At 71.2% G+C, this 57,671-nt stretch carries 41 protein-coding genes (1 of these 41 cut by a window edge); 20 read left to right on the top strand and 21 right to left on the bottom strand.

Annotated elements, in window-relative coordinates; all coding sequences use genetic code 11:
- Positions 1-155: 155 nt before the first annotated feature.
- The 12 genes from AB0I83_RS17875 to AB0I83_RS17820 all read right to left on the bottom strand — a co-directional run bounded on the left by AB0I83_RS17875 (position 156) and on the right by AB0I83_RS17820 (position 16,224).
- Positions 156-812: an HAD family hydrolase gene (locus AB0I83_RS17875; RefSeq protein WP_363305212.1), complete on the bottom strand. Its 657-nt coding sequence runs from the start codon at positions 810-812 to the stop codon at positions 156-158.
- A gap of 142 nt (positions 813-954) precedes the next feature.
- Positions 955-1,476, bottom strand: a complete 522-nt coding sequence (gene cpt / locus AB0I83_RS17870) for a chloramphenicol phosphotransferase CPT (protein ID WP_356535618.1) — start codon at positions 1,474-1,476, stop codon at positions 955-957.
- Positions 1,477-1,481: 5 nt separating this feature from the next.
- Complete coding sequence (locus AB0I83_RS17865; RefSeq protein ID WP_363305210.1) at positions 1,482-2,339, bottom strand: TauD/TfdA family dioxygenase; 858 nt, start codon at positions 2,337-2,339, stop codon at positions 1,482-1,484.
- The gene (locus AB0I83_RS17860) at positions 2,336-3,619 is read right to left on the bottom strand and encodes a hypothetical protein (RefSeq protein ID WP_363305209.1); all 1,284 of its coding nucleotides are present in this window, start codon (positions 3,617-3,619) and stop codon (positions 2,336-2,338) included. The genes AB0I83_RS17865 and AB0I83_RS17860 overlap by 4 nt, the downstream gene beginning before the upstream one ends.
- The gene (locus tag AB0I83_RS17855; RefSeq protein WP_356535592.1) at positions 3,616-5,211 is read right to left on the bottom strand and encodes an MBL fold metallo-hydrolase; all 1,596 of its coding nucleotides are present in this window, start codon (positions 5,209-5,211) and stop codon (positions 3,616-3,618) included. Before AB0I83_RS17855 ends, AB0I83_RS17860 begins: the two co-directional genes overlap by 4 nt.
- A gap of 1 nt (position 5,212) precedes the next feature.
- Positions 5,213-6,199, bottom strand: a complete 987-nt coding sequence (locus AB0I83_RS17850; RefSeq protein ID WP_363305208.1) for a class I SAM-dependent methyltransferase — start codon at positions 6,197-6,199, stop codon at positions 5,213-5,215.
- 4 nt (positions 6,200-6,203) lie between these two features.
- The gene (locus tag AB0I83_RS17845) at positions 6,204-9,020 is read right to left on the bottom strand and encodes an AMP-binding protein (RefSeq protein WP_363305207.1); all 2,817 of its coding nucleotides are present in this window, start codon (positions 9,018-9,020) and stop codon (positions 6,204-6,206) included.
- 94 nt (positions 9,021-9,114) lie between these two features.
- Positions 9,115-10,278: a hypothetical protein gene (locus AB0I83_RS17840; RefSeq protein ID WP_363305206.1), complete on the bottom strand. Its 1,164-nt coding sequence runs from the start codon at positions 10,276-10,278 to the stop codon at positions 9,115-9,117.
- Positions 10,279-10,446: 168 nt separating this feature from the next.
- Positions 10,447-11,790 carry a cation:proton antiporter gene (locus AB0I83_RS17835; RefSeq protein ID WP_363305205.1) on the bottom strand — a complete coding sequence of 448 codons (1,344 nt, stop codon included), beginning with the start codon at positions 11,788-11,790 and terminating at the stop codon, positions 10,447-10,449.
- Positions 11,791-11,825: 35 nt separating this feature from the next.
- Complete coding sequence (locus AB0I83_RS17830; protein ID WP_356535587.1) at positions 11,826-13,400, bottom strand: APC family permease; 1,575 nt, start codon at positions 13,398-13,400, stop codon at positions 11,826-11,828.
- Positions 13,401-13,565: 165 nt separating this feature from the next.
- On the bottom strand, positions 13,566-14,915 hold the full coding sequence (locus tag AB0I83_RS17825) for a PLP-dependent aminotransferase family protein (RefSeq protein ID WP_363305204.1): 1,350 nt from the start codon (positions 14,913-14,915) through the stop codon (positions 13,566-13,568).
- A 40-nt stretch (positions 14,916-14,955) separates the two neighbouring features.
- The gene (locus AB0I83_RS17820) at positions 14,956-16,224 is read right to left on the bottom strand and encodes an ATP-grasp domain-containing protein (RefSeq protein ID WP_363305203.1); all 1,269 of its coding nucleotides are present in this window, start codon (positions 16,222-16,224) and stop codon (positions 14,956-14,958) included.
- A 446-nt stretch (positions 16,225-16,670) separates the two neighbouring features.
- Here AB0I83_RS17820 and AB0I83_RS17815 point away from each other — a divergent pair, with 446 nt between their 5' ends.
- The 6 genes from AB0I83_RS17815 (at position 16,671) to AB0I83_RS17790 (ending at position 24,236) form a co-directional block, all read left to right on the top strand.
- Positions 16,671-16,979 (top strand): hypothetical protein, encoded by a 309-nt coding sequence (locus tag AB0I83_RS17815; protein WP_363305202.1) that lies wholly within the window; start codon positions 16,671-16,673, stop codon positions 16,977-16,979.
- A gap of 13 nt (positions 16,980-16,992) precedes the next feature.
- Positions 16,993-17,682, top strand: coding sequence for an SDR family oxidoreductase (locus AB0I83_RS17810; RefSeq protein WP_356535583.1), 690 nt, complete (start codon positions 16,993-16,995; stop codon positions 17,680-17,682).
- A complete protein-coding gene (locus AB0I83_RS17805; RefSeq protein WP_363305201.1) occupies positions 17,683-19,089 on the top strand; it encodes an AMP-binding protein in 1,407 nt (468 codons plus the stop codon).
- An 82-nt stretch (positions 19,090-19,171) separates the two neighbouring features.
- Entirely contained in the window at positions 19,172-20,890 is a 1,719-nt protein-coding gene (cmlS, locus tag AB0I83_RS17800; protein ID WP_363305200.1) for a chloramphenicol-biosynthetic FADH2-dependent halogenase CmlS, read from the top strand.
- A 163-nt stretch (positions 20,891-21,053) separates the two neighbouring features.
- A complete protein-coding gene (locus tag AB0I83_RS17795) occupies positions 21,054-22,031 on the top strand; it encodes an aldo/keto reductase (RefSeq protein ID WP_363305199.1) in 978 nt (325 codons plus the stop codon).
- Between the two features lie 195 nt (positions 22,032-22,226).
- Positions 22,227-24,236, top strand: a complete 2,010-nt coding sequence (locus tag AB0I83_RS17790) for a beta-N-acetylglucosaminidase domain-containing protein (RefSeq protein WP_363305198.1) — start codon at positions 22,227-22,229, stop codon at positions 24,234-24,236.
- 207 nt (positions 24,237-24,443) lie between these two features.
- Here AB0I83_RS17790 and AB0I83_RS17785 read toward each other — a convergent pair whose 3' ends face one another.
- Positions 24,444-25,289 carry an arginase family protein gene (locus AB0I83_RS17785; RefSeq protein WP_363305233.1) on the bottom strand — a complete coding sequence of 282 codons (846 nt, stop codon included), beginning with the start codon at positions 25,287-25,289 and terminating at the stop codon, positions 24,444-24,446.
- 259 nt (positions 25,290-25,548) lie between these two features.
- A complete protein-coding gene (locus AB0I83_RS17780; RefSeq protein ID WP_363305197.1) occupies positions 25,549-26,712 on the bottom strand; it encodes a P1 family peptidase in 1,164 nt (387 codons plus the stop codon).
- A gap of 159 nt (positions 26,713-26,871) precedes the next feature.
- Between AB0I83_RS17780 and AB0I83_RS17775 the strand changes: the two genes are divergently transcribed.
- On the top strand, positions 26,872-27,558 hold the full coding sequence (locus AB0I83_RS17775; protein ID WP_363305196.1) for a CoA pyrophosphatase: 687 nt from the start codon (positions 26,872-26,874) through the stop codon (positions 27,556-27,558).
- On the opposite strand, the gene AB0I83_RS17770 is transcribed toward AB0I83_RS17775, so the two are convergent.
- Entirely contained in the window at positions 27,534-28,406 is an 873-nt protein-coding gene (locus AB0I83_RS17770) for an enoyl-CoA hydratase/isomerase family protein (RefSeq protein WP_363305195.1), read from the bottom strand. The genes AB0I83_RS17775 and AB0I83_RS17770 overlap by 25 nt on opposite strands.
- 8 nt (positions 28,407-28,414) lie before the next feature.
- Positions 28,415-29,194, bottom strand: coding sequence for a phytanoyl-CoA dioxygenase family protein (locus AB0I83_RS17765; RefSeq protein ID WP_356535575.1), 780 nt, complete (start codon positions 29,192-29,194; stop codon positions 28,415-28,417).
- Positions 29,195-29,621: 427 nt separating this feature from the next.
- On the opposite strand from AB0I83_RS17765, the gene AB0I83_RS17760 reads away from it, so the two are divergent.
- From AB0I83_RS17760 to AB0I83_RS17725, 8 genes are all read left to right on the top strand, one after another.
- Positions 29,622-31,070 (top strand): radical SAM protein, encoded by a 1,449-nt coding sequence (locus tag AB0I83_RS17760; RefSeq protein WP_356535574.1) that lies wholly within the window; start codon positions 29,622-29,624, stop codon positions 31,068-31,070.
- Positions 31,067-32,470, top strand: coding sequence for an oxidoreductase (locus AB0I83_RS17755; RefSeq protein WP_356535573.1), 1,404 nt, complete (start codon positions 31,067-31,069; stop codon positions 32,468-32,470). Before AB0I83_RS17760 ends, AB0I83_RS17755 begins: the two co-directional genes overlap by 4 nt.
- 35 nt (positions 32,471-32,505) lie before the next feature.
- Positions 32,506-33,615, top strand: a complete 1,110-nt coding sequence (locus AB0I83_RS17750) for an AMP-binding protein (RefSeq protein ID WP_363305194.1) — start codon at positions 32,506-32,508, stop codon at positions 33,613-33,615.
- 1 nt (position 33,616) lies between these two features.
- Entirely contained in the window at positions 33,617-34,993 is a 1,377-nt protein-coding gene (locus AB0I83_RS17745) for an asparagine synthase C-terminal domain-containing protein (protein WP_363305193.1), read from the top strand.
- Complete coding sequence (locus AB0I83_RS17740; RefSeq protein WP_356535570.1) at positions 34,990-36,393, top strand: radical SAM protein; 1,404 nt, start codon at positions 34,990-34,992, stop codon at positions 36,391-36,393. The genes AB0I83_RS17745 and AB0I83_RS17740 overlap by 4 nt, the downstream gene beginning before the upstream one ends.
- 85 nt (positions 36,394-36,478) lie before the next feature.
- On the top strand, positions 36,479-38,521 hold the full coding sequence (locus AB0I83_RS17735; protein WP_363305192.1) for a cobalamin-dependent protein: 2,043 nt from the start codon (positions 36,479-36,481) through the stop codon (positions 38,519-38,521).
- On the top strand, positions 38,518-39,981 hold the full coding sequence (locus tag AB0I83_RS17730) for an MFS transporter (RefSeq protein WP_363305191.1): 1,464 nt from the start codon (positions 38,518-38,520) through the stop codon (positions 39,979-39,981). The genes AB0I83_RS17735 and AB0I83_RS17730 overlap by 4 nt, the downstream gene beginning before the upstream one ends.
- Positions 39,982-40,094: 113 nt before the next feature.
- Entirely contained in the window at positions 40,095-41,492 is a 1,398-nt protein-coding gene (locus AB0I83_RS17725; protein ID WP_363305190.1) for a LysR family transcriptional regulator, read from the top strand.
- On the opposite strand, the gene AB0I83_RS17720 is transcribed toward AB0I83_RS17725, so the two are convergent.
- Complete coding sequence (locus AB0I83_RS17720; protein ID WP_363305189.1) at positions 41,467-42,153, bottom strand: HAD family phosphatase; 687 nt, start codon at positions 42,151-42,153, stop codon at positions 41,467-41,469. The two genes, AB0I83_RS17725 and AB0I83_RS17720, sit on opposite strands and share 26 nt — an antisense overlap.
- Before the next feature lie 234 nt (positions 42,154-42,387).
- On the opposite strand from AB0I83_RS17720, the gene AB0I83_RS17715 reads away from it, so the two are divergent.
- Together AB0I83_RS17715 and AB0I83_RS17710 are read left to right on the top strand one after the other, a co-directional pair.
- Positions 42,388-43,179, top strand: a complete 792-nt coding sequence (locus tag AB0I83_RS17715) for a phytanoyl-CoA dioxygenase family protein (protein WP_356535565.1) — start codon at positions 42,388-42,390, stop codon at positions 43,177-43,179.
- Complete coding sequence (locus tag AB0I83_RS17710) at positions 43,176-44,180, top strand: GNAT family N-acetyltransferase (protein ID WP_363305188.1); 1,005 nt, start codon at positions 43,176-43,178, stop codon at positions 44,178-44,180. The genes AB0I83_RS17715 and AB0I83_RS17710 overlap by 4 nt, the downstream gene beginning before the upstream one ends.
- A gap of 28 nt (positions 44,181-44,208) precedes the next feature.
- Here the strand turns inward: AB0I83_RS17710 and AB0I83_RS17705 are convergent, their stop codons facing one another.
- Complete coding sequence (locus AB0I83_RS17705) at positions 44,209-44,922, bottom strand: enoyl-CoA hydratase/isomerase family protein (RefSeq protein ID WP_363305187.1); 714 nt, start codon at positions 44,920-44,922, stop codon at positions 44,209-44,211.
- A gap of 280 nt (positions 44,923-45,202) precedes the next feature.
- Between AB0I83_RS17705 and AB0I83_RS17700 the strand changes: the two genes are divergently transcribed.
- Complete coding sequence (locus tag AB0I83_RS17700; protein ID WP_363305186.1) at positions 45,203-46,273, top strand: hypothetical protein; 1,071 nt, start codon at positions 45,203-45,205, stop codon at positions 46,271-46,273.
- A 49-nt stretch (positions 46,274-46,322) separates the two neighbouring features.
- On the opposite strand, the gene AB0I83_RS17695 is transcribed toward AB0I83_RS17700, so the two are convergent.
- From AB0I83_RS17695 to AB0I83_RS17685, 3 genes are all read right to left on the bottom strand, one after another.
- The gene (locus tag AB0I83_RS17695) at positions 46,323-48,572 is read right to left on the bottom strand and encodes a serine/threonine-protein kinase (protein WP_363305185.1); all 2,250 of its coding nucleotides are present in this window, start codon (positions 48,570-48,572) and stop codon (positions 46,323-46,325) included.
- Positions 48,573-48,916: 344 nt separating this feature from the next.
- Positions 48,917-50,698: a ThuA domain-containing protein gene (locus AB0I83_RS17690; RefSeq protein ID WP_363305184.1), complete on the bottom strand. Its 1,782-nt coding sequence runs from the start codon at positions 50,696-50,698 to the stop codon at positions 48,917-48,919.
- On the bottom strand, positions 50,695-53,517 hold the full coding sequence (locus AB0I83_RS17685; RefSeq protein WP_363305183.1) for a PQQ-dependent sugar dehydrogenase: 2,823 nt from the start codon (positions 53,515-53,517) through the stop codon (positions 50,695-50,697). Before AB0I83_RS17685 ends, AB0I83_RS17690 begins: the two co-directional genes overlap by 4 nt.
- 452 nt (positions 53,518-53,969) lie before the next feature.
- On the opposite strand from AB0I83_RS17685, the gene AB0I83_RS17680 reads away from it, so the two are divergent.
- Both AB0I83_RS17680 and AB0I83_RS17675 read left to right on the top strand, forming a co-directional pair.
- On the top strand, positions 53,970-56,798 hold the full coding sequence (locus tag AB0I83_RS17680) for a glycosyl hydrolase (protein ID WP_363305182.1): 2,829 nt from the start codon (positions 53,970-53,972) through the stop codon (positions 56,796-56,798).
- A gap of 238 nt (positions 56,799-57,036) precedes the next feature.
- Positions 57,037-57,671, top strand: the 5' end (the start) of a protein-coding gene (locus tag AB0I83_RS17675) for a glycoside hydrolase family 9 protein (protein ID WP_363305232.1). The gene runs 1,957 nt beyond the window's last position; the window shows 635 of its 2,592 coding nt (coding positions 1-635); the start codon lies at positions 57,037-57,039; its stop codon lies off the right edge, out of view.

Below are 57,671 nucleotides of genomic sequence, written 5' to 3'. Positions count from 1 at the left end.
CATTTTGGACCCTCGCGGGGGATGAGGCCCTGGGCCGGCTAATACATTCGCACCGTACGCGGCTCTACGTGGCGGCCAAGAATAGACATTCTTTCAGTAAAAGACGTCCGCGCGTTTTCCGTGAGCCGGCGACCGCTTCCACGTGGCGATCCCCGTCAGGAGGTGTGCGCGCCCCGTGCCAACAGGATCGGGAAGGCCTCGTCGACCGTCTTGACGACCTCGTCAGGAAGGACTCCTCCGGTCGGGAGGTCCCTCCCGCCGGAAACCCAGATCGTCGACATGCCCAGAGCAGCGGCCCCCTCGATGTCGTCCTCCAGGGAGTCGCCCACCATCCACCCGCCCCTCAGCGCCGTGCCGGCCCGGCGCTCGACGATCCGGAAGGCCTCCGGATGGGGCTTGCTCGCCACCTCGTCATGGGTGAAGCACAGCACGTCGAAGTAGTCACCCAGTCCGTCGCGCATCTTGGGCCGCTGCTGGTCCTCCCGGCCGTTGGTCAACAGCGCCGTCCGCCAGCCGTGTTCGCGCAGCCTGCCCAGGTTCTCCGGCACGCCGTCGACCGTCTGGACTAGGTGCGGCCACCGATGCCAGAAGAGCCTCCGGAGTTCGGAGGGCGACTCGGAGAACCCGAACCGGTCGACGATGGCGCGGAACGTCTCCTCGGGAGACACCGGCCGCTGCTGCTCCGCTCGCAGGAAGGACAGCCCCTCCGCCCCCAGGGCCCGCTGCTCGCTCAGTTCGACGAACCAGCGGTCGATCCCGCCGACGCTGTCCACCAGCGTGTCGTCCAGATCGAATACGACGAACTTCTTCACGCGTGACCTCTCAGTCCTCGGGGCGGGCACAGCGACACGGAACGGCCGACCGACCAGGGGCGGACGGTCGGCCGTGCCGGCGAAGCGGAGCCGGGGTGAGCCGGGCCCGGTCGGGCCGGCCGGGTCCGGTCCAGCGGTCAGGTCAGACCACGTGCTTCGCGATGGCTTCGGCACACTTCACGGACTCGGTCCGGCCGGTGTCCACCTCGACGTCGTAGACGACGCCCTTGTGCACCATCTCGGCCTGCGTGGCCGCCATACCGGGCACCCGGTCACCGCGGGCGATCTCCCGGCCGGTGGCGATCTCCGGGTCGCACCGCACACCGACCCAGAGCACGTCGAGCCCTTCGAGGCCCGCGCGCAGGCGGTCCTGCGAGTCCCTGCCGCCCAGGAAGACGTCGTCGATGATGATCCTTCCCCCGGCCCGCGCCATGGCCGCGATGCCGGCCGTCCAGGCGGCCTCGGCCTCGCGGAAGTCGGCGCCGACCTCGACCTCCCCGTCCTCGCCGAGCTCGACGCCCGCGTCCGACTGCATCAGCTTCGCCGGCAGGGCCTTGATGAGGTCGTCCACTCCGAGGCTGATCCACGGGCGGGGGAGAACGGCCTGCAGGCAGCGGGTGATCCCGGTCTTGCCGGAGCTGGACCCGCCGTTGACAACGATGATCTGAGTCACTTGATCGGCACACCTTCCAGGGTGATTCGTTCCATCTTGCGGACGTGCGGTGCGTAGTCGGAGACCGCGTAGTGCTGGGTGGCGAGATTGTCCCAGATCGCGACGTCGCCCTCCTCCCAGCGGAACCGGCACTGGAACTCCGGTCGCCAGGCCAGGCGGTGGACCATGTCGAGGATGCGGCGGCTCTCCTCGTCGCCCACGCCCTCGATGCGGACGCCGGAGACCTTGTTGGAGAACAGCAGCTTCTCCCCCGTCATCGGGTGGACGAGCACCAGGGGATGCGACTGCGCGGGGAACTTCTCCCGCATCGTGTGGAGGGCGTCCTCGTTGTCCTTGAACGCGGCGCGGTAGATCTGCACCCAGTCGTGGACGATCCGCAGCTCGTCGAGCTCCGACTTGAGCGAGTCGCTCAGCGAGTCGTAGGCCTTGCCCATGTTCGCCCAGCACGTGTCGCCGCCCCTGGGCGGTATCTGCACCGCCCGCAGGACCGACGCGAAGGGCGGGACCTCACGCCAGTTGAGGTCGCTGTGCCAGGCGTTGAGGTTCCCGGTGTGCTTCTCGTCGTGGTGGATGCCGGTGATCTCCGGGTACTCGTCGTACGGCTGGAACGGTGAGATCCCGGTGATCACCGTCTCGTCCTCTCCCTGCGTACGGAAGGGGTGCACCTCCATCCTGCCGAGCTGCTCCACAGCCTGTCGGAAGGTCCCCGGGCTGAAGTGCTGGCTCTTGAAGAACACCACCTTGTGCTGCAGCAGCAGCTCCATCACGAAGTCGCGGAATCCGGGACTGGCCGGATCCATCCGGTAGTCGTCGACGACCACCCCGATGTGTGTGCCGAGCCTGGTGCGTGTCATCGCTGGTCTGCCGCCTTCGTTGTGAGTGTGTAGGTGTCGACGATCCGGCCCATGCTGTGCTCCACCGAGGCCGAGGAGTCCCCGCTGACCAGGAACCTGCCGGCGGTGCGCCAGACGTCGCCCTTCCCGTTCAGTACCGCGCCGGTCTCGGGAATGCCCGCGCCCACGACCGAGTCGGGCAGTTCGTCGAGCCCGGTGACGTCGAGGACCTGCCGGGGGCCCTGCTCGGCCAGCGGCATGTAGAGCCATCCGGAGGCACCGGGGGCCCGCTGGTCCAGCATGGTCCTGGGTGACGAGAGTTCCGACGGTCGGCCGGTGCAGGCCAGTACCGCCTCCTTGACAAGGTCGACGCCCAGGACCGTGCGCTGGTGCCACGAGATGCCGGCGCCGCCGAAACGGTTGCCGATCTCCAGGAAGACCAGCCGGTCGTCGGGCGTGTGGAACAGCTCCAGGTGGAAGGTGCTGTCCGTCAGTCCCAGGGCGCCCAGGACGGTCGCGGTGAACTCACGCATCCGCGCCACCAGGGCCGGATCGTCCGAGGTCACGGCTGCGAGTGGCTGGTTGCCGTGCTGGAAGTTGAAGCAGGTGTCCAGATAGCGGGAGGCGCAGAACCAGAGCATCTCGAAGTCGCGTACGACGCCGTCGATGTGGTAGATCGAGCCCTCCACGAACTCCTCGGCCTCGTACCCCGCCTCGATGCCGCCCTCCGCGGCGACGGCGAGCAGCTCTTCGGCGCCGTCGAGGATGCGCACCCCGATGCTGGCCCCCTGGCTGCGCGGCTTGAGCACGATCGGCCCGGGCGGCAACAGGTCTGCGAACGAAGCCAGTTCGTCGATCCCGGTCTCCGGTCCGACCGCGAGGTAGCGGGGTACGGGAACCCCCGCCGCCGCGACCGCCTCCTTCATCGGCACCTTGTCCCGGCACAGCAGCGCGGTCCGTACGCCCGTGCCGGGCACGCCGAAGTGCTCGCGCAGCCGTGCGGCGGGCAGCGTCGTGTGCTCGTACAGCGCCACGATCGCGTCCGGGGGCCCGAACTCGGCGGCGAGCTCTGCGACGAGCTCGCGCATCCGGTCGAAGGCGCGGTCGTAGGTGTCCAGGTCCGTCGAGTCCGGCAGGTCGAGCAGGGCGATCCGGGCGAACCGCGACGCCGTCGCGTCGGGCAGCCGCGCCCTGCTCCCGCGTGCCATCACGGCCGTCACGTGGTCGGCCTCGAAGTCGACCGCGGAGGCCTCCGAGGCGTGGAACCCGATGTGGACGACGTGCCGCTTCCCGGCCTTCACCGGCGTACCTCGATCCTCTCGTGCAGGAACAGGCGCTTGGACGTGCCGCCGCGCTCCTCGACGTACGCGACGAGCTTGTCGCTGTCGACCATCGCCGGGTGCTTCTCGTCGTACTCGACGCACATCACCGCGCCGAGCCAGGGCTCCTGTCCCATGGCGTACACGTAGACCGAGTCGGCCTCCAGCGTGTCGACGATGGCCGCGGCCTGCTCGAAGTTGCTGCCCTTGAGGCGGCGCCCCGCGTCGGTCGCGCGCTCCAGCTTCTCGGGGAACAGCGGCCCGTACAGCCAGCTGACCGGGGCCCCCACGCTCTCCATGCCGATGAACACCGTGTCCACCTGTCCCACACTCGCCGCGACCTGCGCGTACAACCGTGGTGAGATGTTGGTGGAGTCGGCGGCGAACAGCACCCGGGTGCCGTCCAGGTCCAGCAGCCAGCCGCACTTGGTGCGGATCCGGATGTCGCCGTGCTCTCCGAGGAACGGAAGCGCGGTGATGCTGCCGCCGGGGGTGTCGATCGAGTCGAGGTCGTCGAGCTCCACCACGTCGTGGAAGCCGAGACTGCCCAGGATCCGCTTCAGATCCGGGTCCACGAGGCTGGAGTTGGCGGACTTCGCGATCACGACCCGCCCCACCCGGTGGCGGATCTTCAGCAGGGTCTCCAGGAGCATGTGGTCCTGGTGGTTGTGGGTGATCATCACGTAGTCGATGCGCTCGGGCAGGTCGTCGAAGGTGAACCTGCCGTCGCTCCCGTGCGGGTAGCCGCTGTAGCTGATCACCGGATCGACCAGGAACGTCGTGCCCCGGTGCCGCACGAACACGCAGGCGTGGCCGACGTACTCGATGACGTCCTCGCCGTCCCCTTCCGTCGCGGGCGCCCCGCCGGCCTCCTCGAAGAGGTCCTTGAAGGTCTGGGCGCGCTCGCCCTCCAGGCCGAGTTCCGCGGTGACCCGGTCGAGCTCCCGCGGGTCGAGTCCGCCCCGGAAGACCGTGTCGAGCAGCCCCGAGTCCAGGGGGACGGTGACCAGCACCTGGTCGGAGGTGTACTCCAGGACCGGTGTGGTCAGGGCGAACCTCCGCGCGTCGGCGGTGATCCGCGAGAACCTGACCTGCTGGAGTCCCGGATCGAAGTACGGGGACGAGTAGAGCAGCGGCTCGATGAACCGGTAGTCGGGTGTCCGGTTGTCCCGGCCGTAGAACAGCTCGATCCGCCCCGCCAGCGGCTCGGGCAGCCTGCGGTAGACCGGCTCCATGGACGCGCCGGTCAGTTCGGGCAGGATCTTCTGCTCCAGCTCGTCGATGGCGTCGGCGAGTTCGACGAGCGGTGCGAGGCGCTCGCGGGAGGACTCGTACCAGCTCCTGATCCTGTCGTACGAGCCCTCCTGCTCGTACACGAAGGGTCCGCCCTGGAAGCGGGCCTGCTTCAGCGCCGTGCGGTGCGTCCCGGGCTTGTCGAGGTAGGACTCGACGATGTTGCGGTAGTGGTTCCTCAGGTACTTCGCCAGCGTGTGCGGAGGCAGCAGGTACGACCAGGCGTACCACCCGGCGACGGCCGGCTCCGCGATGACGTTCTTCCTCAGCGACAGGGCCACATCAACCTCCGAGTTCGCAGACGTAGTACTGGAATACGTGGTCGTCACGCCGCGCGGTGGTCCGCAGCACCCGCAGCCCGGCTCCCGCGAGGTCGACGGCGTCGAGCAGGACGGGGCTGTGGCCGAGCAGCACCATCGTGCCGCCGGGACGCAGGGTGGCGACGAGGCCCGGGAGGATCTCCCGCGCCTGCGACGTCGAGACCACCTCGGAGTTGAGGAACCGGCTGAAGACGATCCCGGCGCTGCCCGGCTCGGGCTGGGGGTGCATGGCGTCCCCGTGGTGCACCTGCTCCAGGCGCCCCCTCGCGTACTCGGTCATCGCCAGGCTCAGGTCCTGGCCGACCGTCCTGATCCTCGCCGGGTTCAGCGTCGCGAAGTCGGAGAGGAACCGGCCGGTCGAGCAGGCCGGGTCGTAGGCGACGACGTCCTCGGTGAGTGCGCCGAACCGCGGCCCGAACAGGTCCTTGGTGTACTCGCGCACGTGCTCCTCCCCCATGCTCAGGAAGGCGTCGCGTTCGTCGCTGACCAGCCACCCGTCGGGCGGGCTCGTCTTCTCCCTGCCCGGCTCCCGCAGCTTGGTGAAGGGGTGGACGATCTCGGTGAGGGGGGTGATCGCGTCGAACACGGCGCGCCGCGCCACCTCGTCCAGGGGACGGAAGGTGACGCGCGCGTCGGCCGTCGAGGTGCGGAAGGACTCCAGCCGGCCGACGATGTTGTGCCAGTACACCCGGCTGCAGAAGATGCCTGGCATGTCCCGGTCCAGGACGTACTCGGAGATCGTCTTGTACCCGGCGTACCAGTGCTCGCCGAGCCGGAACACGAAGAGCCGCTCCGGCCTGCCGGTCAGCTCCTCCCGCAGGCAGTGGCCGCCCGGCTGCTCCCACCGTGAGAAGTCCCCCGCCCGGAGCTCCGTACCGGCCTTGATCTCGTCCTCGAGGACCGCCGGGTCGAGGGGCTGCCCCCGGTTCCAACCCTTCTCGGTTTCCATGTCGCTACGCTCCCAGGTAGGTCTGGCGGAGTTCCCGCATGATCTGCCGGTCCGTGCCGCGGGCCGGTTCGGTCCAGCCCGCCGCCGCGCCCAGCTGCCGTCGCAGCGCCGCCAGGATGCGGACGTCGGCGGTGTCGGCCTCCGTCACCGTGCTGAGCCACTCCTGCGGGCTCAGCAGCGGGGCCGAGCCGAGACCGAATTCGTCCAGCAGGTCGTCCCGGTCGTAGGTGCGGTGTACGAGCACGGTCCGGGCGCCCGGACCGTCCGAGTCGGCCGCGGCGAGCAGGGCGTCCACCACGTCGGAGACGTGGCAGACCGGGACGAGGCCTTCGAGCCGGGGGGCCACACCGTGCCGCAGCGAGAGCCGTAGCAGCTGGGCGAACACGTCCCGGTCCAGGAAGTCGCTCTCGCGTCCGGTGTGTCCGTACACGAGCCCGGCGCGCAGCAGGTCGGCACCGCGGTGTCCGCTCTCCAGCGCGCCGACGTACCCCTCGGCGACGAACTTCGACTGCGAGTACGGGTCGGTGACGGCCGCCAGCGCGTCCTCGGTCAGCGGCACGAAGTGCGGGCCGACCGAGGCGGCGGACAGGAACACGAAGCGCGGCGCGTCGAGCGCGGCCGCCGCGCGCACCAACGTGCCGGTGGTGGCCACGCTGCCGCTGAGCTGGCGGTCCAGCGGCAGCAGATGGTTGACCTGGTAGCCGCAGTGGACGACGGCGCCCCAGGGGGCGGTCCCACCGGGCGCCGTGCCCTTGGCGATGCTCTCGATGTCGTCGTAGCCGACGAACTCCACCTCGGCGAGTTCCGCCGGGTCCCGCTCGAAGCGTGCGCGGTGCCGCTCCACGAGCCGCTGCGGATCGCTCGTGGTGACGACGGTGATACGCCGGCCGCCGCCGAGCAGCCGGTCGAGGACGTGGCCGCCGATGAAGCCGCCGGCTCCGGTGACGGTGATCGCGTCGGGGCGGCGCACCGCGCCCGCGCCCGCCGGTCGCAGTGCGGCGAGCTCGGCCGGCAGCGCGGCGAGATCCGCGGTGACGGCGCCGAGCACCTGCTGCTCGGGGGTGGCGCGCGCCCCTGGCAGGCCTCGCAGGCCGGCCACGAAGCCGTCGACGGTGAAGTCGTAGTTGAGCAGGTCGAAGACGGACTGGACCGGGTCCTCGCCGTAGATCTCGCTCAGCTCCACCTGGATCCGCACCAGCGCGAGCGAGTCCCCGCCCGCGTCGAAGATGGAGAGGGCCGGTTCGATCCCGGTGCCGAGGATCCGTTCCACGACGGTGCGGACGGTCTCCGCGTCGTCGCCGCGCGGCTCGTGGGTGCCCGCCGGGCCGTCGGCCGCCTGCTCCTGGGCACGTGCGGCAAGGGCCCGCAGAGCGGCCTTGTCCGTCTTTCCGCTGTCGGTGACCGGGAGTTCGGGCAGTGCGAGCAGGACGTCCGGCATCTCCCACGGTGGCAGCAGTTCACGCAGCCACGACCTGATGTCTCCCTCCGGCCGGTCCACCGCTCCGTGCGCCATGATCAGTGAGGTGCCTTCGGCCACCAGGACGACCGAGGTGTCCATCAGCTGGGTCAGCCAGCCGGAGAGTTCGGTCAGTCCGATCCGGTGCCCGAGCCGTTTGATCTGCTCGTCCATCCGGCCCAGGTAGTACAACTCGCCTTCCCGGAGATCGACTTCGTCTCCCGTGTGGTAGGCGGGGGTGCCGTCGACCGTCGTGAACGGCCCGGCCGCGTCCGCGGGGCCCGCCTCGTAGCCGAGCGCGACCCCGGCGCCGACCAGGACGAGCTCGCCGCGGCCGGACTCGGCGTAGGCGTTCCGCGCCGGATCGTGGATCCGGGCCGTGTAGCCGTCGATGGGCCGGCCGATCGAGACCGTGAAGCGGGACGGCTCGGCGACGCTGAAGCAGACGGTTCCCTCGGTGGGGCCGTAGGCGTTCAGCACCCGGCTGTGACGCGCGGCGGCACGGAACTCGACCTCGGACAGGGCCTCGCCGGCGAAGACGACGGTGCCGATGGCCTTGCGCGCCCCGTCGTCGAAGCGCGCGTACACCGAGGGGGGCACCGTGATGATGTCGCAGCCGTTGTCCCTCAGGTGCCTGCCGACCGAGCTGAGCCACGAGCCGCCGCGCCAGGCCGGCACCACCAGCTGGGCGCCCGCGTACACCGCGACCATGATCTCGGCGAACGAGGCGTCGAACGACAGGGAGGAGAACTGCAGCATCCGGTGTCCGGGCTTCACGCCGAACAGGCGGGTCTGGGCGCGGCAGAGGTTCTCGATCCCGGCGTGGCCGACGTTCACCAGCTTGGGCCGCCCGGTCGAGCCGGACGTGAAGATGGAGTAGGCCGTCTCCTGGGCGGGCCACACCGCGGGGGCACCGTCCGGCCGCGCCGCCTCGCTCCGTACGGGCTCGTCCGCCGCGGCCCGGGCGATGTCGTCGGCGCCGAGCACGCGGCCGGTCGCGCCCTCCCCACCTGCCGCGGCATCCTCGCGCAGGGCCGCGAGCGAGGACGGCGTGCAGCAGACGACGAGTCCGGGAGCGGCCACCCGTACCGCCTCCCGCATGCGCTCCGCGGGCAGTGCAGGGTTGAGCGGGGTGTAGACGAGCCCCGATCGCATCACGGCGAGCGCCCAGATCAGCGCGTCGGCGGTGTGTTCGCCCACCACGACGACCCGCCCGCCGTCCGGACAGAGTCCGCGCAGCTGGGCCGCGCGGTCCCGCGTGACCTCGTCGAGGTCGGCGTACGACCAGGTCCGCGCGCCGGAGTCCAGGGCCGTCAGGACGCCGTGCCGCCCGAGGTGGAAGGCGACGAGCGCAGGCAGGTTCACGAAGAACACCCTCTTTCGACTTGCTGAACCGGTTGAACCAGCCGCAGGACAACGACAGATGACACGGGCGCGGGAGCGGACGAGGTACGAGCGGTCATCGCGAGGACCCGGCCGGCTCGCCACCGGCCCCGATCCGTTCCTCCAGTTCACCCAGGATGTCCTCGACGACATCGGGCGGCAGGAACCTGGTCTTGTACTGGAGCCGCAGCAGCGGAGGGCCGGGCATGGACCGGTCGGCAAGGAACTTCAGGTCCTCGAAGATCCGGTGGCTGCGCACCGGGATCCAGCGCCAGAGCCCCGGTTCGGGGCGCATGAGCGTCGTGTCGGACACCACGATGCGCGGCATCCGGGCGCGGGCGAGCCCGGCACAGAAGGACGTGAGGTCGGAGAGGCCGTAACGGCCGAGCGAGTCGTAGTGGCTCCGGGTGCGCCCGAAGTACTCCGGTGTGTAGTCCGCCGCCGATTCGCCGTGCACCACCGTGGGTTTGATCTCGACGAAGTAGCCGCCCTTGCGCGCGAACTCCCAGCGGGAGACCGGGTACTGAAGCACCAGGCCACCGCCGATGGTCCTGAGCACGGTGGCGGTGACGGCACTGAGGAGGTCGTCGAAGGAGATGCCTCCGCGGAGCGGGAGCCACCGCTCGCTCGATTCGGAGATCACCGGGATTCCCTTGCGCCCCGGTTCCGGGATCGTGCCGAGCGCCTTCTCCACCACTTCCGGATCCGCGGGCGGCATCGCCGCGTACCTGGCGACGAGCGCCGAGTGGTCGCGGTATCGGGCGCCGACGCGGCGGGGCGTCGTACCGCGCAGATGGGCCCGTAGCGCCGTCAGTACGGCAACCGCGTCGCCCAGGTCGACGACCAGGTGGTTCAGCTTGACGAAGACCACGTGCTCGCCGTCGGCGCGTGGCCAGCACGCGACGTGCACCGCCTCGTCGAGCCGCAGCGGACGGGTGTTGTGGTAGTCCGACATCGGACCCGCGAGCCGGTCGCTGTCGCCGTCCATGGGCGTCCGGTGCACGACACAGGTGGCCGTCACCTCGGCCTCGTCGACTCCGAGAAGGTTGGCGAGCGCCTGTGTGAGGCCGAACTCGCGGACGAACTCCACGACCCCGGATGGGTCTTCGGCCCTGACGGGGTCGAGCGCGCCGATCCACGCCGCGCAGGGGTTGATGTCGCAGTCCAGGTCCAGGTCGCGGAGGAAACTGAAGAGGCCTCGCACACCGAGTGCGTCGGGACGCAGGGAAAGTCCGGGCATCAGCGCTCAGTTCTCTCGAATGGGGTGCGTACGGAAGATCGCGGTGCACTCATGGAATCGGCCGCCGAACTGGAGTTTGTCTATCGGGGCCGTGTTTCTCAAGGGCGTACAAACGCAGGCGCGTGCAACTGCGGAACGCCGCACTTGCACGGGCGCACGGCTCGCCGCTCATGCCTCTGCCTGGTTTCCGGAGGCGTTCTCCCCGGGCAGGAACGAGCGCTCCCGCGAGCGCAGTTCCTCCTCCGCGGTGTGTTCGACGCGGCGCATCGCGAAGCGCAGGATCGGCGGCGCCATCAGGGACGTGGAGATGGCCACCAGCACGATCAGCGTGTACGTCGTGGTGGTGAGGACGCCGATGCGCAGGCCGACCGTGGCGATGACGAGCTGGATGACGCCGCGGGCGTTCAGGGCACCTCCGAGCGCGAGGGACTCCCAGGCCCCGATGCCGGCGACACGCGCACCGGCGTAGGCGCCCGCGACCTTGCCGGTGACGGCGATCAGCAGGAGCACGAAGGCTGCCAGGAGGACCTCGGGGTCGGCGAGCGCGCGCAGGTCGACCCGGAGCCCGGCGGTGGCGAAGAAGAGCGGGGCGAACACCGCGAGGACGACGGTCCGCAGAGGAGCCAGCCGGGTACGTACGGCCCGGGGCCCCGCCCCCAGGAGCATGCCCGCGAGGAAGGCCCCGAACATGGCCTCCAGACCGAGCGCGTGGGTCGCGGCCGCGGCGAGGAGGATGAACGCGGTGGCACCGGCCACGGTGGCGCGGCTGTCGTCGGAGCGTTCGGCCGCCCGCGTGGCGCGCCGGACCAGCGGACGGACGATCAGGAACGTGAACGCCAGGGCGAGAGCCGTGGCTGCGAGCGGTTCGGCGACGTCGGCGAGACCGGCAGCGCCGGCTGCCGCCGCGGAGACCACGGACAGCAGTATCCAGCCGATGATGTCGTCCACCATGCCTGCGGCAAGGGTGAGTTGGCCGACGTTGCGATGGACCAGGTTCATGTCGGTGAGGATCTTCGCGATGACCGGCAGGGCACTGACGCACAGGGCGACGGCCAGGAACAGCGAGAAGACGAGGCGGTCGGTGCTCTCGGGGATCAGGTTGTCAGGAGCCGCCCATCCGGCCGCGAAGCCGAGCCCCAGGGGCAGCAGCAGCCCGCCCATGCCCACGCTCAGGGCGGTGGCGCCCCGGCGGCGCACCAGCCCCGTGTCCATCTCCATCCCCGTGACGCCGACGAGCAGGACCACGCCGAGCTGTGCGAGTGCGTCGAGGAGGTGGAACTGCTCGGTCGAGCGCGGCAGCAGCCACTCGGCGACGGCGGGGGCGGCGCTGCCCAGGACGGTGGGGCCCAGCACGATGCCGACGCAGAGCTCTCCCGCCACGGCGGGCATCCGTAGCCGGGTCGCGAGCCGTCCGCACGCCAGGGCGAGCAGCACGAGGGTGCCCGCCTGGAGGAGGAACACGAACAGCTGGTGGTGGGCGAGCGGGGGTATCGAGGCGGCGGCGGAGTGCATGGGCTACTGGCTCCTGGTGTGCGGCGGCGGTGGGGTCACGACGGGCTGCGACGCAGGTACGCCGCACCGGAGCGCACGCCCCAGTGGTAGGTGAGCACCCCGCAGAGCGCCACGACGACGGTGTCCCACGGCGCGGGAATCGATCCCGTGCCACCGAAGGTGCCGAGACCCGAGAGCGCCAGCTCCCACGCCATGTACACGAGCAGCCAGGCGCCCGTCCGCAGCTCGGCCTTGAGGTCGAACTCTCGGCGGCGGAGCACGGCGAACAGGACCACGGTGGCCATCAGCACCGGCAGCGCGGTGCGCAGGGAGTGCCAGGAGGCCCAGTAGACGAGTTCCGAGCCGACGACGAAGCCGGCCGGCGCGATCCAGCGCAGGCCGCGGACCCAGCCCGCGAGGCGTTCGGGAGCGGCGACCCGGAAGGTGCCCGCCGCCACGGTGCACAGCGAGTAGGTGAGCAGGGCGAGCACCCCGACCACGCCGATGATCTCCTGCCAGCTGTTGGCGGGGAGCAGGCACACCATGCTGAGCACGAAGTTCAGCGCCATCGCCTTCCTCGGGACGCCGGCCCGGTCGTCCACCTCGGCGAACCGGCTCGGCAGCGCCCTGTTCTTGGCCACCCCGTAGGTCTCCCGGCTGCCGGTGGCGACGATCACGTACGTCGAGCCCGAAGGTGAGAGCACGGCGTCCACGTAGACGACTGTGGCGAGCCACCCCAGGTTGAGCAGGATGGCCAGCTCGCCGAAGGGCGAGGAGAAGTCGAGTCCGGCCCATCCCCCCGAGCCGAGGCTGCCCTCGGGGACGGCGAGCACGAAGGCGATCTGGAGTACGACGTTCAGCGCGACCGAGAGCACGATGGCGGTCAGCACCGCACGGGGTATGTCCCGGCGCGGGTTCCGCGCCTCGCCCGACAACTCGATGGGAGTGGCGAAGCCGTTGAGTGCGTAGATGATGCCCGCACCGGCGATAGCGGTCAGCGAGGCGGACCAGCCGTACGGCGCGAGACCGCCGCCGGCGGAGATGTTGCCGGGGTGGAAGCTCGCCAGGAGCAGTGCGACCACGGTGAGGACCGGCACGAGCACCTTGATCACGGTGACGGCGAGGTTCAGGCGTGCGAACAGCTTGACCCCGAACCAGTTCAGCGTCACCAGGGCCAGCAGCAGCGCGGCACCGGCGGCCTTGCCCGACACCGACAGTGCGTCGTCGACGTACAGACTCGGCAGGTACCGGTCGGCGTACTGCACGACCGCGGAGGCCTGGGCCGCCATGGAGTTGGCCACCGCGAGGAGCACGGCCCAGCCGATGAGGGTTCCGGCGAGCGGTCCGTTGGCGAGGAGGGGCCAGCGCACCATGCCGCCCGACTCCGGTGTGCCCGCTCCGAGTTCGACGAGGACGAGTGCGATCAGGGTGAGCGCCGCGCCCGCGATGACCCACGAGAGGACGGCCGCCGGGCCCGCGGCGGCGGCGCCGTAGAAGGCTCCGAACAGCCAGCCGGATCCGATGATCCCGCCGAACGCGATCCCGGTGAGGCTCCAGAAGCCGAGCTCGCGGCGGAGCTTGTGGTCCTGGCCGGGCTTCGGCGGGGTGGAGGGTTCGGTCGTGATCGTCATGCGATCGCCCCGGGCCGGGTGGTCCGGGCGGCCGGCCCGGCTGGTGGCGGAGTGGTCGGTTCCATCTCTTGTCCCCCTTGTGATCAGGTGCGGTGAGGTCCGCGGCTCGTACGCCGCGGGAGCGTGCCCGGGCCGTGCGGCCACGGCCGCCGCCCGAGCGGTGTCTCAGGTGCGGTCGGCGACGAGTGCGGCGAGGCGCTCGATCCCGACCTGGATCTGTGAGGGCGTCAGAACACTGAAGGAGAGTCGGATCTGGTGGAATCCGCCGGTGCCCGCGTAGAAGTGGTGCATGGGTGTCCACAGCACGCCGAAGCGCCGCGCGGAGTACTCGAGCATGGCGTCGTCGGCACGGAAGGGCAGCGTGACGACGGCGAACATGCCCCCTTTCGGGGTGTTCCAGGACACTCCGGCGCCACCCGCCGGGGTCCCGGGGCCGAACCTCTCCTCCAGAGCGGTGAGCACGGCCCGCAGGTTCCTGCGGTAGACGTCCGCCTCCCGGTGCGTGGCCTTCTCGACGCTGCAGCCGTTCTCCAGCAGGAACCCGCCGATGACCGCCTGGGCGACCGTGGAGGTGTTGAGGGTGAGCATGCTCTTGAGCTTGGCGAGTTCGTCGGCGAACAGGCCGCCGTCGACGACGGGCTGGTCCGCCACCACGTATCCCACCCGTGCCCCGGCGAAGGCGGTCTTCGCGAACGACCCGAAGTAGACGACGCGCTGACCGGTGTCGAGCGACTTCAGGGTCGGTGGCCGCTCCTCCCCGCCCGAGTGGAACATCGAGTACGGGTTGTCCTCGAGAAGGAGGATGTTCTCGCGTTCGGCCAGGTCGAGCAGCCTGCGCCGGGCCTCCTGCGGCATCGTGGCGCCGCTGGGGTTGGCGAAGTCGGGCACCACGTAGCAGGCGCGGGGCCGCAGCCCCTCCTTCCGGGCCTGCCGGATCCTCTCCTCCAGGTCGGCCACGTCGATGCCGTCCGGGCCCTCGCGTACGGACCTGACGGGCATGTCGACGAGACGGGTCGCGCCGAGGAATCCGACGTACGCCGGGTACGCCGCGAAGATAACGTCGCGGGTGTCGGTGCGCAGAGCCCTGAGCACCAGGACCATGGCCTCCTGGACCCCGGTGGTCACCACCACCGACTCGGGCTCGACGGTGAGCCGCTCGTCGATCTCCAGGTGCCGGGCTATCAGCTGGTGGATGAACCCCTTGGTACGCCCGTACTGGAAGAACGTGCGGCGTACGGCGTCGGGGCGCAGGCCCAGGTCCTCCTCCAGGTGGCGCTCGAAGGCGCTCAGGTAACGGCCCAGCCTGGCCACCTCGTAGAAGCCCTCGTACGGGCGCCCGGCCGCGAAGGAGACCGCGTCGGGGAACCGCCCGGCGATCTCGTTGAGCAGGGTCATGGAGGTGAGCGCGGGATCGCTCACCGACGCGTGCAGCGCGCCGGTGCGCAGCCCTCCTCCCGCGGGCACTTCGGCCAGGCCGACCGGAGCACTGCCCAGGCCCTCGGGCGTACTGGTCATGTGGTGTGGGTCCTGTTCTCGTCGTGGGATCGGGCCCGGATCAGTCGGACAGGGCGCGGGCACGCAGCTCGACCAGCCGCTCCGGCCCTTCCAGGTCGGCCGTGAGCTGTGCCATGTCATCGCCCACGGCCACGACATGGGCGTAGCGGGTGAGGAACGCCTCCGGCGGCACGGCGAGCCGGCCACCGGGCCGGGCTGTGACGCCCACCTCGTGGATCGTCGGCCCGAAGCGTTCCTCGTGGACGACGACCTCGACGACCTCGCACCGCGTCTCGGGCGGCAGGAAGCGGACCGCCGCGCACCTGCGGAACTCGGGTGCGGTGTCGGGCTTCCGGCCGGCCGCGACATGAGCGGCGGCGACCGTGGGGTCGACGCCGGAGGCCAGCAGACCGACGTACGGGATCAGGTCCCCGCCGAGGCGGGCGTTGACCTCCACGAGCCGGGGGCCCTTGGGGGTGAGTTTGAACTCGCTGTGGGTGGCGCCGTGGACGTAGCCGAGCGCGCGGTGGATGTCCCTCAGCTGGCCCATGAGTTCGTCGTCGCGCAGCAGTGGGTCGTTCGCGTCCACGTCGTGCCCGGTCTCCACGAAGTACGGTGCGCCGCCGAGGTGTTTGCGGGCGAGGACGGTCGGTGTGACCTCTCCGTCGTGGATGACGGCGTCGATGCTGATCTCCGGTCCGGTGAGCAGCTCCTCCACGAGCACGTTCTCCTGGTGGCGGGCGAGTCCGAGTGCGTCGGCACCGTCCGCGGCGGCGAACGCCCCGGCCAGGTCCTCGCGGCGGTCGACACGCACGACGCCTGCGCTGCCCGCCATGGCCCGGGCCTTGACGATCACCGGGAAGCCGATCTCGTCGGCGGCGGCGAGGGCCTCCTCGGCGCTGCTGACCGTGCGCGAGTCCGGCTGGGGCACCCCGGCGGCTGCGAGCACGGAGCGCGTGGTGGCCTTGTCGCGGCAGGCGCTGATGGTCTCGGGAGGGCTGCCGGGCAACCCGAGGTCCTGGGCGAGCCGGGCGCAGAAGACGACCTGCGACTCGTCGTAGGTGAACACGCCCACGACCGGCAGGGACTCCACGACGGAAGCGGCCGCCTCACGCATCTTCTCCGGGTCCCGGGTGTCCAGCCGGGTGGCACCCACGCAGTACGCCGACTGCCAGGTGGCCTCCGAGGCGTCCAGGAGCCAGAGCCGGTAGTGCTTCGAGACGGCTGCCAGGATGTACTCGCGGTAGGGGCGGAATCCGCTTCCGACGAGCAGCAGGACCGGGGCGTCCTGGAACGTGGCGCCGGAGCCGTGGACGGCCTGTTCAGTCATGACGACCCCTTTTTCGTGTACCGAGAAGAGCCGCATTCACGTGCAGCGTGGAGAACGCGGGAGGAACTGCGCACAGGCGACCGTTCCGCTTTTGTGGACTCCAGGGAAATGGCTGGCCGGCACCGCTTGGAATAATCGGTGAGGACACCGGGATGCGAAGAGGACGTGATTGTTACCGGCCCGCCGAGAACCTGTCAACGGAGTCCGGAACGCCTGTCACACGGCCCCGCACCCCTGGCCCGTCGGCGCGGCCCGAGCAGGCACGAAGGCCGTGATCACCGCCCTGCACCGGATGCGGCACGGCCCCGTGCAACTGTGTGAATGGAGCAGTTGCACAGCTGTCCGCGCACTCTGAACGACCCTTGCGTGGGGCGGAGGCGTATGCGATAAATATCCGGCGTCGGCTCCGATGCATCTGGATGGGACCCAACAGAGGGAGGCCGGCTTTGACTGACCGAATCCTGCAGATCATCATCGACGCCATCGATGACATCAATTCGATGCGCGTGGAGAAGATCTCCACGGACAACGTGCTCGACCTGAGCCTCTACGGCAATGAAGGGGTATTCGAGTCGATGTATCTCGTGGCCTTCCTCGCACAGGTCGAGGAAGGAATAGAGGACGAGTTCGAGGTGGAGGTCACCCTGGCCTCCGAGAAGGCCGTTTCGCTCCGGGTGAGTCCGTTCAGCAGCGTCCGCAGGCTGATCGACTTCATCGAGGGAGAGCTGCGGTTGGTCGGCGCCGGCGCGGCGTGACCGCATGATAGTCATGATCACCGGCACCCGGACCGGGATCGGCAGGTCGCTTGCCGAGCACCTCCTCGAGTCCGGCCACCTGGTCGTCGGGTGCAGCAGGAAGCCTTCCACCATCGACCACCCGGACTACCGGCACCACCAGGTGGACCTCACCGAGATCTCCCAGATCAAGAGGATGTTCCGGGAGGTCAGGAAAGAGCACGGTCACCTGGACGCGTTGATCAACAACGCGGGCACATCCACGATGAACCACTTCATGACGACCCCGGACGAGGTCGTGAGGGACGTCTTCGACATCAACTTCTTCGCGGTGCTGAACTGCTGCCGCGAAGCGGTGAAGCTGCTGCGGAAGTCGGGCGGGACGAGCGCCGCGATCCTGAACGTCTCCACGGTCGCCGTGCCGTGGGCCCTGGAGGGACACCTGGCCTACTCGGCCAGCAAGAGCGCGATCGAACAGCTCGTCCAGGTCATGAGCAAGGAGCTGGCGGCCTTCGGGATCCGGGTGAACGCCATCGGCCTGCCACCGGTCCGCACCGTCCTCACCAGATCCGTCCCACAGCCGAAGATCGACGCGCTGATCGCCCGTCAGGCGATCCGGCGCATGTGCACGGTGGCGGACATCGCGGGACCGGTCGACTTCCTCATCGGCGAGCAGTCGGCGTTCATCACGGGCGAGACCATTTTCCTCGGGGGGGTGCACTGAATGCGTGACGAACTGGTGGGGCGGTTCGCGGACTTCGGTACGAAGACCGCGATATTCGACCAGGACACCGCCTTCACCTATCAGGAACTCCTGGACCGCATCCGGTACACGCGGGATGTCCTGCGCAGGCACGGTGTGGCACCGCACGACGTCGTGGTCGTGCACGGCAACTACTCGCTGGATTCCATAGCGACCGTGCTGGCCCTGTTCCTCGGCAGGAACGTCGTCGTGCCCCTGGTCACGCTCGGCGAGAGGGATCTCGACACCGTCGTCGAGCACTGCCGGCCCAGGTTCCTGGTGAGGACGGGGGCCGGACTCGTCGTCGAGGAACTCGATACGCCGGCTCCCGCTCCCGCCGCCGCATCCACCACCTCCGCCTCAGCGGGCATGATCGACCGCCTCAGCGGCGCGGACGCCGCAGGGCTGGTCCTTCTGAGCAGCGGCAGCACCGGCGCCCCGAAGGTCATCCTGCACAACCTCGACACCCTCGTCGGCGAGAAGCTGGAGAAGCGTCCGCGTCGCCGGGCGAGCTCGCTGAGCATCCTGATGGTCCTGATGTTCGACCACATAGGCGGCATCAACTCCCTGCTCAGCACACTTGTGGCCGGCGGCACAGCGGTCCTCCCCCACCAGCGCGTGCCGGAGGAGATCTGCGGACTGATCGAACGCCACAGGATCCGGGTGCTGCCCACGAGTCCGACGTTCCTCAACCTGATCATCATGGGCGGCTTCCACCAGAGGTTCGACCTCAGCAGTCTCCGGCTGATCACCTACGGCACCGAGCCGATGTCCGACGAACTGCTCAAGCGTGTCAACCGGAACTTTCCGGGGGTGCGGCTGCTCCAGACGTTCGGGACGAGCGAGACCGGGATCGCCACGACCACGAGCGAGTCGTCGGACAGCACCTACTTCAAGATCTCGGACACCGGCGTCGAACACCGGATCGTCGACGGTGAGCTCCAGCTCAGGAGCAGGGTCCAGTTCCTCGGGTACATGAACTACGCCGACGACTCGCTGACCGAGGACCGCTGGTTCAGGACCGGCGACCTCGTCGAGGAGACCGACGACGGATACCTCAGGATCAGGGGCCGGGCCAAGGAGGTCATCAATGTCGGCGGTGAGAAGCTCCTGCCCCTCGAACTGGAATCCGTTCTGCTGGCCAGCCCCCTCATCGAGGACTGCGTCGTCTACGGCAAACCCAACGCCATCACCGGACAGACCGTGTGCGTGAGCGTGAAACCGAGGGGCGAACTGACCCGGGCGGCAGCCCGGAAGCACGTCCTCGAATTCCTCGCGGACAAGGTCGAGCCGTTCAAGATTCCCTCGAAGATCAGCGTGGTCGACTCCGTCGAGATGTCGGACCGCCTCAAGAAGGTGCGGTCACAGCCGCGCGACGTCGGGGCCTGACCGGGCCTCGAGCACACCCCATTGTCACCGGAATGCGCGGCCGCTCCGGCGCGCGGTTCCATCAGTCCGTCCCAGGGAGATCATGATGGCACGATCGAAGGTGTCGATCATCGGCGGTGGTCCGGCCGGATGCGTTGCGGCCCTCACCTTGAACAAGCTCGGCCATGACGTCGCCATATACGAGCGCGCCAGGTTCCCGCGGTACCGCATCGGCGAATCCCTGCTTCCGGGCACGATGTCGATCCTGAACCGGCTCGGGCTCCAGGAGCGGATCGACGCCGAGAACTACGTGAAGAAGCCGTCGGCGACCTTCCTCTGGGGCCAGGACCAGGCTCCCTGGACCTTCTCGTTCGCCGCGCCGAAGGTCGCACCGTGGGTCTTCGACCACGCCGTCCAGGTCAAGCGTGAGGAGTTCGACCAGCTCCTGCTCGACGAGGCCAGGAGTCGCGGCGTCACGGTGGTCGAGGAGGCGAATGTCACCGACGTGGACCTGTCCCGGCCGGAGGGCGTCACCCTGACGGTGCGCCAGGGTGACGCGTCGACGACGGTCGACAGCGACTTCGTCATCGACGCGGGCGGCTCGGGCAGCCCGCTGGTCCGCAAGCTCGGCCTGCGCAGGTACGACGAGTTCTACAAGAACTTCGCGGTGTGGTCCTACTTCAGGATGGAGGACCCCTTCGAGGGCGACCTGAAGGGCACGACGTACTCGATCACCTTCGAGGACGGCTGGGTCTGGATGATCCCGGTCAAGGACGATCTCTACAGCGTCGGCCTGGTGGTGGACCGCTCCAAGTCCACCGAGGTCCGGGACATGGGGGCCGACGAGTTCTACCGGTCCACGCTCGCGAAGTGCACGCAGGCCACCGGCCTCCTGGCCGGCGCGGAGCAGGTCGACGAGGTCCGGATCGTGCACGACTGGTCGTACGACACCGAGGTGTTCTCCGCAGACCGCTTCTTCCTGTGCGGTGACGCCGCGTGCTTCACCGATCCGCTGTTCTCCCAGGGAGTCCACCTGGCCTCGCAGTCGGCGGTGTCCGCGGCGGCGGCGATCGACCGGATCACCCGCGACGAGGAGGAGCTCGACGCCGTACACGCCTGGTACAACCGTACGTACCGTGAGGCCTACGAGCAGTACCACGAGTTCCTGGCGTCGTTCTACACGTTCGCGTCCTTCACCGAGCCCGACTCGGAGTTCTGGCGGAAGCGGAGGATCACCGAGTCCGACGACGACCGGTTGAGCCGCAAGACGTGGTTCGAGAAGCTGGTGGCCAACGGTCAGGACCACTCGGGTCCCTCGGTCTCGGAGTTCCGCGACCGGGCGTCCACGATGATCTCCATCGGCCGGCACCAACGTCCGGAACTCAGCGACGAGTTCTCCGAGGACGAGCTGAACGGCGCCCGGGTGCGCTGGATCAGCGACCTGACCAAGCGCCTCAACAGCATCGCCAGGTTCCGCTGGACGGGCGGCAAGGTCCTGCTCAAGCCGCACTACCGCGTCGAGCCGCTGAGCTTCCGCCTCGAACAGCGCGAGATCCTGGCCAACCAGGAGGGCTTGGACATGGCGCAGTACCCCATGGACGAGCAGACCCGGCAGGTCTTCCACGACCTCGCGGAGGAGGAGTTCGGCTACAAGGCACTCGTCAAGCGGCTCGGCGGTGTGGGCAGGCAGGAGCTCAGTACGCAGATCGTCCTTCGGCTCATGGAGGCCGGCCTGCTCACCGGATACGACAAGAACGGCGACAAGGTCGTCGTGCAGGGCCGGCTGCACTTCGGCGGCGTGGGCGTCGAGTACGAGGTGTGACCCCGGGCCGGTGCCGCCCTGAGGCGGGGCCGCACCGCCGGGTCGTCGTCGGCCGCCGTGTCGACGGTGATCGGGCGGCGGTCGGGCCGTGGCGCCCGGTCCGGCCACGGGGCAGGTGCGATTGGCACCGACGAGACGTACGTTCCGACTCGCGGGGAGACGCGTGAAGCACATCGAGCTGGGTGGTCTGGCGGTGTCCCGGATCGGTCTGGGGACCATGGGGATGTCCTTCGGCTACACCGGGGCGGGCACGAGCGACGCGGAGTCGGTCCGCACCGTCCACCGGGCGTTCGAGCTGGGTGTCACCTTCCTCGACACGGCCGAGGCATACGGCCCGTTCACCAACGAGGAGCTCGTCGGCCGGGCGATCAGGGGCCGCCGCGACGAGGTCGTGGTGGCGACGAAGTTCGGCCTCGTCTCCCACGCGGGCGGCGGCCCGGGTGTGCCGGACAGCAGCCCGGCCAACGTCCGCGCCGCCGTGGAGGGCTCGCTGCGGCGCCTGGGCACCGACCGCATCGACCTCTGCTACCAGCACCGCGTCGACCCGGACACACCCGTCGAGGAAACCGTCGGCGCCCTCGCCGAGCTGGTCACCGAGGGCAAGGTCCGCCACATCGGGCTCTCCGAGGCAGGCGTGGGAACAATCCGGCGCGCCCATGCCGTCCACCCGGTCACCGCAGTGCAGTCGGAGTACTCCCTGTGGACCCGCGACCCCGAGGCGGACGTCCTGCCGGTCCTGCGGGAGCTGGGCATCGGGTTCGTGGCCTACTCCCCACTGGGCCACGGGTTCCTCACGGGCAAGGTCCGCTCGACGGACGGCTTCGACGCCACCGATCTGCGGGCGACGAACCCGCGTTTCACCGGGGAGAACTTCCAGCGCAACCAGCGCATCGCCGACGCGGTCGAGGCGGTCGCCGCCGAGGCCGAGGCGACTGGGGCGCAGGTCGCTCTGGCCTGGCTGCTCTCCAAGGGTGACGACGTGGTCCCCATCCCAGGCACCAGGCGCGTGGCGCGCGTAGAGGAGAACACCGCCGCCGAGTCCGTTCGACTGACTGATAGTCAGATGGCTCTGCTGGACAGCCTGCCGCCGGCCGCGGGCGACCACCACACGGCCGAGCAGATGCAACTGATGGGGCTGTGACCAGGCTCTTCGGAAAAGAGACGTGGTTCGGTGCCGTCCGCCGGCGGGCCGACATGCCGTCAAACGTGTTCTCGACGACGGGAGATCGGTTCATCGCCTCGGACGACCCGATCTTGACACCGGCGACGACGAGTGGTGGTTTAGACCACATCACCTGAACGTGACGGTCCACTTCCGTGGAGGTGCGTAATCCGTATGTCTGAAAGCCACTCGCACTGTCTTCTCCGTGTCCCCAGGCTCTCCCTTCTCGGCACCGCCGTGGTGCTGGCCCTCGGCACCCTCTCCTCCCCCGCCCAGGCGAGGGAGGAGCCGGTCACCACCGTGGCGCACGCGCCCGGCGCCGCTCGGCCGCCGGCCCCGCCCGTCGTCACCCCCACCCCGCAGCGCATGACGCCGGCGGGGCGGGACCTGCGTGTCCCGGACCGTGTGCGCCTCGTCCTCGGTGACGACGTCGACGCCCCGAGCGTGGACGTCATCGAGCGGGCGCTGGCCTCGGCCGGGGCCCGCCACATCGACACCGGTCCGGCCGGGGACGCCCCATCGGCGTCGCGCGCCCATCGGGCGAAGCTGACCGTCGTGGCCGGTTCCATCAGGGACCGGGCCGTGGCCGACGCCCTTCGGGCCGCGGGCGGCACCGTACCCGGCACTCTCGTCGCGGAGGGCTACTCCCTCGCCTCCCGCGGCGACTCCGTCGTGCTCGCCGGCAACGACGGGGACGGCACCTACTACGCCGCCCAGACGCTCCGGCAGTTGGTGACCGGCAGACACACCGTGGCGGCCGTCTCGATCACGGACCATCCGGCCATGCCCCTCCGCGGAAGCATCGAGGGCTTCTACGGCGCACCCTGGTCGCACGGCGACCGGCTCGACCAACTCGCCTTCTACGGCGACATCAAGGCCAACACCTACATCTACACGCCGAAGGACGACGCGTACCTGAGGGAGGAGTGGCGCGAGCCGTACCCCGCCGACAAGCTGTCCGACCTGCGTGACCTGATCGAGCAGGCCACCGCACACCACGTCGACTTCACCTACGCCCTCTCCCCCGGCCTGTCGGTCTGCTACAGCGACCAGGACGACGTGGACGCCCTGAAGGAGAAGCTGGGCACCCTCTACGACCAGGGCGCGCGCAGTTTCTACGTGGCACTGGACGACATCAGCTACACCAGGTGGAACTGCGCCGCCGACCAGGAGAAGTACGGCGCTCCGGGCAGGGGCAGCGCGGGGCAGGCGCAGGCCGACCTGCTCAACGCCGTGCAGCGCGACTTCGTCGACACCCACTCGGATGCCGGGCCACTGCAGTTCGTGCCCACCGAGTACTCCGACACGGCCGACTCCGCCTACAAGTCCGTGCTGCGCGAGCAGTTGGACCCGAAGGTGATCGTGCAGTGGACGGGCACGGACGTCGTTCCGCCCTCGATCAGCGTGGCGGACGCCGAGGCCGCGTCCGCCGTGTGGGGACGCAAGGTGTTCCTCTGGGACAACTACCCGGTCAACGACTACGGGCAGACGACGGGCCGCCTGCTGATGGCCCCGTACGACAAGCGGGAAGCCGGGCTGCACAAGGCGCTGAGCGGCATCGTGCTCAACCCGATGAACCAGGCGGCGGCCAGCAAGGTCGCCCTCTTCGGCGGGGCGTCGTTCGCCTGGAACGACGAGGACTACGACCCGGGCCGCACCTGGCGCGCGGCGGCCGGCTACCTGGCAGGCGGGGACCCCGCCACCACCCGGGCCCTGCTGGCGTTCTTCGACACCGAGCATCTCGCACCGACCTTCGGCGACACGGACTGGCAGCCGCAGGCACCCGAACTGAGCGCCCGGCTGGCGGACTTCACCACGGCCTGGAGCAGCGGATCCGTCGCCCGCAGGCGGGCCGCGCTGCGGGATCTCACCGCCTACGCCGATGTACTGGCCGGGGCTCCCGGACAGATCCGCGCCGGCGTCCGGGACCCGGCCTTCCTGGCGCAGACGAAGCCGTGGCTGGACGCGCTCGACGTGTGGGGCGGTGCGCTGGACGCCACCCTGGACGGGCTGCGGGCCCGGCTGCACGCGGGAACTGGGCAGGCGGACTTCGCCCGGGCGGCCGAACTCGCCGAGCAGGCGGGCGCGTTCACCACCATCCCGGGCACCACCCGGCCGCAGGGGCCGATCAAGGTGGCCGACGGGGTGCTGGACACGTTCATCGAGCAGGCGCCGAAGATGTGACAGGTGTCCCGGGCGCCGGGAGAACGGCGTCCGGGACCGTCGTCGCAGGTGGACCCCGTCCTTCGGGCCCGCCCGGCCGTCCGGCGACCGCGCGCGGAACCGGCCTGGTGCGGCAGCGCTGCCCCGCGGCCCCGACGAGGCGGCTCGCCCGGCCCGCACGGCGGCGGCTCCGCCGTCGGAAGGAGCCCGGCGAGACGCCGAACCCGCTCACATCGGAATGCGCTGGGCCCGTGCGTACTGGTGGATCAGTTCGCCGCCGATCTCGGCGGCCAGCGCGGCGGTGATCCCGGACCGGTCCTGGGGCGGGGACACCCCCAACACCTCGAAGCCGACCGGGCACAGGTCCCCGACGCAGCGCAGCAGCCCGAGGACCTCCCGTGAGGTGAGCCCGCCCGGCACCCGGGTGCCGGTACCGGGTGCGAAGGCAGGGTCGGCGACGTCGACGGCCACCGACACGTAGACGGGCCGGCGGCCGATCCGGTGCCGGACGACGCCGACGGCACCCCGGACGCCAAGTCCGCCGAACCGGCCGACGTCCAGCACCACCCCTCCCGGGGCACGGCCTGGGCCGCCGGCACCGCGCAGGCCGATCCGGACCACCGCGGACGGGTCGACGAGGCGCTCCTCGACCGCCTGGTGCAGGACGTCCCCCGCGGGGTGCGGGCCCACGGGGTCGGCAGCCAGGTGGAGGAGGGCGACAGGGCCGTGCCTCTCGGCCACCGAGCGCAGCGCCGCCACGGTCAGCGACCGGCCACCGCCCAGCAGCAGCACCGCGGCGTTGCCGTCGAGCAGGTGGGCCAGGCGCTTGTACAGGACCCCGGGCAGGGAGCCGGAGTCCCAGGGCGTCAGGTCGATGTCCCCGGCGTCCACGCAGTCGACGAGGTCGAAGGTGCCCGGGCCCCGGTCAGCGCCGGGAACGTGTGCGAGGGCGGACACGTCCCGAACGGCGCCCGGCCCCAGGCGAGTTCCGGGACATCGGCCCGACTCGTCGTACGGCACGCCGAGAACCACCAGGTCGCGGGCGGACGGCTCCCGGTCGAGCGGCAGCCGCATGAACGTGAGGGGCCGCGGGCGGGAGCGCGTGGGCTGGGCGATGCGCTCCACGGTCGGAGGATTCCTCCAGGGCTCGGCGAGCTGTCCGCGGCGGGCGGACGGACCGCCCACGGACGGCAGGTCGGCTTCCGGCCACTGTGCCCGGGACGGCTCTCCCCACTCTCTCCCCCTCGTATCGGCGACGTCCCCGGCCGGTGCGTGCCGCCGGGCGGGAGCGCCTCGGCGCCTTCCGCCCGGCGGCACGCACCGGCAGCCGTACTCATCCGGCGGAGGTGTCGTACAGGTCCAGGTAGGAGGGGAAGAGACCGCCGGGAGTGTCGGTGGTGCCGGCGGTCAGCGCCGCGTGCACCACGGCCCGGGAGAGCACGTCGGCGCCCGCTGCGAGGATCTCGTTGACCGCCGCCACCTCGGTGTGGGACCGCCAGCCGGTACGGTCCGGCGTGCCGTCCTCGTCGCCACCGGTGAGAGGCAGCCGGCCGGTGGACAGCGCGAACACGGTGTCGCCGTCGGTCAGCAGGTGGACGGGCCGGATCGCGCGGGCCAGGCCGTCGTGCGCGGTGCCCGCCAGCTTCTGGGCCTGTGCGCGGGTGAGGACGGCGTCGGTCGCCACGACGGCCAGGGTGGTGTTCAGCTGCCGTACCTCGTCGGCCTGCCGTCGTCGGCTCTCCTCGCGCGCGGCGGCAAGACGTTCCCCCGCCCGGGCGTGCACCGCGGCGTCCGGGACGGGGGCGCGCAGCCCGCGGGCCCGGAACTCGTCACCCACCGCCGTCCAAGCCCCGTACAACGCACCGGTGGCCGGGTCCAGGAGCGAGCCTGAGGCGTTGACCGCGACCAGGGCCGCGACGGTCGCACCGGACGGCAGGACGACGCTCGCCGTGCCGATGCCGCCCTTCATGCCGCCGGCCACCGCCCCCGTGCCGGCCCCCGCGCAGCCCTGGTCGACGGGCCCGCCCTCCGCGCCGCGGGCCGCCTCCTCGACGGCCTCCCGCCCCAGCTCCGCCCCCGGCCGGGCCTTCCAGAGGCCGCCGCGCCCCAGGTCGAACAGGGCGGCGGCGGGCACGACCGGAACCACCTGGGCCGGGCCGGCACCCACCCGGAAGCCGCGGCCCCGCTCCTCCAGCCAGGCCGCCGCACCGGCCGCCGCTTCGAGGCCGAAGGCGCTGCCACCTGTCAGCACCACCGCGTCGATCCGCGCCACCAGGTTGCGCGGGTCCAGGGCGTCGGTCTCCCGGGTGCCCGGCCCGCCGCCCCGTACGTCGACCGCGGCGACCATCCCGTCCTCCGGGGCGAGTACCGCGGTGACTCCGGTGAGCCAGCCGTCACCGGCGCGCCCCGCGTGCCCGACCCTGATCCCGGCCACGTCCGTCAGCGCGTTCCGCCGTCCGGTGCGCGGTGCCGGTCCGGGTGTCCGCATCCCACTCATCCGCTGTCCTCAGCTCTCTCGCCTGCCTCGACGGCGCCGGTCCGCACCGCCGTCCCCGCCCGTATGATCCTCCAGGCCCGCGTGGGGGAGCGCCGATTCCCACGGGTACTTCCCGCGGGCCCTTCCCGGCCGGGCCCGGTGTCCCTACGCTTGTCGCCCGTGACGGACGACCGGACGGGCGGAGCGGGCGCCGCGGTGCCGCCCTGGCTGACCGGCCTGGGCCGCGAGGCGCCGGGGGACCTCGCGCCGGAGCTGGCGCGGTACGCGGGCCCGGCGCCGGCCCACGCGCGCGGTTCCGCCGTCCTGGTGCTCTTCGGCACCGGCGACCAGGGCCCCGACCTGCTCTTCCTCCGGCGTTCCGGAGCCCTGCGGGATCACCCGGGCCAGGTGTGCTTCCCCGGTGGCTCGTGTGCCGCCGGGGACGACGGCCCCGTGGGCACCGCGCTGCGCGAGACGTACGAGGAGACCGGGCTGGAGCCGTCGGCGGTCCGGGTCGTCGGCGCGCTGGCCCCGCTGAACCTCGCCCACAGCGGTTTCTCGGTCGTCCCGGTGCTCGGCTGGTGGGGGGCGGGCGACCGGGTCGCCGGGGACGGCGAGGAGATCGTGTCCGTCCACCGCGTGCCCCTGGCGGAACTCGCCGACCCCGGGGCACGGCTGCTCGTCCGGTTCCCCGACGGCCATCTGAGCCCCGGCTTCCTGGTCCGGAACCTGTTCGTGTACGGGTTCACCGCCGCCCTCGCCGGCTGGCTGCTGCGGCTGGCCGGCTGGGAACGGCCCTGGGACACCGACCGGATCGAGGACCTGCCCGAAGCCCGGCGCCGCTACGGAGGCGGACCGACGCCCTGAGCCGGACGCGTGACGCCGGTCTCCGTACCGGAGGCGGGGCCGGCCCGCCGCAGTGCCCGCTCCCGCTGCCCCGCGCGGAAGCCGTCGACCGGTCCCGAGGACGAGCGCAGCAGCGCCAGGTACTCGGACGTCTCGACGGCGACGGCCTCCTCGACGGTCCGGCCGAGGCCGCCCATCACCGCCGCCTTCAGATGCCGCAGGCAGTCGCCGGGGATGTCGGCCAGGGTGCGGGCGAACAGGGTGGTCTCCTCCCGGAGCCGCTCACGCGGCACCGCGCGCAGCGCAAGACCCTTGTCGACGGCCTCGGCAGCCGACAGCCACCGGCCGGTCATCAGCAGCTCCATCGCGGGCTGCAGGCCGATCTTCCGGACGGTGCGGTGGGTGGCACCCGCACCCGGCATGTGGCCGTACGGTGTGTGCACGTCGCCGATCCGGGCCTCCTCCGCGATCACCACGAAGTCGCAGGCCACCACCATCTCGAAGCCGCTGGCCCGGGCCTTGGCCTGCACCATGGCGATCGTCGGCACCGGCATCCGCTCCAGCGCGAAGACCACCTGGTTCAGGCGTTCCAGGTAGGCGGCGAACAGGTCGGAGTCGGTCTCCTCGCCGTCCAGGACCTCGGTGAGGAAGCCGAGGTCGCTGCCGATGCAGAAGGCCCGGTCACCGGCACCGGTGAGGACGAGCACCCGGCTGGAGCCGTCCTCGGCGACCCGGGCGAACGCGTCCAGCAGTTCGTGGTGCATCCGCTCGGTGGTGGCGTTGAGCCGGTCGGGCCGGTTGAGGGTGACCCAGGCGATTCCGTCGGCCCGGTCCAGCAGAATCGTCTCGTACGCCGGTTGCTCCTCCATCGCCGGGATCACCGGGCGAGGTCCGCCGCGAGCGGGAACCCGGTCATCGCCTCGCCGCGTGCGGAGGCGTCCGCCCGGACGAAGACCAGGGCGTAGGCGCGGCGGGGGCCGTCGGTGAGGTTCGGCCCGGAACCGTGCAGGGCGTTGGCGTGGTGGACCAGCGCGCTGCCCGCTGGCACCGGGTACGCCACGGGCTCCTGCTCGCTGCGCGCCTCGACCAGCACGGCGCCCTCCTCCGGTCTGGTGTGTTCCACCCGGCCCCAGCGGTGGCTGCCGAGGACGTAGTGGACACAGCCGTTCTCCGGTGTGGCGTCGTCCAGGGCCATCCACACGGTGACCGCCTCGGGCGGGGTGAGGTGCCAGTAGCGGTTGTCCTGGTGCAGGACGAGACGGCTGCGGTCGCCCTTGCCGCCCGGCTTGTAGAAGGAGTGGTCGCGGAACAGGCGCACGGGTCCGCCGAGCAGGTGTTCCACCCGCCGGTAGAGATCGGGGCGGCGGACCTGGGCCTCGCAGGCCGGGTCGGACTGCCACAGGTCCACCTTCTGCAGCAGGGCCAGATCCAGCGGTCTGCCCCTGCGCTCGGACAGGTCGCGGACCCCCTCGGCCGGCCGTCCGTCGTCGAAGAAGGCACGTTCCACGCTCCCCCGGAGATCCGCCACCTGCCCGGGTGTCAGCACGTGGTCCCAGCGGACCACTCCGTCGCGCCGGAACACCTCGCGTTCGTCGGCTGCCGGATCCGTGGTGGGTGTCGGCTCCGTCGCACCGGCGGGCAAGTGGGAAGCGGTCATGACACTCCTCTGGAAGGGAGGGGCCGGGCGGTCGTGGTGTGCTGCGGAGGAACCGGCCGGGCCGTTCCGGCGGACTCCGCAGCGATGCTGCCACAGGGCCCGCTCCCGGCCCATAGGCCGAGACGGCATCGGCGTGATGCCCGCACGGCATGACGCGCGCGTGCCGGATCCAGTCATGCCACGGGCGGTCCGCGGTGACCCGCGATTGGCATTGGACGCCGCTCCGACGTGCGGTGTCCCCTGTAATGCGGCTTGCAAGCCCTATGTGACCCCCCGCCGACGCGAGCCGCCGCGGAACCGCTCCCGCCCGTCACAGGCGGGCAGGCACGACAGCACCACGTACGCCACCCACGGAGCCGGGTGCACAGGCTGTGCGGGCAGTCGGTCGGTGCCCGGGGACTGTCCACGCGCAGGAGGCCAGACACGTATGCAGGTTCTACTCGTGAACGCTCGCCGGTCGTCGTACTCCGGGGAGTCGATCTCCGCACCGCAACTGGGGCTGCTCTCGTTGGCCGCGACCCTGCGGGAGGGCACCTTCCACGACACCAAGGGCACAGACGTCCGGTTCATCGACGACCAACTGTTCGTCCTCCAGAGGCCGCTGGCCACGCCGAACGAGTTCCTGCGCGGCCACCACCCGGACATCGTGGGCATCCAGGTCCTGACATCCAGCCTGAAGAACGGCATCAAGCTCGGTGCCGAGAGCCGTCGCCACCATCCGAACGCGCTGGTCGTCTACGGCGGTGTCGGCGCCACACCACTGGCACGCCAGCTCGTCGAGGACGGCTCCGCGGACGTGGTGGTCAAGGGTGAGGGAGAGGTCACCTTCTCCCACCTGGTCCACGAGTACGGCACCAACGGGCGCGCGAACCTGCGCAAGATCCGCGGCATCGTCTTCCGCGACGACGACGGGGTCGTGGTCGAGACACCGGCCGCGCCGCAGGTGATGCGTCTCGACAAGCTGCCCAAGCCGGCCCGGGACCTGGCGGACATGCAGCTGTACAACCAGATCTCCCGAGGCCGGTCCGGCAACCTCGTCACCAGCCGCGGCTGCTCGTACGCCTGCGCCTACTGCTACTCCAAGCACCAGTGGGGGGTGGGCCAGCGCCGGCACAGCGCGGAGCGGGTGGTCGAGGAGATCCGCGACCTGGTCGAGGTCCACGGGTTCGACCGGATCCGCATCGAGGACGACGACTTCGTCGAGGACGTCCCGCGCATGCAGGAGCTGTGCCGGAGCATCGAGAAGTCCGGTCTGCAGGGCAAGTTCGAGTGGGAGGCCAAGGCACGCCCGGACCTCATCGACGACGACATGGCGCGCATGCTGCGCGACTCGGGCTGCTTCCGGCTGCTGGTCGGCGTCGAGACCCTCGACTGGTCGCTGCTCAAGCGGCTCGGCCGGCCCGTCAAGGTCGACGTGACGGAGCGCGCGCTGAGCTCGCTGAGCAAGGCCGGGATCGGTGTACAGGCCACCCTGATTCTCGGCATCCCGGGCGAGACCGACGAGGCGATGCGCTCGACCATCACCTGGCTGCAGGCGAGGCTCGGTGACAACCGGCACGACATCGTCTCGCCCTGCTTCTTCGTGCCCTTCCACCACGAGGTGGAGAAGGACATGGCCAAGCGGGTCGACTTCACCCTGGAGACCGACGACAGCGACTGCTTCACCGGCCACATCCCGGTGACCTCCAGCGACGCGGCGTCGATCGACGAACTGTGGAAGCTGTACGACGACATGACCCCCACGCGTCGCGACGGCAAGTACAAGCGCATCGCCTACCTGGCCGACCTCAGCACCGTCCAGACCCGGCTCGGCGTGCTCGACGGCGGCGTGCCGGAGGCGAAGGAGCCGGCCGCCCTGGTTCCGGAGGTCCAGTGAGTGCGCCGACGGCGGCCCTGGACACGGAAGTCCTCGACGTCCCGGCCCACGACGGTTCGCGGCCGGTCATGTCGCACCGCCCGGACGTCCTCCGCGACGGTGCGGGCAGGCCGCTGGCCCGGCTGGGCTCCGCCGGCCGTCTCACGCAGTTCCGGATGGCCGAGGAGGCCGGCCGGGCGGCCCGCCTCCTGCGCGGCATGGACGACACCGCCTGGTTCGGGCTGCTGCGCCGCGCCGCGGACCGTGTCACCACCCGGCTGGAGACCGGTGACCTCGACCCGTGGCTGCGGGCGCTGTCCGCGGTGAGCGGCCTGCCGCACCGGCGGGCCGCCCGCGGGCTGCGCACGGCCGCCCAGGACCTCGCCCGCATGGAGGAGATCCTGGCCACGCAGTCCCCCGACGGCACGGCGGCGGCCTACCGGACCGGCGGTCGTGACCTGCGGTGGAGCTGGCGCCCGGCGGGCCGGTCGGTGCTGGTGCGTCAGCCGGGCAACTTCCCGACCGTCAACATCGAGTGGCTCCAGGCCCTGGCCGCGCGCCGTCCGGTGCTGCTGAGCACCTCGGCCGCCGACCCCTTCACGCCGTCGCTGCTCACCCAGGAGTTGTACGCGGCCGGGCTGCCCGAGCACGGCTTGTCCCTGGTGCACGGCGACGCGCCCGCGCTGCGCCGGCTGGCCGACCAGGTGCTGTGGCCGGGCGAGGACGTGCCCGCCGACCTGCCGGCCGGAAAGGTGAAGACGTACCACTTCGGCCGGAGCCGGGCGGTGATCGGTGACCGACTGCCGGGGGACGTCTGGCAGCGGCTGGCCCGGGAGGCGTTCGCGGGGTGCGGCAGGCTCTGCACCAACATCAGCTCCCTGGTCGTACTGGGCGATCCCGCGGAGGCGGCCGAGGCGCTGGCCCACGAGTTCGGGGTCAGGCCGGTGCTGCCGCTCGACGATCCCCGGGCGGCGGTGCCGGCCTTCCCGGACCGGGCGGCGCGGGACTCGCTCGCCCTGCGGATCGAGAGGGAGGTCGCGGCCGGAGCGGTGGACGTCACCGCGGCCACGACCGGTGTGCCGTTGCGGGTGGACCTCGACGGCCGGGCCTTCCTCCGGCCGACGGTGCTGCTGGTGGACCCCGGATCACCGCTGTTCGGGACGGAACTCCCCTTCCCCTTCACGGCGGTGGCGCACGTGCCCCGCTCGAAGGCGGTCGCCGCGTGCGCCGGCTCCCTGATCGTGTCCGTCGTCGGGGGGACCGACGGGCTGGTGCGGTCGCTCGCCGAGGAACCGGGCATCGACAAGGTCTTCGCCGGGGACCAGTTCGACCGCGGTTACCACCCGTGCGACCCGCACGAGGGCCATCTCGCCGACTTCCTGTTCAAGAAGAAGGCCGTACTTCCGGGCGCCTCCGCGTGACCGGCCCGGACGGCAACGAAGGAGAGGGACCCGTCATGCGATGTCCGAGCGAGTCGAGGCTCCGTCCGATCACCGACGAGGACGTACGCCGCCTCGTCCGCCTGCACTTCGATCCGCGCCACGGCACGCCGTACTGGCTGGAGCGTGACAGGCGGCAGGCCACCGACGCCCTGGGCAAGGTGCACGGTATCGCGGACGCCGTCGCCCTGATCGGGCTGCGGGACGGGCACGACCAGATGCACTTCGAGGAGGCCGCGCGCCGGACCCCGCTGGAGAACTTCGTGCCGCGCTCGGTGCTCGCCGAGGGCGGCACGCTCTGGGCGGCACAGACCGGCGGCACCACGGGACCGGCCAAGCACGGCACCTGGGGCGGTCGTTACTGGGAGGACGTCCTCGACTTCTCCGACGAGTTCCTGGACCTGCACGGCGTGCCGCGTGGGAAGAACTGGCTGTTCGTCGGGCCGATGGGTCCGCACACGACGGGCCGGCTGGTGGTCGCCTTCGCGGAGCGCCGCGGCGGGATGTGCTTCTCCATCGACCTCGACCCGAGGATCGTGAAGATCTTCGGCGAGGAGGGCATGACCGCCGCCTACGACCGCTACGTGGACCACATCTGGGCGCAGATCGCGGAAGTGGCCCGGTCCCAGGACATCGGGGTCCTGTTCTGCACCTCCCGGCTGCTGGAGATGCTGCCCGAGCGGCTCGGTACCGGGGCGCTGGCCGGGGTCCGGGCCGTCGTGCACGCCGGCACCACCCTGGAGCCCGAGGCGCATCGGCAGCTGCGTGAGGACTTCTTCCCCGGCGCCCCGGTGGTCGGGATGTACGGCACGTCGACCACCGGCATCAGCTGGCAGAAGCCCTTCGAGGCGGAGGACGAGCACCGGGTGGTCTACGTGCCGTGCCAGCCCCACGTCGCCCTCGACGTCGTCGACGAGCAGGGGGAGGACGTCCCCTACGGCAAGGAGGGCCGGGTACGGGTCTGGCGGCTGACGGACGACGCCCTGCTGCCCGGCTTCTGGGAGCGGGACCGGGCCAGGCGGGTCCGCCCGTACGGGGTCGCGGCCGAACGCTTCCCATGGCCGTGGGTGGGAGATCCGTACAGCCCAGAGTTCACCGAGGGACACCGCGTCGAGGGGGTCTACTGACATGGCCGGATTCCTGTTGACCAGTCGGCCGGACGGCGGCACCGAGGTCGGTCTGCTCGGCGAGGGCCGGGGCATGGAGACCACGGTGCGGCGCGACGGCACGGACGTCCTCGTGGTCCAGGGCGACCGGCTCTCCGCGGAGGAACCGCCGGAACACGCACAGCTCGCCGACCTGGTGGCCTGGACCGCGCGAAGCAACAGCCGCTACTGCGCCGTCCTGGTCCGCGAGGGCCGGGCGACCCTGTGGAGCGACGTCGGCGCGACCTGCCCGCTGCACTGGGCGCGTGCCGACGGGGCGCTGCTCGTCGGTACGTCGGCCGGTGCCATGCTTCCGCTCCTCGGCTCCCCCGTGGTGCTGGGGGACGCCGAACGCTCGCTGTTGCCCGGTGGCCGGTTCGCCGGGGTCACTGCGGTTCCCGCGAACAGCGCGGTGACGCTGGTGGTGGACGCCTACGGCGACGAACCCGTCTCGGTGCACCGGCTCGCGGCGCTGCCGGACCGGCCCTCGGTGACGGACCCGGACCAGGCGGTGCGGACCGTCCGGACGGTGCTGGGCGCGTCCGTCGCACGGCTGGCCGCGGGTGCGGACGAGATCGGTGTCTCGCTCAGCGGTGGTGTGGACTCCTCCACCGTCGCGGCGCTCGCGGTACGGGAGGCGGGCGCGTCGGCCGTGCGCACCTACACGGTGGGCACGCCGTTCGGCGACGAGTTCGCCCAGGCGGCGTGGCTGGCGGACCGGCTGGGCACCAAGCACGAGGAGGTCGTCTTCGGTCCTGACCAGCTCGCCGAGATGCTGCCCGGAATGATCCGCGCGATGGAGACCTGGGACGCGCTCACCCTGCAGATCGCCGCACCCGCCTGCTTCCTCCAGGACCACCTCGCCACCGACAGCCGCCAGGTGCTGCTGTCCGGCTACGGGGCGGACCTGGTGTTCGCGGGGCTCGGCGGCACCGGGGGCGAGGAGGCCGTCGAGCGGGCCGTCGTCGCCCAGACCCGCGCGACCGCGCGGAGCAACGAGTTCCACCCGGCCTTCGCCGACGCCCGCCACACCGCCGTACGCCACCCGTACTGGTCACCGGAGGTGATGGCCGCGGCGTTGGACATCCGCGGCCGGCTCAAGGTCCGGGAGGGGACGGCGAAGTGGGTGCTGCGCACCGCGGCAGCCGACGTGCTGCCCGCGGAGGTGGCCATGCGGCCCAAGCGCGGCATCCACGAGGGCACCGCGATGAGCAGGATGTTCGCCGCCGCGCTGGGCAGCGACGACCCCGCCGTCCAGACCGGGCGGCTGTACAGGATCGCCACCGAGGTCTTCCGGGACGGACCGGGGACCGGGACTGGCGAAGCGGACCGGGACCGACGTCTGGGAGGCATGGGATGAGGGTTCTGCTGGTGTGGCCGCGCAACGAACGGGCGCTTCTCAGCGACCGGCTGAGCTGCTGCGAACCGCTGCCGCTCGAATACCTCGGAGGCGCGCTGCGCGGACATCACGACGTGACGATCCACGACCTGCGCCTGGATCCGCCGCTGTCGGAGTACGCGGCGACGCACGAACCGCCGGACCTGGTGGGCGTGGCCATCCCCTACACGACCAGCGTCCGGGTGTCCCGCGAGGTGAGCCGTGAGGCCCGCCGCCTGTGGCCGGACGTACCGATCGTGCTCGGCGGCCACCACCCGACCGTCTCCGCCGAGTGGCTCGACGGCTTCGCCGCCGACTGGGTGGTGGCGGGCGAGGGCGGCGCGGCGCTGAACCGGCTGGCCTGCGACCTGGAGGCGGGCCGCACCCCGCAGACGGGGCAGGGGCTCGCTCCGTACGACGACCGCACCGGCCTGGAACGCGACCGGAAGCCACGCCCCGCGGCGCTCAACGACCTGCCGATGCCGGACCGTTCGCTGCTCTCCCACCACCGGCAGGACTACTTCCACTCGATCTACCGGCCGGTGTCCCTGATCCGGTTCACCGCGGGCTGTCCGTACACCTGCAAGTTCTGCTCGCTGTGGCGGATGACGGACCGGCGCTATCTGGTCAAGGACATCGACCGGGTCCTCGCCGAGATCGCCGACATCGACGGCGAGAACCTCTACGTCGTGGACGACGAGGCGTTCATCCAGCCCGCGCGCATGCTCGAACTCGCCGACGCCATCGACAAGGCCGGCTTCCGCAAGCGGTTCCACATGTACATACGCACGGACACGGCGCTGCGCCGGCCCGACGTCATCGCCCGCTGGGCGGAGATCGGCCTGGACTCGGTACTGGTGGGTGCCGAGTCGATGACCGACGACGAACTGTCCGTCTACCGCAAGGGCACCGACCCCGGCCAGACGAGGAGGGCCCTGGAGCTCTTCCACACCAACCAGGTGAAGGTGCGGGCCAACTTCATCGTCCAGCCCAGCTGGGTCGACGAGGACTTCGCGCGGCTCGGCCGGACGATCGAGGAGCTGCAGGTGGACATGCCGAGCTTCTCCGTGCTGACGCCGCTGCCCGGCACGGACCTGTACGACGAGAGCCGGGACCAGCACATCAGCGACGACCCCGAACTCTTCGACTGCTACCACTCGCTCTTCCCGACGAGGCTGCCGCTGGAGGACTTCTACCACCGGCTCGCCGAACTGCTGGCCGGCGCGAGTGCCCGTCCCGCCCCGGGCGTCGCGTCCGGCCAGGACCCGTCCGTCTTCTACTACTCCGACAACAGCGCCTTCGACGAGATGCTCAGCGGCATCCGCCTCGCCGCCGGGCCGGGCCGCGACCAGGAGCCGGAGCGTGTCCCGAGCACCGGATGACCCCGCCCCCTCCCCCGCCCGCCCCGGCACGCCGGTGCCGTCCCGACGCTGAGCAGACCCGACCACGAGGAGCCGTGACCCGAACATGTCCGCCGAATCCTCCCGCCGCCGCAAGGTGTACTTCATCGGCCTCAACGCGGTGCCCTTCCTCCCCCTGGTCGCCGGCCTGCTGCGCACCTACGCGGAGCAGGACGAACACATCGCGGCCTCCTACGACTTCCAGGAGCCGCTGTTCCTCGTCGCCCCCGTGCGGGAGATGGCGGACGGCATCACCGAGCCGGACGTCCTGGCCCTGTCCTGCTACGTGTGGAACTTCCGCCGGCAGATGAAGGTGGCGAAGATCCTCAAGGAGCGCTATCCGGACATGCTCGTGGTGGCCGGAGGTCCGCACGTGCCGGACCGGGTGGGCGACTTCTTCACCCGCCACCCCTACGTCGACGTGCTGGCGCACGGTGAGGGCGAGGTGGCCTTCCGGGAGCTGCTGTCCACGCGGCTCTCGGACCGCCCCGACTACACCGGCGTACCCGGCGTGACGGTGAACAACGGCGACGCGCCGGTCGCCGGCCCGCCCGCCAGACGGCTGCCGCGGCGGATCGAGACCCCGAGTCCCTACCTCGACGGGGTGATGGACGGGGCCGTGGAGACCTGCCGGCAGCGCGGCCTGCGCTTCTACGCACTGTGGGAGACCAACCGCGGCTGCCCGTACTCCTGCGCCTTCTGCGACTGGGGGTCGGCGACGATGAGCGCGCTGCGGAAGTTCGACGAGGACCGCCTCCAGCACGAGATCGAGTGGTTCGCCCGCAACGACGTGGAGGACCTGTTCATCTGCGACGCCAACTTCGGCATCATGCCCCGCGACCTGGAGATCGCGCACGCGCTGGCGGAGGTCCGCGCGGAGGCCGGCGCGCCGAAGCAGATCCGGGTCAACTTCGCCAAGAACTCCAACGACCGGGTCTTCGAGATCAGCAAGGCCTGGCACGACGCGGACCTGCTGATGGGCACCACGCTGTCCATGCAGAGCACCGACATGGACGTCCTGGAGGCCATCGACCGCAAGAACATCGGCCTCGACAACTACCGCAAACTGCAGCAGCGGTACGCCGTCGAGAACATCCACACCTACACCGAGCTGATCCTGGGACTTCCCCTGGAGACCGCGCGCACCTTCCGCGACGGCATCGGCTCGCTCCTGGAGGCCGGCAACCACGAGGACATCCGCGTCTACGAGTTCGGCATCCTGCCCAACGCGCCGATCAACACCCCGGAGAAGATCTCCGGACACGGCCTGCGCACGGTGCCCAAGCGCCTCTACGCCGAGCGGCCCGACACCCCGGACGACGAGGCGGAGACGATGGACATGGTCATGGAGACCAGCGCCATGCCCCGTGACGAATGGGTCGAGTCCTTCGCCTTCGTGCAGGCGGTGCAGTTCCTGCACAACGGCTGCTACACCCGCCACCTGTCGGTCTACCTCCGGCAGGAGCACGGGATCGGCTACACCGCCTTCTACGAGGGGCTGCAGAACCACTTCACCGCCCGGCCCACCAGTTTCATCGGCTCCCTCTACCTGCGCATGCGCAGCCTGTACCAGGACTACATCGACATCCCGACGCTGCCGCTGGCCAACCTGGTCGCCAGCCAGCCCGACCTGGCCACCCACCTCGCCCCGTTCGGCAGACGACGGGGCTGGACGATCGACAACTGGGGCTGGCTGCGGGTGGCGACGGAGTTCGACCGGTTCCACGACGAACTGCGCGACTACCTCCGCGCCCTCGGCCTCGACCCGGACCAGGACAAGCGGTTGCGCGACGTACTGCGTTTCCAGCGGGACGTCATGCTGCGCCCGGACTACGACCCGGAGCACGGCAAGTCCGCCGAGTACGAGCACGACTGGCCCCACTACTTCGGCGGCGGCCCGCTGCGTGCGCGCCGTGTCCGGGTGGACTACACCGACCAGCGGTTCGGGGCGAACGGCCGCTTCCGCCCGGCACCGGGTGACCTGAAGGCGTTCGCGCTGGCGGCGATCGGCCCGAGCTACCCGGTCTCGCGGATCGGCCACTACCGCCACCGCTTCGAGTCCGCCGAGGTGACGCCGGTGGCGGAGCACGTGCTCAGCGAGCAGCGGTGACCGCGGGCCCCGACGCTCCGGCCGGCGCACTGCCGCACCGTGCGGCGCTGGCCGTTCTCGCCGGGGCCTGCGGCCTGTTCGCGCTGCTCCAGCTCGGCGTGGCGACCCTGCTGCCACAGTTCCAGGAAGCGTTCGGTGTGTCCGGCTCGACGGCCGCGTGGGTGGTCTCCGGACACCTGCTCGCCGGCTGTGTCGCCGCCCCCGTCGTGGGTCGGCTGGGCGACCTGTACGGCCGGCGCTCGGTACTGCTCTGTGTCCTGTCGGTGGTGGCGGTCGCGTCCGTGGTGGCTGCGCTCACCGCGTCGTTCACCGTGCTGCTCGTCGCGCGCCTGGTGCAGGGGGTGGCCGCCGGTCTCTTCCCGCTGTGCGTCGGCCTGCTGCGGGAGGGCTTCCCCCGACGGTCGCTGTCCGGCCCTTCGGGTCTGCTGTCCGCGGCCTTCGGCACGGGCGGCGGTGTGGGCATCGTGCTGGCGGGCCTGTTCGGGGGCGGCCTGTCGGCCGTGCGCTGGCTGTTCGCGGCGGCCGCGCTCCTCGCCGTGGTGCTGCTGGTGGCGGGTGCTCTGGTGCTGCCCGAGACACCGCGGCGGCCGGCCACCCGGATCGACGTACCCGGGCTGCTGCTCCTCGGCACCGTCAGCACCTGCCTGCTGCTGGCGCTGACCCGGTACGGCCAGGAGGGCCCCGGCTCGGTGACCGGCGCGGTGCTGCTGGTACTCGGGGCGGCGGGCTGCGTCCTCCTGGTCCGGGTGGAACGCCGTTCCCCGGAACCGGTGCTGGACATGCGGCTGATGTCCCGCCGGCCGCTCCTCTGCCTCAACCTGGTCAGCCTGCTGACCGGGCTGGTGATGTTCCAGATCGGCGTACTCGCGCCCGCCCTGGTGGCGGCCCCACGCGACACGGGGTACGGCCTCGGCGCGGGCGGTGCCGTCCTGACCCTGGTCATGCTGCCCATGCAGGTCGGCGCGCTGTCCGGTGGGCTGCTGTCGGGCTGGCTGCGGGAGTCGGGGAGGGCGACCGCCCGCACGCTCATGGGCGCGAGCACCGTCCTGTTCGCGGCCGGTCCCGTCGTGTTCGCCCTCCTGCCCTCCGGCGCCGCGGGCCTGGCCCTGGGTACGGCCCTGAACGGCCTGGCCACCGGCCTGCTGGGCGGGGCCATGGCGGAGCTGCTGGTGCAGGCCTCGCCGAGCGGGTCGACGGCGGTGACGGTCGGCCTGAACGGCGTGCTGCGCAACCTCGGCGGAGCCTTCGGAGTGCAGGTCGGTTCCATGGTGCTGGCGGTCTCGGGCGGTGCGTCCGCCCATCCCTCGGCCGACGGGTACCGCACCGTGTTCACCGGTTCCGCCGTGCTGGCCCTCGTCGCGGTGGGCGCGGCGTTCCTCTTCGCCCGTACACCCGTGCCCCGGCAGGACGTGCCGGTGCCGCCCGGCCACACCTCCCGCCCGATTCGGCCAACCACCTGAAGGCCGGGTTCCGCCGGGCCGCCGCCGACCTACCGTGGACCGGGTTCCACGTGGAATCGGCAGGTACCAGCCGTGACGAGGCGGGACCGGGCCGTGGGAGAGAGGAGAGCCGGATGTTCGACCTGCGCCGTTCGGACGTGGTCCTGCTCCAGGCGGTGGCCGACCACGGCAGTCTGCACGCGGTCGAGCGGGACGGCCGCATGACGCAGTCGTCCGCCAGCCGTCGGCTCGTCAAACTCGAACGCCGGCTGCGCACCCTGCTGGTGACCCGCGGTGCCACCGGTACCGAACCCACCGAGGCGGGGCACGCCGTGCTGCACGTGGGGCGGCGGCTGCTGGCCGCGATCGACTTCGCGATCGCCACCACCCACCACGGGTCCGACGCGGCGAGCCGGCTGCCCGTGGTGGAGTTCGCGGTGGGCACGGAGTGGGCGTACGGCCTCGACCGGCATCTGGCGGGCCGATTCCCCGACGTGGTGTTCGACATAGTGCCGGACGACTGCCACCGGGTCTGGCAGCGGTTCGAGCGGTACGCCGCCGACGCGGCTCTCGGCTGGGAGACGGCGCGGCGGCCGATGGCGCGGCGTGGCGGCGTCCTGGTACGGACCGTCGCGGAGGAGCCCCAGCAGATCGCCCTGCCCCTCGGACATCCTCTCGCCGCGCAGGAGATCCTGGACCTGCGGGATCTCGCCCGCACGGAATGGGTGGCCGTGGTCGGCGGCGACTCCGGTGACGACCAGGGCTGGGCGCTCTCCCGGCTCACGCCGGTCCCGCCGGTCAGCTTCACGGTGCGGTCCCAGGGAGCCGCCCTCGACCTGGTGCGCCGTGGGTACGGCATCGCGCTGGTCTCCCCCTCGACCCTCGGCGGCGGTGCCGGACCGGGCGTGGTGCTGCGGCCGCTGCGCCAGAAGTTCGTCCGGAGGCTACGGCTGGCGGTCGACCCGCTGGCGATCCCTGAGCCGCTCGCCGAGGACCTGTGCGCCTGGCTGCGCAGGCTGTACGCGCTGCGGACTGCGGCACCCGGGGCGGTCCCGGCGGGCACGCACCGGGACCGGACTCCGCACAGCGGGGACCACTGCGCCCCGGCGACCGGGCAGACGGCGCCTCCGCCGGTTCTGCTGTCGGAGTTGCGCTGGTCCGCGGCGGACCGCAGCGGCGGCTTCGAGCCGGAACACCTGCACCTGCTCCGGGTGATCGGCCGGACCGGCAGTCTCAACCAGGCGGCTTCGGCCCTGCTGGTCACACAGCCCGCGCTGACCCGCCGTATCCACCGGCTAGAGGCGAGCTGCGGTCTGTCGCTGGTGCACAGCACGGCCCGGGGCACCTCGCTCTCGGCCACCGCGCGTCGGCTGCTGGCCTGCACGGGCCCGGCGGAGCACCGGCTCGACGCCTTGGTGAACCACCTGCGCGAAGGCGATTCCGCTCCCGTCCCCGCGGCCGGCCGGCCACCCGCGCGGGCCGGCGCCGGACCGGTGCGTTCCCCGGTCAGTGCCCGGACGGCATCTCCCTGAGGTGCTCCAGGGCCCGGCGCCCGGCAGGGGCCAGCAGGGGTTCCAGGGCGAGGGCCGTCTCCGGCGCTGTCCGGTGGTGGACGGCTGCCATCCCGATCGCCCGGGCGGCCCGGACGTTGCGTCCGAGGTCGTCCACCAGGACGCAGTCCTCCAGTCGGCGGTCCAGCAGCCGGGCGGTGTGCCGGAAGATCTCCGGCTCGGGTTTGCGCATGCCGACCTCGCAGGAGATCACCACGGCGTCGAACAGCCCGTCCCAGACTCGCCGGTCGTAGGTGTGTCCCCAGGAGTTGGACAGCAGGGCGACCTTCAGGCCCGCGTCACGCAGTGCCCGCAGCAGACCCACCATGGCCGGCTCATCGGTGAACGGCGCGAACATCCGTTCCACCAGGCCCTCCGCGACGGGGTGCGAGCCGTCGGCCCTGCGGACCAGAGCGGCCAGCGTCGCCTCGAACTCGGCCACCGGCAACTCGCCCCGCTCCACCAGGTGGAACTGCCGCGACGCCGGACCGGGCACCGCCCGCGGCCCCAGAAGCCGTCCCAGAGCGGCCTGGAACTCCGCGGCGTCCACCCCCTCGGCGGCCGCCCACTCGGCGATGCCCTCGGCGAAGGACCGGGTGAGGACGCCGCCCCAGTCGACGACGATCCCCGACACCTCTGTCACGGTCTCCCCCTCGCCTTCGGGCAACGGGCCGACGGGCCCCTGCTGTTCCTGGTTCCCAGGGTGCACGGCTCGCCGGACGGCCGCAGCCCTCTCTCCGCCATCCGTCCTATGCCATTTGAGGCGTGTCTCGATCCGTCTTCGTGGATGCGTTGCCGCCGTCCGGAGGGGCGGCACATAGTCGAGCGGTACGGCATCGTGCGACAGCAGGCTCACGCGTACCGGAGGGTGACAGGGATGCAGCTCGGTCGGCCGGTGGAAGAACTGGTCCGCGAACTGGACGAACGCGGGTTCGTCCCACTCGACGATCTCGTCCCCGAACCGGTCCTGGCGGTCATGCGCCGCGGTTGCGACGACCTGATCGAGCGGACCCGGCGTATGCGCCACAGCAGCCAGGGCTGGCAGCTGGAGGCCGAGGGGGAGGGCGGCGGCTGGGCGGCCCGCGCCGAGGGGAGGGAGGGCATCCCCGGCAAGGTGCGGGTGGTGGGCCATGCCCACGAGCACTCCCCGGAACTGGCGAAGGTCCCCGAACTGCTCGGTCTCAACGAGGGAGTGGTGGAGCCGCTGCACGGTCTGCGCGGCGACTTCTACAACAGCTACCTGTGGGCCAAGCCCTCGGAGGTCGGCTCGGAGAAGCCCTGGCACCAGGACGCGCTCTTCCTCAAGGAGGAGTTCTACGAGACCTACGAGGACGTCTTCACCATCTGGATCGCCGTGGACGACGCCCGCGAGGACAACGGCTGCCTCCGCTTCCTGCCCGGCTCCCACCGCGACCGCGTCGTGCAGGAGCCGCACGGCATCGACCGTGAGGACCTGTTCGCCTCCCCCCGCGAACCGTCGCTGGACATCGACCGGCTGTGGCCCGACCTGACGCCGGTGACCCTGCCCCGGCGCGCCGGTTCGGCCGTCCTCTTCCGGGCCTTCACCGCGCACACCTCCTCCGCGAACCGCACCGAGGGGCAGCGGCGCGCCGTCAGTTACGTCTACTCGCTGCCGCGCCGCCCCGGTACGGCGGGAGGCGGGCGGTGACGGCAGCGGCCACGGGCGAGTCCCCCGGCAGGGCCTCGCGGGCGAGCCGGACGCCGGACCTGCGCCCGCTCGACCCCGAGGTCCACACCGACACCGTCTGGCGGCTGGCCCGCGCCCGGGACCTGGCGGCCCTGGGCAGGGCGGAGACGACACGGGGGTGGATCGAGGGACGGCTCACGGCCCCCGGCGCGGATCCCGCGCGTGACGCCCGGCTGTGCCTGGGCCCCGGCGGGGACGTGGTCGGCGCCGCGTGGGTCGGCCGCACCTCGGGTGTGGCCGGCTGGGTCGTCGAGCTGGTCCTGGGGCCGCGGGCCACCCGGGACGACGGGACGGGGCTGCTCGACTTCGCCGTCGCCCGCTGCCGGGAGGCGCTCGGCGGACCGGAGGGCGCGGAGCGGGCGACGCTGTCCTGCTTCGCCTCCGAGGGCGAGCACACCACCCGTGCGGCGCTGCGGGACCACGGCTTCGGCTCGCCCCGCGCCTACCGGCGCATGTCGGTCGCACTGGACGACACCCCCCTCCCGGCCGCACCCGTGGTTCCCGGCGCGGTGGTGCGCCCGCTGCGCGAGGAGGCGGACCTGCGCGCCTTCCACCGCGCGAAGAACCAGGCGTACGCCGCCGAGGAGGCAGGCAAGGAGGAGGACTCCTTCGAGGCCTGGGCACGGTGGTACCGGTCCGACCCCGGGGTCGACCCGGAGCAGTGCGCGCTGCTCGAACTCGACGACCGGGTCGTGGGGTTCGTGAACATCACCGACCGGATGCTGGACAGCCGCGGGGTGGCCTACGTGCGGCAGCTCGGCATCGACCCGTCGGTGCGCGGCAGGGGCCTGGGGGCCGTGCTGCTGGTGTGGGCACTGGGCGAGGCGCGGCGCCGGGGCCGGACCGGGATGGTCCTCACCGTGGACCGGGAGAACGTCCGGGCACGCGCCCTGTACCGGCGGCTCGGCTGGCGGGTGGAGTCCCGCTGGGACGACGTCCGGCGCACCGTCGGCCATGGCTGAGGACGCCGCCGGGCAGGTCCCCTACCGTTCAGTCCTTCCCGATGATGCGCCGCATCCGGGCCTGGGCCTCGCCCGCGCCGAACGCCCTGCGGTGCGACTCCTTGGCCTCGGCCCGTACTCGCTCCAGTCCTTCGACGAACGGCGCGTTCACCCGCGGCCGGGTCCCCTGCACCGCGGCCGGGGTGTAACCGGCGATGGTGCGGGCCAGTTCCACGGCGCGGTCCAGGACCTCCTCGCGGGTGCGTACCTCGTGGAGCAGACCGTCCGCGAGCGCCCGGTCGGCCGGCCACTCCTCGCAGGTGTAGAGCATCCGCTGCATGACGGAGGTGCCGACGGTGTAACGCAGCATGAAACCGCCGAAGTTGCAGGCGATGCCGACCCGCAGTTCCGGCATCACCAGCCGGGCGTTCTCCGCGGCCACGCGGTAGTCGCAGCAGAGGGCGATCTGCAGGCCGATGCCGATGGCGTAGCCGTCTATGGCGGCCACCACCGGCTTGGAGATGCCCGCGATCGCCGTGTAGAGATCGGTGATGTCGTCGATCCAGTCGTTGACCTCGTCCCCGCCGGTGAACGCGGAGACCTCGTTGAAGTCACCGCCCACTCCGAAGGAACGGCCGGGCCCTCCGTGGAGCACGACGGCACGGACGGAGGTGTCCTGGTCGATGTCGTGCATGAGCGCGGTCAGTTCCTGCATCCGTGCGCGGCTGAACGGATTCTGCTCGTGCGCCCCGGAGAACTCCACAAGAATGACTCCGTCACCGATGTGCGAGCATCCGACGGATTTGCAGATGTTCTGAGAAGGCTGAAGCGGGACCGACATCGGCGACCTCTTTTCTCGCTCTTTCGGATTACCTGCGGAACCCGATCGCCGATGCACACTAAATGGGTCGTGCAGGCTGGGTCAACGGCTGTTCCAGCCAGTGGTCACGCCACTCGGACATTCCTGACGGAATCGTCTTGCGGATCCCCTTTCCGGGGAATCACGAGAGCCGGACAAGAGTCACGGAAGAGGATTCGACAGAATGCGAGACAAAGATCCGCAGGTGCCGCTGACCGTGGTCCTGGGTACGGGACGCTGTGGGTCGACGATGCTGTCCGACCTGGTGAACCAGCACCCAGGCGCCTTGAGTCTGAGCGAGTTCTTCGCCTGCCTCGACCCCGGCGCCTTCCCGGACGGCACACTGGACGGAACGGCCTTCTGGAAACTGCTCGGCACCCCGCGCCTGAAGCCGAACGTGCTCATGAGGCACGGGGTCAAGGTGCCGGAGTACCGGTATCCGATCGGCACGGGCCGTTATGCGGCCGGTGAAGTGCCCGCCATCAGCCTGATGACACTTCCACCGCTCACCGATGACCCGGACGGGATGCACGACCGAATACGCGCCGAGGTGACCGGCTGGCCCCCCGCACCGGTTTCCCACCAGTACCTGCGGCTCTTCTCCTGGTGGGCTTCCTCGTGCGGCAGGGATGTCGTGGTCGAGCGTTCCGGAGCCTCGCTGCGGTTTCTTCCGACACTGCTCACCCATTTCCCGGAGGCACGTTTCGTCCACATGTACAGGGACGGCCCGGACTCCGCGGTGTCGATGAGCCGCCACCCGTTGTTCCGGTTGGGGGTGCTGATCGGGGACATGCGAGCGGAACTGGGCGTGGACCCCTACCGGAGCCCGGACCCCCGGCACTCGGAGCTGCTTCCCGAACGGCTGCGGCCGTTCGCCCCCGGCAGCCTGGACGCGGCGACGCTCACGGGCACCGACATCCCCCTGGTCCGGTTCGGTGACATGTGGTCGCGTGCCACCGGGGCGCTCCGGCACTTCGCCGGGCTGCCGCCGGAGCGGCTGCTGCACCTCTCCTACGACGCCGTGGTCGCCGATCCGGTGCCTCGACTGACCACGTTCGGCCGCTTCGTGGGCCTCGCCGAGCCGGAGGAGTGGGCCGCGCGGATCGCGGGGCAGGTGGACCGGAAGCGGGCCGGCGCGGCGGCCCGGCTCTCCGCCGGGCAGATGGAACGACTCCGCCTGGCCTGCGCCCCCGGAGACCGCCGCCTCGCCGAACTCCTCGGTGAGACGGCGGAAGCCCCCCGACCTCAGGGGTGACGGACCGCCGTACCGCACGGGCGCACGGGCCTTGCACGGGCCGCCGGGGTCAGCCCGCCTTCGGCGGCTTCTGCGCGTCGAAGGCGAAGAGGGTGTTCCCGTCGGCCGCCACGATCACCGCACGCCCCGCAACGGCCACGCGCGGGCTCGCACCCTGCTCGCCCGTGAGACCGTCGGCCTGCGGATGTGTCGTCCACAGTGATCTGCCGTCGTGCGGCGCCAGCGCGACCACCCGTCCGGTGGCCGAGCTGAAGTACAACGCGCCGGCTCCGGCCACAGGACCCGAGGCACCCTCCACGCTCGTCTGCCGTGACCACTTCTTCCGGCCGGTCGCGGAGTCGAGGGCGGTGACGAGGCCGGTCTGCCCGCTCACGTAGACGGTGCCGTCCGCCATGCCGGGCGTCCCCTCGTACGTCTTGGCGAGCCGGGAGTACGTGACCTTCCGCGAGGCCGGGTCGACCCGCGCCACCCCGTCGTACCCGACCGGCACCGCTCCCTCGACGTGCTCCTGGAGCAGTACGAGCCTGCCGTCGGCGGCTCCCACCGGGACGGCGGGGCCGTCGACCTCGATGGGTCCGCCCAGTTCGCCCGAGGCGCGGTCGAGGGTGTGCAGAGTGGGGTGGCGCACCTCCGAGGCGTCCAGCTCCGCGTCCGTCGCGCACATCGCCAGGAGCCGCGTACCCACCGGAACCGGAGCGCACCGCTCACCCGCGGGGAACGGCGTCGTCCAGGTGACGTCGCCGCCGCGCGCGTCCCGGGCCTCGAACCGGGAGTCGGAGGAGTCCACCGTCACGACGGCGGAGCCGATCACGACGGCGTCCCGGGTCCGGCCCGTGACGGCCGTCGACTGGGCGCCGGACGGCACGGACCAGAGCTCCCGGCCGTTGTCCGCGTCGATGGCCACCACCTCGCTGGAAGGGTCCTGCGGGGCGTCCTGGGCGGCGAAGCGGTAGCCGAGCACCGTGTCGTCGGTGGCGCCCACCAGGTGCATGCCCTGGACGGGGACACCCGGGCTCTTCGCCGTCCACACCCGCGAGCCGTCCCGGGCACTGACACGGGTCGCCACGACGCCTCCGCCCCCGCAGAACAGCGCGTCGCCGCGCGTGAGGCAACGCAGTTCGTCGGGGATGCCCTCGCCGCCGCTCGGCACGGTCCTGCGCCACGGCTGGAAGCCGTCCGGAAGCACGGCATCCGGCGCCGCGACGCGGCTGCCCCTGTCGCCATCGCCCTTGCCGTCGCCCCCGGAGCCGGCCGCCTTCAGCGCGGCGGCTCCCCCGCCGATCGCCGCCACCGCGACGGCGGCCGCGAGCACGGGCCGCCACCGGCCACGCATTCGGCGGCCGATACGGGTGCCGGTGCTCGCCGCGTCAGGGCCGGCCGGGGCTGCGGTCGGTCCGGTCGGCGCCGGGGTGGCCCGCGTCTCGAGGTGGTGTTCGGTGACCATGTCGCGGGTACGGCCCGTACCGGCCCCGTTCGTGCTGGTCCCGCCGAGTTCGGCGGGCAGGTCCCGCAGCAGCACGAGGAGTTCGTCCGCCGAGGGACGGCCCTCGGGCTCCTTGTCCAGGCACGTCTCGACGACCACGCGCAGGGCCGCCGGCACGGCACCGAGCGACGGCTCCTCGTGCACCACCTGATACGCCGTCAGGTACGGGCTGTCCGCGTCGAAGGGCCCGTGGCCCGTCGCCGCGTACACCAGCAGTGTCCCCAGCGAGAAGACGTCGGACCGGGGCCCCACACCACGCGGCGTCTGCAACTGCTCCGGCGACATGAAGGGAGGCGTACCGATGACCCGCCCCGTCATGGTCAGCGTCTGCTGGTCCACGGCGCGCGAGATACCGAAGTCGATGACGCGCGGGCCCTCGGGCGAGAGCACGACGTTCGAGGGCTTCAGGTCACGGTGGACGACACCCACCCGGTGGATGTCGCGCAGCGCCTCCGCCAGCCCGATGGCGAGCTTCCTCAGCTCCGCTCCGCCCAACGGGCCCTTCTCCGCGATGTGCTGGGCGAGCGTGTGCCCCTCGATAAAGGTCGTCGCCATCCACGGCTGCTCGGCCTCGGTGGCTGCGTCGACCACGGCGGCGGTGAACGCGCCACTCACCCGCCGCGCCGCCGCCACCTCCTGCCGGAAACGGATGCGGAACTCGTCGTCCCCCGCGAACTGCTGGTGGATCAGCTTGATGGCGACAGGTCGCCCCGAGCTCGTACGGGCCAGGAAAACCGTGCCCATGCCACCCGAGCCGAGCCGCGCCTCAAGTGGGTAACCGCCGATCTCGGCAGGATCACCTCCGCGCAGCGACACTCTTCCCGACCTCCCGTCCCCCGTGCACCTCTGCCACCACGGGCCCGCGTACCTGCCTGCACACAAACTATCCGCCGGGCAGTGCGGCGGGGGCAGGCGGGTGACACACAGGGAACCCGGGACTGCGCCGAACTGGTCCTCCGCCGTCACCTCCTGGGCGGCCCGCGCCGGGCGGCGGGCGCGGCGGACGGAGCCGACGACCCCGGGAACCGGCGGACACCCGGGTACGAGGAACGGCGGCAGGGCGCTTCGGCGTCGCGCCCTGCCGCCGTCACCGGCCCGTCGCAGCGGCCGGTCCCGTCACCGGCGCCCTCCCGCGCCGATGACGGTGTCGAGCGGGTCACTCAGCCGGGGAGGACCCATTTCTGGTTGGCGCCGGTGCCGCAGGCCCACAGGTGCAGCCTGGTGCGGTCGGCGGAGGACACACCCTCCGCGTCGAGGCACTTGCCGGACGCCGGGTTCTTCAGCGTCCCGTCGCCCTGCGGAGTCCACTTCTGCGCCCCGGAACCGTTGCACCCGTAGACCTGCACCTTGGTGCCGTTCGCCGTGCCGGCTCCACTGACGTCCATGCACTTGCCGAGCGCCCGCAGGGTCCCGTCCGTACCGACCGTCCACCTCTGCGCAGCCGTCCGGTTGCACGTGTACAGCTGGATCTGCGTCCCGTCCGCCGACGCACCAGCATCCACATCCACACACTTGCCACCGATACCGGTGATCGCACCCTCCCGAGGACCGGTCGTACCGCCGAGTTCCTTGATCCGGACGTTCCGGAAGGACACGTCGTCGCCGTCCCCGTGGTTCTGCAGGCCGATGTGGCCCTGCCGGAGGCTGCGGACGGGGTCGGTGTTGGTGAAGTCGTTGATCCGGCGGCCGTTGAGGAAGAGCTGGAGGCGCTCGCCCTCGACCCGGATCTCGTACGTGTTCCACTCCCCCGGTGGGTTCAGGGCCGCGTCACGGGCGGCGAGGTCGGCCGACTTGAAGCCGTAGACGGAGCCGGTGGTGCGGTCGGGGGTGTCGGTGGCGTCGATCTGGATCTCGTAGCCGTTGTCGACGGCCGACCAGGGGTCGTCGGAAGCGGGGAAGCCCACGAAGACCCCGGAGTTGTCGTCGTCGGCCTGCCGCCAGTCGAGTTTCAGGGAGTACGAGGTGTACTCCCTGGCCTGGTACCAGAGGAGGCCGAGGCCGCCGCGGGAGGTCAGGGTGGCATCGGATTCCGTGAACGAGCCCGGACCGGCCTGCTTCCAGCCGGTGGTGCCCGAGGTCCCGTAGAGCGTGGTGTAGCCGGTCTCCGGACGGCAGTCGGCCTCGGTCAGCTCGGCCGCCCAGCGGATGCCGCCGAGCAGATGGCGGCGGAAGGCCGGGTCGCCGTACGACTCCTCGGTGTGGCCGCCGCCGGTGTAGAAGGCGCGCCCGCCGGCGTAGTCCTTGCACCAGGCGATCGGGTGGTCGCCGCTCATGCTTCCGCCGCTGTAGCTGGACTCGTCGAGCGAGGCGAGGACATGGGCCGACGTGCGTGGATTGGTGCGGTAGTTGTACCACTCGTCGGTCCGCTGCCAGGTGGTGCCGAGGTGGGCGGTGGCGTCGTGGGCGCGGTCCTCCACCTTGACGGTGGCGGGCTGGATGGCCGGGTGGGACTGGAACAGGGCGCCTGCCAGGCCCGCGTACCAGCTCCAGTCGTACTCGGTGTCGGCCGCCGCGTGGACGCCGACGTAACCGCCGCCCGCCGCCATGTACCCCTCGAAGGCGGCCTGCTGGGTGGCGTCGAGGACGTCGCCTGTGGTGGAGAGGAAGACGACGGCCTCGTATCCGGCGAGGTTCGACGGGGTGAAGGCGGCGGCGTCCTCGGTCGCCGTGACGGTGAAGTTGTTGGCGGCGCCCAGCTCTCGCAGGGCGGTGACGCCTTCGTCGATGGAGGAGTGGCGGAACCCGGCGGTCCTGGAGAAGACCAGGACGTCGTACCCGGGGTCGGCGGCGGCCGCCTTCACCGGGGCGGACGCCGGGGCACCGAGGGTGGCGGCTTCGGGCGCGGCGGTCGCCGCCGCGGCGGGCAGGGCGGCGGCGCCGAGCAGGCCGCAGGCGGCCCAGCAGGCGAGGCGCCGGAGAGGCCGGATCGGTCGTCGGCTCATGGCAGGATCCACTTCTGGTTGGCGCCGGTGCCGCAGGCCCACAGGTGCAGCCTGGTGCGGTCGGCGGAGGACACACCCTCCGCGTCGAGGCACTTGCCGGACGCCGGGTTCTTCAGCGTCCCGTCGCCCTGCGGAGTCCACTTCTGCGCCCCGGAACCGTTGCACCCGTAGAGCTGCACCTTGGTGCCGTTCGCCGTGCCGGCTCCACTGACGTCCATGCACTTGCCGAGCGCCCGCAAGGTCCCGTCCGTACCGACCGTCCACCTCTGCGCAGCCGTCCGGTTGCACGTGTACAGCTGGATCTGCGTCCCGTCCGCCGACGCACCAGCATCCACATCCACACACTTGCCACCGATACCGGTGATCGCACCCTCCCTGGGTGCGGTGGATCCCGAGGTGGCGACGGTGAACTCGTCCACGTCGAAGAGGGATCCACTGCCGCCCTTGAAGACGAGATGGAGCGTGGTGGTGCCCGCCGGGCGGTCGGTCAGGTTCGTCGAGACGTCCTGGAACGTCTCCCAGCTTCCCGTGACGGGGACGGCCACGGAACCGAGCAGGGTGCCGGCGGGTGAGCCAGCCCGTACCTCCAGCGTGCCGCCGGCACCGGCGGAGGAGACGCGGGCGGTCAGCTTGGTGGCGTTGTCGAGGGCGTAGGGCTTGAAGGAGATCCAGTCGCCGTTCTCGATGTTGCCCACGGTCTTGCCGCCCCGGGCCGCGGTGTGGCTGACGACCGACACACCGGCCGAGCCCCCGTAGTGCTCGGCCTGGCGGTGGCTGGGCTGGCTGATGTGCTCGTCGTGGCTGGTCAGGGCGGGCTGCCCGTTGGCTCCCTTGTCGGTGTACTCGGCGTCCCAGACGCCGAAGATGTTGGCGTTGGGGTCGTGCTCGCCGTCTGCGATGGTCTGCACGGTGCCGGAGCAGCCGTTCGCCGAGGTCTGCGGATGGCCGTGGCTGTCGTGGCCGATGATGAAGGTGACCTTGACCTTCGAGCAGTCGATGGTGCCGTCCTCCGGGTCGGTGACGGTCACCTTGAACGGCACCACCGCGCCCGGGTCGACGATCCGGCCGTCGATGGGCAGTTCCAGCTTCACGGTGGGCGCGGTGTTGCCCACCGTCACGGTCACGGAGGCGGTCGCCGTCCGGCCGGTGCCGTCGGAGACGGTCAGCTCGGCGGTGTACTGCCCGTTGGCGGTATAGGTGTGCGCCGGATCCGCCGCGGTCGAGGTACCGCCGTCACCGAATTTCCAGGCGTAGGTCAGCGGGTCGCCGTCGGGGTCGGTGGTTCCGGCCGAGGAGAACTGCACGGCGAGCGGGGACTTGCCCGAGGTGCGGTCGGCCGAGGCCTGGGCGAGCGGGGACCGCCCGCCGCTGACGTTCTCGATGCGGTAGACCGCGCTGTTCTCGTCCCCGTTGAAGTAGCCGGTGCCGTAGTCGAGCACGTACAGCGCGCCGTCGGGGCCGAAGGCCATGTCCATGACCTGGGTGCCCTGCCAGGGGAAGGCGTTGATGGACTGTACGGTGCCGTCGCCGGCCTGCTCGATGCGCTTGATCCACTTGCGGCCGAACTCGCCCGCGAAGAAGTCCCCGTCGAAGCTCTCGGGAAACTTCACCTCGGAGGTCGAGGCCGCGTCGTAGTGGTAGACCGGGCCGCCCATGGGCGACTCGGAACCACTGCCGAACTCCGGGACCGAGCCTCCGTCGTACGGGATCCAGGCGGGCTGGACCGGGGGGAGGTCGGTCAGGCCTGTGTTGTTCGGTGAGGTGTTCTTGGGGGCCGAGCAGGAGAAGGCGGCGCCGGACGTCGAGGTGGCGAAGTCGTAGTCGGCGTAGGCGTCGTTCCTGCCCGTGCAGTAGGGCCAGCCGAAGTTGCCGGCCTTGGTGATCCGGTTGAACTCGACCTGCCCGGCGGGCCCGCGGGTGGCGCTCGCGGTGCCCGCGTCGGGGCCGTAGTCACCCAGGTAGACCGTGCCGGTGGGCTTGTCGACGGTCATCCGGAAGGGGTTGCGGAAGCCCATGGCGTAGATCTCGGGCCGGGTCTTCGCGGTGCCGGGGGCGAAGAGGTTGCCCGCCGGTACGGAGTAGCTCCCGTCGGAGGCGACCTTGATTCGTAGCACCTTGCCGCGCAGGTCGTCGGTGTTGCCCGCGGAGCGCTGGGCGTCGTAGGCCGGGTTGCGGGTGGGCCGCTCGTCGATGGGGGTGTAGCCGTCGGAGGCGAAGGGATTGCTGTCGTCGCCGGTGGAGAGGTACAGGTTGCCCTGGGCGTCGAAGTCGATGTCGCCGCCGACGTGGCAGCACAGTCCGCGGCTCGCGGGGACGTCCAGCACCTGCTTCTCACTGGCGGTGTCCAGGGTGCCGTCCGTCTTCAGCACGAACCGGGAGAGCCGGTTGACACCGTTGAAGGGGGCGAAGTCGGCGGCCGAGCCGTCCGCGGGCGCGTCTCCGGACGGGGTGGAGAGCTTCGGGGCGTAGTAGAGGTAGACGAAGCGGTTGGTGGTGAAGCCGGGGTCGACGCCGACGCCCTGGAGGCCCTCCTCGTCGTGCGAGTAGACGTCCAGCCTGCCGGCGACCTTGGTGGTGCCGGCCGCGTCGGTGAGGCGCAGCGTCCCGTCCCGCGAGGTGTGCAGGACGGACCGGTCGGGCAGGACGGCGAGCGTCATCGGCTCGCCGGTCTCTGCCACCCCCTTGGCGAGGGTGACCTGTTGGAACTCGGGTGCTGCGGGGACAGCTTGGGCCGGGCTCTGCTGGGCGGTGAGGGCGCCCGCGGCGGCGAGCAGGGTGCTGGCGAGCGCCGCGAGGGGTCGGGTGAGTCTCCTGTGCACGCGCATCCTCCGTGGGTCAACGGGGCTGAGGGGTCTCGCACAGGCGCGCGCCGTCGCGCCGGGAGGAAGCGGGCGCCCTGGGAGGGAGGCGAACGCGTCCTTGTTGTCCGGTACAGGTCAGGAAGGTAATGGCTTTTCCATCCATCAGATAGCCCTTTGACGCGACAGGCCGGAACTTTTATCTGTGGGGGGACAAAGTATCGGCGGCCTGCCGCCCCCCGACTCCGTCGCCACGGGCCCGGCTTCCCGTACGAGGGGGGCGCCCGCACCGAGGGCGAGCGGACTTCCGGCCCGTACCGGCCCGCGGGCCCCCACAACCTGTCCCCGGAGCGCCGCCCGGGGGCCTTCCCCGGTCAACACTCGAACGCACGGCGACTCCGCGTTACGCCCAACTCCCGTTCCTGTCAGCGCTATTGACACTTACGTTTCAAAGGTTTTACGTTCCGTGGCACATGAGAGCGCTCTCAGGCGCTTTCTGTCCCCCATGTGACGAGGTGCTGCCCGTGCAAGCCTCCCTCTCCAGACCCGCAGCGGCGACGATCCTGGCCATAGCCCTGGCCGCAGTGGGTCTGGGACCTGCCGCCTCCCCGGCGGCGGCCGCCACCATCCCCGCAGGCTCCGGCAGTTACACGGACAGCCGGCCCGCGGGTACCTCCGGCCCCACCACCAACACCGGCGCCCCCGTCACCCCCAAGGTCACGGCGGCGGCGAGGAACAAGCCCGTCCCCACCAACGACTGGTGGTCCTCCCTCGCCTACCAGCGCTACGGCGACAACCCGTACTCCACCCCGATGTACGGGCATCCGCTGACCTACCAGGCGACCTCCGGCGGACTCGAGGTCGGCTACCCGACGACACCCGCGGTCGTCGGCGAGGGCCGCCAGTACGAGTACGCCCACAAGGCCGACCTCACCGTGGGCCTCAGCGGGCTGAACTCGCCGGACACGAAGGCCGACGACTGGTCCGACTGGACGGTCACCCCCTACTGGTCGGACGGCACCCGCACCCTGCGCACGACCATCGGCCACGGCATGCCCTTCGTGTACGCCAAGGGCTCGGGCGGTGACGCCCGGATCACCACGGCCGGCACCCCCACCGTCTTCGCGGACAACGGCAACGTCCTCGGCGTCACGGTCGCCGGCCACCACTACGCCCTCTTCGCCCCGACCGGCAGCGACTGGGCCGTCTCCGGTTCCACGATCACCGCGGGCCTCGGCGGCAAGGACTACTTCTCGCTCGCCGTCCTGCCGTCAACGGACGCGCTGGCGACCTACCGCAAGTACGCCTTCAGTTTCGTCACCGGATCCAAGGTGGCCTGGGAGTCGGCCGGCGGCACGGTCAGGGCGACCTACAGCCTGACCACGGAGGCCAAGGAGGGCTCCGAACGCGGCACGATCCAGGCGCTCTACCGCCACCAGTGGCTCCACACCACCGACTCGCTCACGCCGTACACGTACGTCTCCCCGCGCGGGACCATGAAGGTCCGGGAGTCCGCGTCCTTCACCACCAGCCAGAGGAACCAGGGCGTGCTGCCCGCGCTCCCCGCGTCGAGCGGGGTCGACAAGGCACGGCTGACCGGCTATCTGAACGAGGTGGCGAACGCCTCCGACCCCTTCTCCGGGGCCAGTGACACATACTGGACCGGCAAGGCCCTCGGCCGGCTCGCCCAACTGGTGCCCGTCGCCGACCAGATCGGCCAGCCGGGCATCCGGGACAAGCTGCTCGGCCTGATGAAGGGCCGCCTGCAGGAGTGGTTCACGGCGGGCGGGGCCGCCGAGTTCAGCTACGACAAGGACTGGAAGACGCTGACCGGCTACCCGGCTTCGTACGGCAGCGACACCGAGCTCAACGACCACCACTTCCACTACAGCTACTACGTGTACGCGGCGGCGGTCATCGCCCAGTACGACCAGGCGTGGGCCGCGGACTCCGCCTGGGGCACCATGGTCAAGACCCTGGTACGGGACACCGCGAACCCCAGCCGCACGGACACCGCGTACCCGTTCCTGCGCGGCTTCGACGTGTACGCCGGCCACAGCTGGGCCTCCGGTCACCAGGGATTCGCGGCGGGCAACAACCAGGAGTCCTCCTCGGAGTCCGTCAACCTCAGCGCCGGGCTCGTCCTGTGGGGGTCGGCGACGGGTGACACCGGGCTGCGCGACCTCGGCAGCTACCTGCTGACCACCGAGTCGGAAGCGATCACGCAGTACTGGTTCGACGCCGACCAGCAGGTCTTCCCGGGTTCCTTCGGGCACGACACGGTCGGCATGGTGTGGGGCAGCGGCGGCGCGTACTCCACCTGGTGGACGGCGAATCCGGAGGAGATCCACGGCATCAACGTCCTTCCCGTCACCGGCGGTTCGCTGCACCTGGCCCGCGCCAAGGCGGCCGTCAAGCGGAACATCGCCGAGATGGAGCGGGAGAACGGCGGGCCGGCCGTGGAGTGGCGCGACCTCCTCTGGCAGTTCGAGTCGCTGGCGGATCCGGCGGCGGCGAAGGCCAAGTGGGACGCGGGCAACGCGGGCTACACCCCGGAGCAGGGTGAGTCCAAGGCGCACACCTACCACTGGATCACCACGCTGGACAGCCTGGGCGCCCCTGACATGACAGTCAGCGGGGACATCCCGACCTCCGCCGTCTTCGCCAAGAACGGCGTCCGGACGTACAGCGCCCACAACCACGGATCCACCGCCCGCACCGTCACCTTCTCCGACGGTGCGACGCTCTCCGTACCCGCACGCTCGACGGCCACCGGCACGGGTACCGGCGGCGGCCCCGACCCCGAGGAGCCGGGTCCGTCCACGGGCAACACCTTCCGGCTGAAGTCCGGCGGCACCCTCACCACCGCCACGGACGGCGCGGCCGGAGCCGACACGCTGGCCTCGGCCGACGGCGTCAACCGGGACGGCACGCCGTACAAGCCGACGGTCTACGAGGTCAGGAAGGTCGACGGGAAGCTTTCGGCGGGCACGTCCACCACCTTCCGGCTACGGGTCGACGCGGGGACCAAGGTGGGCCTGGCCCCGCAGGCCAGGGTCAGTTACGACCTCACCGGCGACGGCACCTTCGACCGCACCGAGACCTTCCGCTACTTCGCGACCGACCCGGTCACGGGGTGGGAGGAGTACACCCAGGCCGCGGGCACGGCAGCGGTGACCGGGAGCCTGGGCGACCTCAAGGGCGGCACGGTCCGCCTGGAGGTCTGGAACGCGCTGGGCAACGGCACCTCGCAGGTGCAGACCGGCACGGACGCGGCGGTCGTGAAGATCCCGTACGTCTAGACGTCGCCGTGTGCGGCGGGCCCCGGACCTCTCCGGCCGGGACCCGCCGCCTCTGTCATGACCCTGGCGAAATCCTCGATCCACCCGCACAATGCGAATGGGAGCGCTCCCACGCATCGGCGTGCCCCGCTCCCCGTGCCCCCGCATCCGTCGACGAAAGGCCTCCCCGGTGAATGCCTCACCACTCTCCGCACGGCCCGTGCGCGTCCACCCCCGTTACGGGAGACGTGTGTTCGGGATGTCGGCCGCCGCCCTGCTGTTCGCGGCGGCGCTGGCGGTGCCCGGCACGGCCGGTGCCCTGGAAGCCGAACCCGGCCCGGAGCAGATCTCCAACGGCGACTTCGCAGCCGGCACCGCACCCTGGTGGTGGACGGCGAACGCGCCCACGGCCGTGTCGGACGGACGGCTGTGCGCCCAGGTACCCGCCGGCACCTCCAACGCCTGGGACGTCATCGTCGGCCAGAACGACGTCCCGATCGTCGCGGGCGAGAGCTACGAGCTCTCCTTCACGGCCAGTTCAGCCGTGCCCCTGACGGCCCAGACCCGGGTGCAGGAGGCGGTCGAGCCGTACACGACGGCGCTCGCCACCGCGGACCCGGTGGGCTCCGAGCCGACCCGGGTGACGCGCACGTTCACGGCCGCGGTGGACCTCCCGGCCGCGTCGGTGCAGTTGCAGATCGGCGGGGGCGAGCGGGCGACGGTCTTCTGCCTCGACGACGTGTCGCTGCGGGGCGGGGCCGAACCACCCGTGTACGTACCGGACACCGGGTCCCCCGTCCGCGTCAACCAGGTCGGGTACCTGCCCCACGGCCCCAAGAACGGCACCGTGGTCACCGATGCCGACGCGCCCCTGGCATGGACGGTGAGGGCCGA

This window comes from Streptomyces sp. NPDC049970 (assembly GCF_040660235.1).
Lineage (GTDB): Bacteria > Actinomycetota > Actinomycetes > Streptomycetales > Streptomycetaceae > Streptomyces.
This window is presented reverse-complemented; position numbering and strand designations above follow the sequence as displayed.

Bases quoted from the DNA above. Each gene is read 5' to 3' on its own strand.
- AB0I83_RS17840 (WP_363305206.1), bottom strand. From the start codon at position 10,278: ATGCCCGGACTTTCCCTGCGTCCCGACGCACTCGGTGTGCGAGGCCTC.
- AB0I83_RS17790 (WP_363305198.1), top strand. From the start codon at position 22,227: ATGTCTGAAAGCCACTCGCACTGTCTTCTCCGTGTCCCCAGGCTCTCC.
- AB0I83_RS17770 (WP_363305195.1), bottom strand. From the start codon at position 28,406: ATGGAGGAGCAACCGGCGTACGAGACGATTCTGCTGGACCGGGCCGAC.
- AB0I83_RS17825 (WP_363305204.1), bottom strand. From the start codon at position 14,915: ATGACCAGTACGCCCGAGGGCCTGGGCAGTGCTCCGGTCGGCCTGGCC.
- AB0I83_RS17810 (WP_356535583.1), top strand. From the start codon at position 16,993: ATGATCACCGGCACCCGGACCGGGATCGGCAGGTCGCTTGCCGAGCAC.
- AB0I83_RS17760 (WP_356535574.1), top strand. From the start codon at position 29,622: ATGCAGGTTCTACTCGTGAACGCTCGCCGGTCGTCGTACTCCGGGGAG.
- cmlS (WP_363305200.1), top strand. From the start codon at position 19,172: ATGATGGCACGATCGAAGGTGTCGATCATCGGCGGTGGTCCGGCCGGA.
- AB0I83_RS17830 (WP_356535587.1), bottom strand. From the start codon at position 13,400: ATGACGATCACGACCGAACCCTCCACCCCGCCGAAGCCCGGCCAGGAC.
- AB0I83_RS17820 (WP_363305203.1), bottom strand. From the start codon at position 16,224: ATGACTGAACAGGCCGTCCACGGCTCCGGCGCCACGTTCCAGGACGCC.
- AB0I83_RS17700 (WP_363305186.1), top strand. From the start codon at position 45,203: ATGCGAGACAAAGATCCGCAGGTGCCGCTGACCGTGGTCCTGGGTACG.
- AB0I83_RS17680 (WP_363305182.1), top strand. From the start codon at position 53,970: ATGAGAGCGCTCTCAGGCGCTTTCTGTCCCCCATGTGACGAGGTGCTG.
- AB0I83_RS17725 (WP_363305190.1), top strand. From the start codon at position 40,095: ATGTTCGACCTGCGCCGTTCGGACGTGGTCCTGCTCCAGGCGGTGGCC.
- AB0I83_RS17850 (WP_363305208.1), bottom strand. From the start codon at position 6,199: ATGGAAACCGAGAAGGGTTGGAACCGGGGGCAGCCCCTCGACCCGGCG.
- AB0I83_RS17785 (WP_363305233.1), bottom strand. From the start codon at position 25,289: ATGCGGCTGCCGCTCGACCGGGAGCCGTCCGCCCGCGACCTGGTGGTT.
- AB0I83_RS17715 (WP_356535565.1), top strand. From the start codon at position 42,388: ATGCAGCTCGGTCGGCCGGTGGAAGAACTGGTCCGCGAACTGGACGAA.
- AB0I83_RS17750 (WP_363305194.1), top strand. From the start codon at position 32,506: ATGCGATGTCCGAGCGAGTCGAGGCTCCGTCCGATCACCGACGAGGAC.
- AB0I83_RS17745 (WP_363305193.1), top strand. From the start codon at position 33,617: ATGGCCGGATTCCTGTTGACCAGTCGGCCGGACGGCGGCACCGAGGTC.
- AB0I83_RS17690 (WP_363305184.1), bottom strand. From the start codon at position 50,698: ATGAGCCGACGACCGATCCGGCCTCTCCGGCGCCTCGCCTGCTGGGCC.
- AB0I83_RS17835 (WP_363305205.1), bottom strand. From the start codon at position 11,790: ATGCACTCCGCCGCCGCCTCGATACCCCCGCTCGCCCACCACCAGCTG.
- AB0I83_RS17735 (WP_363305192.1), top strand. From the start codon at position 36,479: ATGTCCGCCGAATCCTCCCGCCGCCGCAAGGTGTACTTCATCGGCCTC.
- AB0I83_RS17780 (WP_363305197.1), bottom strand. From the start codon at position 26,712: ATGAGTGGGATGCGGACACCCGGACCGGCACCGCGCACCGGACGGCGG.
- AB0I83_RS17805 (WP_363305201.1), top strand. From the start codon at position 17,683: ATGCGTGACGAACTGGTGGGGCGGTTCGCGGACTTCGGTACGAAGACC.
- AB0I83_RS17865 (WP_363305210.1), bottom strand. From the start codon at position 2,339: ATGACACGCACCAGGCTCGGCACACACATCGGGGTGGTCGTCGACGAC.
- AB0I83_RS17765 (WP_356535575.1), bottom strand. From the start codon at position 29,194: ATGACCGCTTCCCACTTGCCCGCCGGTGCGACGGAGCCGACACCCACC.
- AB0I83_RS17740 (WP_356535570.1), top strand. From the start codon at position 34,990: ATGAGGGTTCTGCTGGTGTGGCCGCGCAACGAACGGGCGCTTCTCAGC.